Genomic DNA, 57,671 nt, shown 5'->3' on the forward strand with positions numbered 1-57,671 from the left:
TGATGGCCGCGCATTTGCGAAATAAAGCGCATGGGAAGTTGCACCCGATCCGGTGCGGATCAGGTCAAAACGGATGTGGAGAAACCTTTAGCGTTTGCTGCTTACCAGCTTTGTTTTCTGCTCTGGCTTCAAAGGTGTCCGGGAATAAGGCGTTATGGTGTTCAAGTTGAAGGGAGGAGAGATGGAATTGTTATGCGCCAGTTTGAATTTGGTAAAAAAGTAAATGTGTTTGGGCGTTTCCCTTCGGGCCGCGCTTTAACGCCTTCGCTAGTCGCTCATCCCTTACGGGACTAAAGGGCTAGCAATCGCTAACGTATAGAGGGGCGTTGCACCCCCTCAAAATAAAGAAAAATGACGGTTTCCATTGGCGCTAACGCTGATGGACCCTCCGCAATTTTTCCTGATTTTTTCACCCCCGCCTAGTCGCCCTAGTCGGCAGAAGCGCAGGCGCAGCGCTTGCGCTTTTAAACTGACAAAGAAAGGGTGAATATCATGTGTGAACCAAGAATCTACGTTGTTGATTTGGCTGCTTACAATAACGGAAAATTGCACGGTGTTTGGATTGATGCCGCGCTTGAGCTGGACGACATCCAGGAAGCCGTAGCCAAAATGTTAAAGGCAAGCCCGGAAGGCTTTGCCGAAGAATACGCCATTCATGATTATGAAGGTTTCGGCTCTTACCGCGTGAGCGAGTATGAAGGGCTGGAATCCGTTCATGAGGTGGCTTGCTTTATCGAAGAGCATGACGAGCTGGGCGCGGAATTGCTGGCACATTTCAGTAGTATTGACGAGGCCCGCACCGCTATAGAAGAAAATTATTCGGGCTGTTATGAATCTGTTGCTGATTTTGCCGAGGAGTTAACCGAAGATTCCGTGCAAATACCGGAAAGCCTTGCCCGGTATATTGATTACAACGCGATGGCCTACGACATGGAAGTTAGCGGCGATATTTTCACCATTGAGCTGGGACACAGAGAGGTGCATATATTTTGGAGCCGTTAACGCGGCTCCTTTCTCTGGTTAAATTTTAGACTCATGGTTTTCGCGGGCTTGCGCTGAAAGCCATTTAGGCTTTCAGCGCAAGATGCCTTCACCCTTTGGCAAGCGCGAAAGCAAAAAGCCGCCAGTTTTGCTGGCGGCTGAATATTAAGTGATCACCCCTTAAGGACACTATATTTCCGGCTCATGCCCACGATCTCGGCTTTTATCACGTTTTGGCGCGGGCTTTCGTTCCTTCTCGTGCAGCTCTGAGCGCTTACGGTATTCATCCTTCAGATTACTGGATTTTCCAGTTTTCAAATCCCGGTAATCCTCAATATCCTGGCGTAACAGCTCGATTTCCAGCTCATGAGTATGGATTTCGCTGCGCTGGCGCAGGCTGAGCTGCTGGCGTTGTTGGATATGCTTGAATATCAGCTCATCTTTCTCCTGCCGATCACGCTGGAGGGCAACAAGCGCATCGCGTTCATTTTGGCGTTTTGTCTTTTCGTACTTACCTGTAAGCCGATGCCAGATACCCATAAGCCCCTTGGATAGGCGCTGTGATCGCTCTTTTGTTTCAGCATCCCAGCGTTTGCTGTGGGATTGCTCCAAAAGTTGCCGCTCTTTGCGCTGTTCTTCGACTAGGCGCTGGCGCTTGAATTCAAAGGCTGCTGAGCGTTTGGTTTTGGTTGCCTCAGCATCGGCAAGGTGCTGCTGAAGCTTTTGGGACATATCCGCCGCGATTTTGGCTTTCGTTTGCTCAATAGATGGCAGCGTTTTCTGATCACCCAGGCGATCACGAACTTCCTTGGTTTTTACCCCTGTATATCTTGCGACAGCATAAGTTTCACCACGGTAATCGACTGCAACAAAGCCGCGCCGATCACCACGAGCCAGAACAAAGCCCTTGCTGTGCAGAGCTTGAGAAAAGGCATTGCAGTTATCAGAGATAGCCCAGCATTCCTGGAAAGTGCGCTTAATCTCTTTAGGGCTTAGCCCCACGCGGCGGGATTGTTGCCATTCCTCACGGCTGAAGTTGAGAGGGTTCCGATCCTTGCGGTCTATGATGCCTGGCGGAATTTTCCAGCCATGCTCCAAATACAGCTCCCTGGATAGGTCTTTTAGCTTCATTTTGTAGAAAGGCAGATTGATAGCCTTCATCTCGTCTGTGTCGATCCTCGACCAGACCACATGGGCATGGCGGCGGCCTTCTTTCTCGTGGAATACGACTGCGCGGGGCTGATCTTCCAGGCCGAGCTTTTGTTCTATCTGCTCGATAGCCGTTTCAAACACCTCAATCGGCACGCGCTCATTTGGTGGCGGGCTGAGGCTGAGGGAGAAAAAGGGCTGTTTTGCGCGAGTACCCTTGCTTACGGCATGGATTTCATTGAAGGCAGAGGGCAGGTCTTCAGACATAAAGCCCCGCAGCTCATGAACCTCGACATGTTCATTGTCTTCGGTTTTGAGCAGATGAGCCGCGAGCTGTTTACCGCCTGAGCGCTGGCTTCCCTTCAAAATCATGGCTACACCTCCGAGGAGTAATAGCCCAGAGCCTGCATAAGCAATATGCGCATGGTTCTTACATCGTCACAGGCATTTTGGAGTGCCTTTTCGGTATCCGGTGTGACTGGCAAGGAGCCTGAATTGGCTGCTTTGGCAAGTTGGTTGACGTTGCTGGCAAGGCGGGATTCACCCAGTTTACCCAGTAATTCACCCAGGGCTTTTTCGTCTTTTAGAGGCTTTCTGGTGCGGCTGCGCCGTTTTCTCGGCGCTTCTGTGCCGCCAAAGAGCTTCGAGCGAATATAGGCTCCCAGAGGACGATTGCCAGCCGATTGTTCCAGGGCAGCGCGTTCCTCAAAGGTCAGTCTGAGCGAGAATGGGGTTGGTAACTTGCTGTTTTTGTTTGAGTTTGTAGGAGGAGTGCTCATTACGCCACCTCCTTGAAGAATGGTGCATACTTCTTGAGAAAGTCATTCCATTCCTCTAATGTCTGGAAAAGGCGGTTCGAAGTTTCTCCTTCGAAGTGCGCCATACAAAAAAGAACCCGCCCTTGTGGCGGGTTTTTTGTATTTTGTATTTGGTATTTGGTATTTGTGCAGTGTGCACCTCCACGGGTTCGAACAATCGCCTGGGCGATAATTGCTCCCCGGCAACAGCTTCTGTGTGGTTCTAATAAGTTACCTCCTTGTAATCATGCCATCGTCATTCATCCGCAGCGGCTACCCGCATCCATGGTAATTGAGCGATTTGTTACTGCCGAAGGCACCCAAAGGGTGGAGCAGAGGGAAGTGCCGCAGTGCATCCTACCCAGTGCGCCATAGGAAAAGAGCCCGCCCAAAGGTGTTTTTTTCCTGAATTTGTGGGTATGGCGTGGGTGCTATCGCCGGCCGAAACTTGCTTCCCGGTAACTGCTCCTGTGTTACTCCTATCTGTTACCTCCTGTAACCGGTTGCCGGTATTAACCCAGCTAAGGTCGTTCAGCGAAGTCCGAGGCTGAGGTCCCGTGCTGCCTTGAGTAGAGACTAGGCAAGGATCAATCCGCCCGTGTGCTGATATCTCTTAACACCTGTGATTGACTTGCCCCCCCCCCCGTGGTATTGCGCGGAAAGAGTGTTCTGCTTTTTTACTGCCCGTAGTTTATGTAGCCTCCACAAGATCGCAAATCAATTAGTGTTTCATGACGAGCTACCCCTTGTGCCAAGGCTAGATGCTGATCTTTTGCTGGGAGAGTACTTATAAATACCGATCTGAAAATACCCGGCAAAAAAGAATGATGTACCGTTTACGAGGGTGAGGTGGTTTGTTGGGTTGCCGCTGCAACGTTCTGAAAAATGACCCGACTAATGTCTTGTTACCAGGCAAGCAGTAAAGCAAGCTGCCCAACAGAGGATACGGCAGGTTAATAGCTGCATCGCCTCAACCATAAAGATGTTCACATTAAATCTGTGCTGGCTTCTCATCGATAGTTAATAGCGGATATTCCATAATTGCAGCAGATGGTATGAGAAATTATCTATTGTGCAATTATGTTCAGTACAGATGAATATAGATGAGGCTTGTTGACGGATTGCGTTAGTAAAACAGGGCGGATAACCAAACGAACTGAAACGGTTAAATTGTCATAAATATTTGGTGGCATTGTTGGAGTATCTACTGCGCCGGCATGGTTTTAAAAAAGACTAAATTGGTACTGTTCCAATACAAAGTTAATAATTTATCTATTGCATTCTATTAAGGTGGCAATAAGAGCCAACTTACAATGCCGGTTTGTACGGTTATGTCACACTCCCAACCTGATCGACTGTAAAGGTTTCAGGCTTCTCAAATAAGATCTCGATTGTAGCGCTCTGTTAAGCCGCGTTGGCGGCGGCTATTAAATTACATGAGTTCTTAATATCCAAAACTGTTTCGAATGAATCAGAGTCAACACTGTTGATATAAGGCTGGCTTTGGATTATTCGCTCTGTAATAAAAATATTTTTAGTTTAAGGATACGCAGCTTGTGTTAGCCAGGGTGTAAATATGCCCTAATTATTAGCGCCTGTCGTTGGTTGATCGCTGAGTTGGTCAGCGTCTGGGTGGCGAGCAAAAACTTGATTAAGTGTTGAATCCAGTAGTGGCTTGTTTGCTTTCGATGTCCTTCATTATTAGAGCATGCACTGGGATTAATAACACTCAAAATATGTCTGTACAAATACTCCTTTTATATTAAAAGCCTGTCAGATAACGGCAATGTCTTAACCCGTAGCAAATAATCACACTGCTTTGCTGTTCGCCTTCTGGGATGTGTCCATATCCCTTACTCCGTAAGGGGCGCTCCTTCAATTTTGTTACTACCTTATTTCATTTTTCACTCTAAATTGGGAGCCGCAGGCACGTGGTGGGCTTTCGTTGGGTAAGTTGATGCAAGCCGACCATCAATTAATTGATTGCGAACTATTACGGAAAAAAACGATGCTGAGTAAGCAGGTTCTGTTGCGATTAAGGTGGCGCTTTGCATCGAGTAGAGTCCCTTTCAAGTGACTTTTATCGGCCGGTTTGGGAAGTTCAAATAATTCTGAACGGCTTTCGGTGGCTACTATTGGTAACAAATCATCCAAAAGGTTACTGTCCTACACGATTGCATATAGATGATCGTAATTAAATGGGTGGAAAAATAGCGTTTGATAATTCGGTTGTTTATATAGTCAATTATATTGACGTTAAATAGGAAAGAAGCTTGACATAAATAAGGCCGCTGGGTTTACAATAAGTTCAGTCGATTAAGCGAGTAACCGGCTTCCATAATTGGAATATCGATTTTAAAAATAGATCTAATAACTAGAGTAATGAACATGAAACAAACCACTATTTACTCAGCCATTGTTTTGGGAAGCCTGATTCCCACCTTAGTGCAAGCTCAAGCTGGTGCAGTTCTTGAGGAAGTTATCGTAACTGCTCAGAAACGTGAGCAATCTATGCAGGATGTACCTGCGGCTGTTACTGCGTTTGGCGAGTCTCAACTTGAAGCCAACGGTATCGGTAGCCTGGATGGCATGAATGCGATGGCCCCCAACGTAATTGTTGAGCCAGTGGGGTTATTCCCACAGTCAGCCGTATTCTCCATTCGTGGACTCTCTTATTTCGACATCGCTTCAGAGAAGGACCCTACAGTAGGCGTGGTGCTGGATGGTGTTAACCAGCCGCGCAACCTGGGTACTCTCATGGATATGTATGATGTGCAGCGAATTGAGGTGCTGCGCGGGCCGCAGGGTACACTGTTTGGCCGTAATAACATTGGTGGTGTGCTCAATGTGGTCACCAAAAACCCGGGTGATGAGTTCGGTGGTGATATCCGGGTTACTGCCGGAGACTATGGCCGGCGTGAGCTTCGTGCCGCGGTTGATGTACCTATCGGTGAAAATACCGGCCTGCGAATTTCTGGCCTCAAGCGTAAGTACGATGGCCATTTCGAGAATGGGGTTACCGGCAAAGACCTGGGTGCGGAAGATGTTGAAAGTATCCGCGTGAAATTGTCCCATGATTTCAACGATGATCTCAGTATGCTGCTGACGGTCGATGATATTACCGAGCGCAGTGAAGGTAATGGTGTGGTCAATTTCTCCAAGCCTGACTCTAACCTGGCTCAATTGGGCTACCCTGCCAACAACCCAAATGATCCCTATACCGTCTATACCGACCTGAAGCCTATCGCCAACCTGGATACTACAGGTGCGACCCTTGAGCTCAACTGGGAGTTGGATAGCGGTACGGTTACCTCCATTACCGGCTGGCGTAAAACCGACGATGAGACGCAAACCGACTTCGATGGTACTACCGAGACTATGTTCCATGTACACCGAACACAGGAACATAAAATGTGGACTCAAGAACTCCGTTTTGCCTCAGATTTTAGTGGCCCGGTAAATTTTGTTGGAGGTTATTTTCACTCCTACCAGGATTTTGATCTGACCAATGATCAAGCTATCTATCTCCCCCTATTTGGTGTGCCTGTAGACATGGTAGTGCTAGGTAGTACACCGGGTGCGCAGGAAAACGTCAGTGATGCGCTGTTTTTCCAGGGTGATTATGACCTGAATGACAAATTCACGCTGACAGTTGGTGCGCGCTATACCGACGAAAGCAAGACCTTCTCCAATAGTTTTGCCGATGAGTTAGAAAAGGACTGGCAGAACTTCTCGCCAATGGCTCGTGTCAGCTATCAGTGGGATGAAGATATTAATCTCTACTTCGGCTACACCACCGGCTTCCGCAGTGGCGTCTTTAACGCCCGCGCGGGTACTGCCACGTCAATTGGTCCAGCCGATGAAGAAACAGTTGAGAGCTGGGAAGCAGGCATAAAATCGTCGCTCTTTGATGGCTTGATGCGCTTTAATGCTGCTCTCTTTTACAGTACCTATTCTGATATGCAGCTGACCTTTGGCCGTCGCGCTCCTGGCACGGACACTTTCGAAACCGTAACGGATAACGCCGGTCAGGCCACTATTCAGGGTGTTGAATCTGAGCTGAGCATGCTTGTAACCGACAACTTATCCGTGCAGTTTATTCTCGGCTATCTGGACGCTCAGTTTGACAAGTTCACGGCTGATTTGGAAGGCAATGGTACCGTCACTGATAATACTCACTATGACCTGCCATACGCGCCAAGATGGACCAGTACTTTGCAGCTCACCTATGATCTGCCGGTCAGCTTTGGTAACTTTAACTTCCACGGTGGGGCTACTTTTACGGATCGTTACCTGACGACCAGCCTGAAAGATGAAGATGTGTTCTATCGTGACGCGCTAACGGTATACAACGCTCGTATTACCTTCAGTGACCCTGAAGAGAAGTACAAGGTTGCACTGTATGGCAAAAACCTGTCGGACGAGCACGAGAAGTTAAATGCCTTTGAACTTGGTACTAACTTCATGCAGGCAGGCTCCTATATGCCGCCACGCAGTTACGGAGTTGAGTTCACCTATAGCTTCTAAAAATTTAGAGTTATAGCTATCGATTGTTGAGGTCAAGTCTCAACGCCAGACCACAGGGTTACAGCAGTAAGTGAAAGTAAGTTGTAAATTCACTGGTAACACTGTGGTCAGTCTGACTCAGATTAATCCGGTTTTATCCTATCTGTGATGTATGACTCTATGGCTACATCCAATCTTTCCGCCAATCAACCGGGAAGCCCAAACCGGCACAGCACAGTTTGTGCCGACAATGTGGCTGTCATTACCGAGAGGTTGGTGATTTTTCCTCTCTCCACCTAAGCACTCGAAATATCTATTATGGGCCAGATAAAAAATCTCGAAGTTGTTACCGATAAACTGCAATTTCCCGAGGGACCCATTGCCATGGCAGACGGTTCTGTTTTGGTGGTGGAAATTCGCCGCCAAACCTTGAGCCGGGTAACCGCCGATGGTGCCATTCAAGTTGTGGCAGAGGTTGGTGGCGGACCGAATGGTGCGGCTATTGGCCCGGATGGTGCTGTCTACATCTGTAATAATGGTGGCTTTGAGTGGCATGACGTGGACGGTGTTACTATCCCTGGGCACAGGCCACATGACTATGTGGGAGGTTCCATTCAGCGGGTTGATCTTCACACTGGCGAGGTGACAACGCTCTATACGGAGTGTGATGGCGAACCGCTACTGGGGCCAAATGATCTGGTATTTGACCACACTGGTGGTTTCTATTTTTCTGATCACGGTAAATCGACCGCCCATTACCGAGAGCATGGGGCGCTTTATTACGCAAAAGCCGATGGCTCAAATATCCGTAAGCTGGTAAGCAATATGCTCGGCCCAAACGGTGTTGGCTTATCGCCCGATGGCAAGCGTTTGTATGCCGCGGAGACGCCAACCAGCCGACTCTGGGAGTATGAATTACACGATCACGGAGTACTCGCGCCGCCGCCGTCTCCTTTCCAGGCGGGACGTCTGGTTTGTACCTTGCCCGACTACTGTCTGCTCGATAGTTTAAAAGTGGAGCAGGGCGGCAATATAGCGGTTGGCACCTTGATCAAAGGGGGGGTGACGGTATTCGGCGTGGATGGATCACACGACTTTATTGGCTTCCCGGATATCGGTATCACCAACATCAGTTTTGGTGGCGACGATATGTGCGATGTATGGGCGACAGGATCATCCACCGGAAAACTCTACCATTGCCGCTGGCCTCGTCCAGGATTGCCTCTGGCCTACTCCGCCTGAATGGCTGGTTAAATCGTTAACTGTTTAGAGCGTAAACTGTTAGAAACCTAAGATCCTATCGGGTCCAATTCTCTCAGATTCTAACTACTTGAGCTGTGGCCCAGATATTGGGTTGCACGGCTAATTTAGTTGGGCGTTCGTTGGCTTTAGGTGGGAAATTATTTGCCAAACACTGGCGGGCGTTTTTCAAAGAAGGCGGATTTAGCCTCGGCGAAGTCACTGCTCTGTTCACACCGGTATTGGGCTTTGGCTTCAGCTGAGACCATCTCATTGTAAGGCTGCTCGCAGGCTTGCTGTAACAGCTGTTTGGACAAGCTAATTGCCAGTGGGGCTCGCTCGGCAAGTCTCTCGGCCATGGCTAAAGTTGCCTGTTCTAAGCTTTCCGGTTCTACAATCTCGTTACAAAGTCCCACTTGTTGACACTGGAGGGCTGTAAGCTGTTGGCCTTCGGCGATCACCTGTAAGGCACGTTTGTAACCGAGTTGTCTGACCAGCAACCATGATGCTCCGCAATCAGGAACCAATGCCATTGTCGTGAAGGCAAATGAGAGGTTGGCGTTGCTGCTCATAAGGGTCAGGTCGCAGACCAAGGCGAGAGAGGCACCGGCGCCTACGGCGGTACCGGTCACAGCAGAAATGAATAGCTTTTCTGATGCTAAAATCTGACTTAAGAGCGGCTTATAGAGATTCTCAATTAATTGCTCAGCATTTTCGATATCGGGATCATAGACATCGGTTAGATCCGCGCCGGCACAAAACAGGCGGCCTCGCCCCATCAACACAATAACCCGGGTTTCGGGGTTGCCGTTAATCTCTGTTACCGCAGCGCTAAGCTCGCGTACAAATTGACAGTTAAGAGCGTTACGCCGCTCCGGGCGATTCAACCAGATAATTGCAACATGATTTCTATGTTCAATTTCTATATAACGAAAACTCATTGAGTAACGCCTTTTTTGACAATATAAATCCATGAGGCTGAACCTCATACGGGTACGTGCGCTGAGTCTAGTCAATCATCAATACAGTAGTATGTCAATTATATTGACAAAAATAGCTGGGTGTAATTACTATCTAACAACTGTAAATGTTATTAACAATGGCGTCGGCGGTTAGTGGTTCCGGTGATTTTAGTAAACCCCTATCTAAGTTACGAATAAGCCACTGATAGTCCGTGTAGATACCGGCTAACACGGTTACGAACGGGCGTGCAGCCCATCTGACCCAATCTGGAGATATAGGTATGGCTCGTGTACTGGCAATAAAGTCAAGTTTGTTAGGTAGTGATGGTAGTTCTTCGCAACTGGTTGATGAGTTTTTGTCGCTTTGGCGGAATACTCACCCAGAGGATAAAATCACTGAGAAAAATCTGGCTGAGGATCCGGTGCCGCACCTGGATCTGAATACCTTTTCTGCGTTCATGGTTGCAGGCGATAAGCGTGATGCGGAGCAAAATAAAGCAACGGCGCTATCGGATGAGCTGACGCAGCAATTTCTTGAAACTGATATCGTGGTATTGGGTGTGCCAATGTATAACTTAGGAATCCCATCGGTGCTGAAGGCGTACTTCGACCATATTGCGCGTGCGGGCCTCACATTCAAATATACCGAGGCTGGTCCGGTTGGCTTGGCGGGTGGCAAAAAAGTCTACCTGCTGTCTGCCCGGGGCGGAATTTATCAAGACAGCGCCTGGGATTTTCAGAGCACTTATATCAAGGGTATTCTTAATTTTATGGGTGTTACTGATATCACATCGGTCTATGCAGATGGGCTTGCTATTAGCCCTGATCATAAGAAAGCCGCTATGGATCAGGCGTTGCAGGAAGTTAGAGATTTGGTGTGACCATTGTGTACAGCTATTGATGCGGGGTAGAGCGCTTAGCTACCCTCTCTAAACTAAGAGCGCATTGAGGCGCTCTTTTTTTAAGGTAAAAAAAAACCAGCAAATCAAAGTTGATATTGCTGGCAAAGGAAATAATCGGAGATCAATGATATGAAGCGGCATCGGGGCTGCTCCATATAGTTATGTTAGTTAAAGTGCTCAATAATGTCAATTAAGTTGACAATAAATCTGAAATCATCGAAACTGCTTAGCATCGGAAATAAACATAAATTACGCGCTGAGATCAGCACGTTAGAATCCACGCGAATGTTCAGAGGTGACCGCAATGCTGAAGAGAACAGTTTATAACGAAGAGCACGAAATGTTTCGTGAGGCATTTCGGCGCTTTCTGGAGACTGAAGCCGTTCCCCACCACGACGAGTGGGAAGAGCGGGGGATTGTGCCGAGAGAGTTTTGGCTGAAGGCGGGTGAGCAGGGCGCTCTCTGTCCACAGGTGCCGGAAGAGTATGGTGGTGTGGGTGGTGACTATCGCTATCTGGCAGTAGTCAATGAGGCGGCTGCCAGTGCGGGTATTACCGGTGTTAACTTCGCCGTGCATTCAGATATCGTCTCCGGATACCTGTTGGCTTATGGTACTGAAGACCAGAAGCAGGCCTGGCTACCGCGTATGGTCTCTGGTGAGGTGTTGGGTGCAATTGCCATGACTGAACCGGGTACCGGTAGTGACCTGCAGGGTATTAGAACGACCGCTCGCCGGGAAGGTAATGAATATGTGATTAACGGTTCAAAAACTTTCATAACGGCTGGTCAACTGGCGGACCTAGTAATTGTGGTCGCCAAAACCGACCCGGAATTGGGGGCAAAGGGTATCAGCCTGATTTTGGTAGAGGGGGATCGGCCAGGGTTCCAGCGTGGCAAAAACCTCGACAAGATCGGCCTCAAGGCGCAGGACACTTCAGAGCTATTTTTTGATGACGTACGAGTACCGGTAACCAATCTGCTAGGCGAAGAGGGCCGTGGCTTTGCCCAGCTAATGAAGGAGTTACCCCAGGAGCGTTTGGCTATTGCAGTAGTAGCTATGGCGTCATCACAGCGCGCATTTGATTTAACCTTGCAATATGTTAAGGATCGCCGTGCGTTCGGTAAAACTGTATTTGATTTTCAGAATACCCGGCATCTTTTGGCTCAGCTTAAGAGCGAAATTGAAGTGGGCTGGGCGTTTCTGGATAAGTGTATCGAGGCTCACCGGGTCGGCGAACTGGAGGCTCATGAGGCCTCAATGGCTAAATTATGGTCCAGTGAGTTGCAAAATCGGGTAGTTGACCGATGCCTGCAGTTGCATGGCGGCTATGGTTATATGCGTGAGTACCCCATCGCAAAAATGTTTGTGGATTCCCGAATCCAAACGATCTATGGCGGTACCTCAGAGATTATGCGGGAGATTATCTCTCGTACCTTATAGAAACTGGCTTGCCAGAAGCGCAAACCAATCTTAGCGTTTGCGTTGCCAGGCTGTTGCTGGTTTAACCTTCTTGTGTGTGTTCCATTATGTGAGTTTCGGCCGCTTAGCGGCCTTTTTTTAGCGTGCTAACGCACTATCCAGCCTGAATTAGATAGTCTGCAACGGCGACCTCTTTCATTATCCTCCAGAAGTTCTGTGACGCCTCGCTGATGTGAGTATGCTGACGATAGATAAGACCGTAACGCAAAAACTGCGGCCCGATCATGGTGATAGGCAGTTGGGCCAGCTGGCCACTGACTAGTTCATTGTGGTAGAGCGGAGTTGGGGTCAGCGACAAAAATCGGCTTTTCATAAGCAGGCTGCGAATTAGCAGATGATTGTCACTATTGACAATACTTTTCGGGGCTGGGAGGTGAGCCGCCTCAAAGGCCCGCTTGAAATCCTGGTTGGGGCGGGTCCCTTCCAGTGAGACTATCCAGGGGTGGTCAAGCAGGTCGGCGTGCGTGATGGAGGACTGACTCGCTAGTGGATGCTGTGCACTGCAGAGCACGGCGATTGGTGCATCGAATAGCGGCCGTTGAATTAAACCAGAATCTTGAAGGGCGGGATTAATCGGGGCTATAGCAAAGGCGAGTTCTCCTAGAACAACCCGGCTGATTACCGTATCAACAACATCACCGATCACCTGTAGGTGAATATTGGGGTAGCGGGCAGTGAACGGTGGGATCACCTGCGGTAGAAAATAGGCGGCCGGAACGGCCGTGGTTCCTATCGCTAAGGTCTGGTGCTTGGCTTTACTTTTAATCTCTGCTTTAACGTTGTCGAGATCGGTTAGTGCCGCTTTGGCCCGATGGAACAGTGCGTTGCCGAGCTCTGTTATCTCGACGCCGCGGGCACCGCGGATGAGCAGCGGTGTGCCCAGTTCCTCCTCCAGATCTTTAATGGCTTTGGATACAGCTGGTTGGGAGATGCAGAGCTCTTCGGCCGCCTGTTTGAAACTGCCGGTTTTAACGGTGGTGACAAAGTATTTTAAGTGGCGGATATCCATAGGGAGGTATAACGAAAAGTTTCACCTTATCAGAATATATTACTTTTGTGAAATCGGAAAATAGATTACATTGTAAATCTAGTTGACAATAATAATGTCAGGCCAGAATAAAAAACTAATAATTTATTTGAAAGGTGAATATATGGCAGCTTATGGTTACGTTAAATTCTTTCATATCTTCTTTATGGCTATGTGGGCGATGAGTGCCGTCGGTGCTTATATATTCTACCTGCGAGCGACCATCTTCGAAGTGCGTGATAACCCTGAAAACGAGGAGCTAAAAAAGCGTTTGGTGTGGGCATACGAGCAGTTCGATAAAACCGTTATTCTGGAACATATCGCCTTTCCGTTGTTGTTAATTACCGGCGCTATCTTGTATTACCTGGGCGGCTGGTCTTTGGCTCAGCACTGGTTGCTGGTGAAGTTGGTTATTGTGATTGGCTTTTTTATCCCTCTGGAACTTCTCGATATTTGGATTTCTCATATTTTGGGGCCTCGCATCACCCGTCGTCGCAATGAATTTCCTGACGAGTGGAATAGTGGTCGCGCACTGCACCTGAAGTTTCTGCTGAAGAGTTCACCAATGATCCGAATTACAGTACCCATTGTAATTCTGTTGGCTGCGGCCAAACCGGTACTGTGGTGATTGTTGAACGCCGTGGATAGATGCCCCGCTGGGTACTATTGCAGCCATTGGCGCAATCAAGTTGGTAAACAGCGGTCATATCCATAACTAATAATAAGGATCAAAGCGATGTTGTTGAGTAATCAATGTTCATGGCGGGGAGGAGTGCTTAAGGCACTCCTTTTTCTGTTGTGTGGATTAACCACTGTTACTGCCAGTGCCGATTCGGATGAGCACTGCCCAGGTTTCCAGGCCGGGGAAAAACGCCTGTTGTGGGGCGATCTTCATGTGCATACCTCTTATTCGCTGGATGCCTATGCTTTTGGGGTGCGTCACACGGGGGCGGAGGCATTTTCATTTGGTCGCGGCCAACCCCTTTTGGAACGCGATGGCAAATCGCAAATTGTTATCGACCGGCCGCTCGATTTTATGGCGGTAACGGACCACGCTGAATCTTTTGCGGTGATCTATCTGTGCACAGATCCAGCCACGTCCAATACACCTTATTGCCAAGCCATTCGTGAACAGAGTCATCCGGCTACCGCCTGGAATATTTTCCGTAACTATCTGTTGCCGTTAATCACACCCAGCCAGCCTACCCAACCGGCACCGCTGTGTGGCCCCGGCCAGGAAAATTGCGAGCAGGCGGCCATATGGCAGTGGCAGCGTGCTCAGCGAGAAGCCAATGCGGCAAACGATCCATGTGATTTCACCGCGTTTGTGGCGCAGGAGTGGTCGGCAACACCCGGTGCTGCGCACATCCACCGAAATCTGATATTTCGTACGGAGAGCGTGCCAGACAAGGCGTTTGACTATTTAACCTATAACTCTCCGGAAAAATTGTGGCGCGCCCTACAGACACACTGTACCCCTGAGGCAGATTGTGATGTGTTGGCAATACCGCATAACAGTAATCTTGCGGAGGGACTGGGCTTCGACGTTGAGCACGCCGATAACCAATCACTTAAGTTGCGGGCCCATTATGAGCGTTTACTTGAGGTCCACCAAAGTAAGGGTAGTAGCGAATGCCTGCCTATAAGTTGGACCGACGATTCCGGCGATTGTGGTTTCGAACGGGTATTATCAAGGGAGACTCAACAAGCCCTGGCGAAGCAGAGGCAAGAGGCTGAACAGGCTTGGCAGTCTTTGCGTTCAGGTTATGCCCGCTCACTGCTTGAACGCGGACTGGTGGCTTATGATAAATCCGGCGATGCCCGTATTAACCCGTTACAGCTTGGTTTAATCGGCTCCACCGATACCCATGTGGCTGCGCCTGGGTTTGTGGCGGAGGATACCTGGCGTGGTGATGCTTTTGGTTGGGGCGGTGCTGAGGAACGCTTCCAACGTATAACCTACAATCCAGGTGGCTTGGTGGCCGTTTGGGCGGAAGAGAATACCCGTGATGCGATTTTTAAGTCACTGTGGGATCGGGAAGCCTATGCAACCAGCGGGCCGCGGATTGGCTTACGGGTGTTTGCTGACGACGAAAACAAAGCCCGATGTAGCAGTGCTGATGCTAGTGCTATCGGAGGCGTCCCCATGGGTGGTGTGCTGCCTGATAACGAGAGTGGTTCGATGTGGTTAACCGTCATCGCCCAGCGCGATAAAACACCGTTGCAGCGCATTGAGGTGATCAAGGGAAGCTTGATAAACGGGCAGGTGGAAGAGCAGGTGATTGATATTGCCAACAGTAAGAAGGGCCGCAAAAACTGGTGTGTCTCCTGGCAAGATCTCAACTACCAAGCCGATGTCCCGGCATTCTGGTATGTGCGTGTGCTTGAGAAGCCAACACCACGATGGTCAAAGCGGGACTGCGAAAAGGCTGATCTGTGCAAAAAATATCCTGAGGCAGATATCGCAATCCAGGAGCGAGCATGGTCCTCTCCTATCTGGAATCATCCCGGCCATAATTGAGCTCTATTAACTCTGGCCGTAGGCGTGACCACTTTGTGGTCACTCATCGGCTTGTTCCTAATCAAAAAGGTCCGTTTATGGGCCTTTAGCTTTCCTCTATCTTTCCGTCCCTGTATATAGCCTGCCTGTGTCATCCTGCTTTGTGGCAAGAGCGTGGCCATTTTATATTAAGCCGCGATCGGTAATAACCGTGTTGTAAACTAACGGGTCCCCTATTGCTATTAAACCTCTTGTTGTCTGCGCACAGCGCTTGCACCTCACGGAGCGGGTTGCGGGCAGAGAGTTAACGGGGATAGCACTGAGTGAAAATAGAGTCGGCAGTTAAAAACATACGCCATCAATTCACTGGGGATAATTGGGCTGAAAAATAGCGTAGATAGATTGGTAGGGAAGTTAGGAGTGAAAATCGCGAAGAGCGCCGAGGTGTCCCGCCAGAAGAAAGTCAGGCGGGAAATCAGGTAGATTAAAGATTCATAGGGGGCAGGCTAGTGGCGCAGTGAGAACCCGGCTGGGAAAAAAGAGCCACCCATTACGGGTGGCTAAACCAAGAGGTAACGGTAGGTAAGGGCTGATACGGGCTGATACGGTCTTAGCTCAGCCCCTGTTCTGCCATCCAGCCATTGCAGAGCTCGATCGCTTCTGCCATTTTCTCCGGTTGCCCGAAGTAGTAATGGTTGGCACCTTCGATTATGACAAACTGCTTGTTGCTGTGAGGAATGGCATTGAACAGCTTGTGCGTATGCTCTGGGGTAATGGCATCATCGGCACCATTGCCAATAACAAGGGCGGGGATGCTGATTTTACTGGCACACTCCAAACCGTTGACGTTACTTTCGTCATAACTCCATTGCGACAACCAGCTACGCAGGCTCGAATAACGGGCCAGGCCAATGGGGCTGTTATTCACAACCTGAGGGTCGCCCAGGAAGCACCAGTTAGGTTTGCGGCCATTGGGGTCGATGGTCGGGTCTAGCCACTTGGGCTCGGCCATAGTGGAGTGCACAACAAAGGCGAACTCGTCGTTGGGGCGGCCGGCATCACGTAACTGCTGTAGTTTAATCTTCGCCCAGCGGGTAATACGGCGATTGCGCTCAATCTGGGCAGCGCGGAACTTCTGCAGAAATTCATCGCTGTAAGGGGGTTGGTTGGGGTTGCTTGGATTATAGATATCCAATTCCGGATCGCGTACGGACGGATCGTGCTCGTCGATAACAGCAGGATCAATCCATTCTGTCATGGTGTGTGATCGGCTCAAGTGCGCGGCCAGCAGCATAATGCCATCGGCAGGAATAAAGTTTTGCGCAGTCAGGTCAACTGGGTCACCCGCAGGTGTGTGGGTGATGGTCGGGTTTTCAGCCTGGCTTTGATAAAACAGAGAAAGCGAGCCGCCACCACTCCAGCCCGCCAAAACCACCTTGTCGTAACCCAGTCGCTCTTTGGCATCACGGATACAGGCGCCCATATCGATGGCGACTTTTTCCATAATCAGCGAAGTATCGTTATTGGGATAGCGGCTTTGACAATAGATAACGTGGTTGCCGCCCTTGGCCAGTGAGTTGATCATGGGCAGGTATTCACCACCGCCAATGGGGTGCATAAATATCACCACTGTTTTCGACTCTTTGCCAACCGGTCGCAGTAGGTGGGACTTGAGTGTGGTGATACCGATTTCACCGCCATAAGTCTCTTTAAATGGACTCTGCTCTTTGAAGGTAATCAGGTAAGGCGTTCGCTCGTATTTATATTTAACGTTATTCATAAAACCTCCCAGTTATTACTTGCTGGTTGTAGTGTCTTTGCCGCGCATATCCAGCGCTGCTTTTCCAAACCGTTGCTCTTTAATGGCTCGGGTGTCTTTAGTCCATTGCGCAAGAACCTCTTTGACGACGGCGGCCTTTTTCTCGATGATTTCGCCAGCGTTCTCTTTCAAGCAGCAAACTTCTACCTGTAAACCGTTGGGGTCGTACATGTAGATGGAATCACAAAAGCCGTGGTCCCAGGGGCCAAGACAACTCTTGCCATGGCTCTGTATGCGCTCTTTCCAGGCTTCCAATTCAGCGTAGGAGTTAACCTGCAAGGCCAGGTGTCGGTCGAAACTATCCGCTTTGGTGAAGTGCTCTTCGGTGGCAACATCTGGCTGGTCAAAGAAGGCAATATAGTTGCCATCGCCAAGCAGAAAGAACAGATGCATATATTTGCGCGCTTGTCCCTTATCGCTGGCCAAGCCGAAGTCGATCTCTTCCACTAAGGCGAATTGTAGCGGTAGGCCGAGCACGTCCTCATAGAACCAGCGTGTTTGTTCCGCATCGCGACAACGATAAGCCGCATGATTGATGTTATTTAGTGTTTTTAGTTCGGTAGTCATCGGCTGTCTCTCATGATTTAGGTAGACGGTATTATGATGTTCCCGGAGACTGTAAGTCTCACCTCAAAGAAAGTCAATAAGATTGACAAAAAATGAGATAAGGAAATAAGCTGGCCCGGCTTTATAAAAAATTATATAGTCAACTAGATTGACAAATATCGACCATTCGGTAGTATGGCTCTATTAATAAATGGGGTGGTGTTTCTTGGCTGCTTGGGTTGTGCTATCGCCAGCCAATATCACCTATAAATTTTTAGTCTGGGTAGTGGTGTTAACGCTAGCTGGGCAGAGCAAGAGTGTGAATTATGTATATCGTAGAAGCGCTACGTAAAGCTGTTCAGAGTAAACCTCAGGGCTTGGCAACCGTGTACGGCGACCGGCAACAGACTTGGGCCGAGTTTGGTGAGCGGGTGCAGAGACTTGCCGGCTGGCTACAAGCCAGTGGCCTGCAAGCTGATGACCGGGTGGCAATTCTATCTCGCAATTCAGACCGCTATCTTGAGTGCCAGAATGCCATCGCTTGGGCCGGCGGCATTTTTTCCCCGCTAAACGCACGCCTTCATATTAATGAGCTAATAAAACTGATCAATAACCTGGAAGCCAAGGTTATTTTTGTGGATGACCACTTTTATAGTGAAATTCTCTCAGTAAAGGCTGACATAAACAGTTTAAGTTATATTGTGGCCATGGAGCGGGTTGCAGACGCCGATGCGCTACAGATGGATGAGTTGATTGCTCAATCCAATCCGGCGCCATTCGTTGAGCGCGAGTTGGATGATACGGCAGCCATCTACTACACCGGGGGTACCACAGGGTTACCCAAGGGCGTTATGTTGTCTAACCGGGTGCTGGCTACGTTCTCCTCCAATCTCGCTTTGGAGCTGGAGTATCGTTCCGATTCGGTTTATATCCATGTTGCGCCTATGTTTCATTTGGCCAATCATGGCGTATTCGTGGTGACTCAGCAGTGTGGTACCCACATATTCATTGATCAGGTCGAGCCGTTAGAGGTATTGCGCTTGATCGAACGTTACCGAATTACCCACTGTATGGTGGTGCCCACTATTATCCAAATGCTAACCCAGGCTGCGCAGGAAAATCCCGATATGGATGTTACCTCATTGCAGTTGCTGGGCTATGCCGGATCACCCATGCCAGTTGAGTTGGCCAAAGAAGCACAGCGTATCTTCCCTAAAGTGGGTTTTGTTACCGGTTACGGCATGACAGAGTCCCCCAACATTACCACGCTCAGCCGAGGTGATACGGACTTGACGGTACCCAACAACAACCGCGCTAAATCGGTTGGGCGCCCCTATCCTGCCGTTAGCGTTCGTATCGTCAATGATGTCGGCGAGGTCCGTGCCGTGGGCGAGCGCGGCGAGATTGTGGTGCGCAGCACCACGGCGATGAAAGGCTATTGGAAAAACCCGGAAGCCACAGCTGAAATATTTGCCGGTGGTTGGTTACACACTGGCGATATCGGTTATTTCGATGAAGATGGCTTCCTGTATATCTGCGACCGCCTGAAAGATATGATTATCTCCGGTGGCGAGAATATCTATTCCAATGAGGTGGAGCAGGTTATCTACCGGCACGAGGCCATAGCCCAGTGTGCGGTTATTGCTGTGCCGTCGGAGCGCTGGGGTGAAGCTGTGCATGCTGTGGTGGTGTTAAAGCCGGGGGCGGTGTTGGAAGAGTCTGAATTAATCGCCTTCTGCCGTGCTAACCTGGCCGCCTATAAGTGCCCAAAAAGTGTTAGCTTCTCTGCCGACCCTCTGCCCTTAACCGGTGCCAATAAAATTGATAAACGTGCACTGCGTGAACCTTATTGGCAGAACATGGCCAGTTCTGTCAACTAGCCTTGCTGCCTCGCTGTAGGAGGCACTGATGCGATGGGCACTCAACCAAGCCTGCTGCCGGGGTGACTTATCCCCGGTAGCTCTGCTCCCTTGCTGTTGTCACTGATAAGTGGCCACCTCTGACTGGGTAATTACCCCTTTCCTGACCTAACGATTGGACCCTTTGAATTCAACTGCCGATCAGTAGATGGCCGCTGACTGGTCACATCCGGCGTATTGCCAAAGCGGGATTGCCCATAACAACCAACGGGTTGGTGGCACTGTATCGAAAGCAGAATGTAGGCGAAATAGTACCCTCTGGCTCCACCCCTAACTACTGAATAGTTGCCCCGGATTGAGCCTGGCAGTGGTTGTTATTGCGCTTTGATATAAATGGTTTAATTGTCATTTCGGTCAATTAAGTTGACAGACTTGATTCCCGTTTTGATTTGGTATATTGTCAATAAAATTGACAATATACCTGATGGTGGCGCAGCGATATCGGCCTGGCAGTAATGGTGAAAGGGCGCGCCCCATCATGACGCGATCATGAGTGGATCTGAATAATAAAAGGTACCTGATATGTCTGCCATCAAGGCGCCCGCATGGGCAGAAACCCGAGCCCGGGTTAAGAAATTTCTTGAAGAACGTATTTACCCCGTCGAACACATTTTGCATGGCAACGATCGGACATCGGCCAATATGACCATGGCTCGATTGATGGACGAAGCCAAGGCCGAAGGCTTGTGGGCATTGGGTCATCCCAGGGAGATTGGCGGGCAGGGCATGCCCTTTATGGATTACGTTTATGTCAACGAAGTGATTGGCCGCTCTGAGCATGCGCAGTTGGTGTTTGGTACCTACACCCTGCAGGACTCCATCATGCTCAACCAGTATGCATCACCCCAGTGGCGAGAGCAGTTTCTGCGGCCGTTGGTAGAGGGTGAAATTCTGCCAAGTTTTGGTATGACCGAACCTGACGTTGCCTCATCAGACCCAACCCAACTGCAAACTGTGGCCGAGTTGGTGGATGGTCACTGGCTGATCAATGGTCGCAAGTGGTTTACCACGGGAGCCGACAAAGCCGCCTACACCACTGTAATGTGCCGCACAGAACCCGATGCGCCCAAGCACTCGGCGTTTAGCATGATCATTGTCCCCACCAATACCCGCGGTTACAACATCCTGCGCGATACCCCAATTTTGGGCATGGCCGACTCTCACTTTGAAGTGGAGTACGACAACATTCGCGTGCCCGAGAGTAATATTCTGGGTGGCCGTGGTGAAGGCTTCGTGATTGCCCAGCGTCGCCTGGGCCCAGGCCGGATTTTTCACTGTATGCGTTGGTTGGGTCAGGCTCAGCGCGCGTTCGATTTAATGTGTCATCGCCTGCATCAACGCACCGCCTTTGGCTCCTCTCTGGCCGACAAGCAACTACTGCAACAGCATGTTTTTGATTCCGCCACGGAAATTCGCGCCTGCCGGCTGCTCACCCTGGATGCGGCACGACGCATCGATGCTGGTGATGACGCCCGGGTGGAGATTGGTCAGATTAAAGTGGTTGGTGCACGCATGCTGCACAATGTTGTCGACCGTGCCTTGCAGGTCTATGGCGCCGCCGGTCTCACCGATGATACCCCGCTGAGTCGCATGTATCGGCATGCCCGTGAAGCGCGAATTTACGATGGACCGGATGAGGTTCACATTCAATCAACGGCCCGTCGTTTGCTGAAGTTATACCGCGATGGTGGTGCCGGTATCGATTTTGGCGAAGACGACGCCAAGTTTGGTTTCTGAGGTGAGCGCTGTGGACAATAACCAAATTCTGCAGAGATTAACGGCCGTTGTTGAAAAACACCTGGGTGCGGTAACCATTGATAATGCCCGGCCACTTACCGGTGGTGCGGCTTCGTCCACCTGGAAGTTTGATGTAGTGGGTGGCGATGGCCGCCGTTCTCTAATTCTGCGCTGTGCCGAAACCGAGGAACAAATTTCTACCGGCTTACAAAAATCTTTAGAAGCGCAGGTACAGCAGGCCGCATTCGTCGGTGGTGTTCCCGCCGCTGAAGTGCTGTTCACGCTGGCGCCGTCGGATCAATTGGGTGACGGTTATGTTATGGATTGTCTTGCCGGTGAGTCGATTCCGCGAAAAATTTTGCGCAACAAAGAGTTTGATTGTGTGCGCCCGAATCTGGCTGCGCAGTGCGGTTCGATTTTGGCTCGCATCCATGCGCTAACACCTCCTAAAGAGTTGTCGGTACTGACCGCCGCCGAACAGATTCGTCGCCAGGCGGCTGATTACCGGCAATACAATCAGCCGCTGCCGGTGTTTGAGCTGGCGCTGCGCTGGCTGGAACGCAATCAACCGAAGCAAAACAATCTCACATTGGTACACGGCGATTTCCGTAACGGTAACCTGTTGGTGACGCCCGAGCAGGGCATCAACGGCGTGCTCGATTGGGAGCTGGCTCATCAGGGTGATCCGATGGAAGATCTGGGTTGGCTCTGCGTCAACTCCTGGCGCTTTGGCAATCGTCATCTGCCGGTTGGCGGATTCGGTAGCCGCGAAGCCCTGTTCGCCGCCTATGAGCAAGCAGCGGGCATAAAGGTAGACTCCAAGGCCGTTCATTTCTGGGAAGTGTTCGGCGTGTTGAAGTGGGGTGTAATCTGTCTGTTTATGTGTAAAGCGGATATGAAAAACGATATCTGTTCTGTTGAACGTGCGGCCATTGGCCGGCGTGTTTCCGAAACCGAAGTGGATTTGCTGACCTTGCTGGCGGCGGGAGTAGAGTCATGATTGAAGAGATTCCGACAGTCGGTCAACTGCTGAAATCTGTCGCGACTTTGTTGAGCAATGAAATCTCGCCGGCATTGGCACAACAGGATCTGCAATTCAAAGTGCGCATCGCTGTGAATGTGTTGGCCATTATCGAGCGCGAGTGGCAGCAGGGCCCGCAGGTGGCGGAAGAGGAAGTGGCGATGGTCAATGCCTTGCTCGGTACCGACAACCACGACCTAAAAGCCCTGCGCGCCGAGTTGGCCGAGGCAATTATGAATGGCCAATACGATGATGACCTGAGTGCTCTGGCCACGCGCCTGTTGCCCAATGCCTGTAGTCGATTGTCTATCGACAACCCACTCTACTCAACGCTGCTTGAGTTACAAAAATAATTTGCCGCCTACATTACTTAAATAACGAAGAGTGCAAGCCATGAAAGCCTTATCGAATATCACTGTTATTGATCTCACCCACATGTTGTCTGGCCCCTATGCCGGCATGCTATTGGCGGATTTAGGTGCGGACACGATTAAGGTGGAACCTTTGCGCGGGGAAGCCACCCGTGAACTATTAAAAAATTCGCCCGAGTACTCCCGTGAAGGGATGGGTGCCTATTTTCTGACACTCAATCGCAACAAAAAGAGTGTGGCGATTGATCTTAAGTCAGAGCAGGGGCGTGAGGTTTTTTACAAATTGGTCGAGCAGGCCGACGTGGTGCTGAATAATTTTGGCACCGGTGTACCAGAGCGGTTAGGTATCGATTACGAGCAGCTGGCCAAACATAATCCGCGTATTATTACCTGTTCCATTACCGGCTTTGGTGAAACCGGCCCGGACCCAAAACGCCCAGCGTTTGACCTGGTGGCGCAGGGCATGGGTGGTGGTATGTCTATCACCGGTGAGCCGGGTGGTGAACCTTTGCGAGCAGGCATTCCCATTGGCGACCTCGGTGGTGGCGTGTTTGCCGTGATTGGAATTTTGTCAGCATTGCAGGCACGCCAGCATACCGGGCGTGGCCAGCACGTTGATATCTCTATGATGGATTGCCAGCTGTCGCTGCTCAACTACATGGGCACCATGCAGTTAATGTCCGGCATTGATCCCGGCCCGATGGGTAACAGCCATTTTGTGCATGTTCCCTATGGCACCTTCAGAACAAAATCTCGTTACCTGATTATTGCGGTCCTGTCGGATAAGTTTTGGGAAAATCTGGTCGAGCTGCTGGATGATGACGATCTCCGCAATCCGGAATTTGCCACTCAGCCTGGCCGCTGGGCCGCACAGGGTTTTATTAATGCCCGTATTCAGGAACATTTTGATCGCGAGCCGTGTGAATACTGGTTGCAGAAACTCGGCGAGTACCGAATCCCCTGTGCTCCGGTCAATAAATTCTCCGATGCCTTTAACGATCCCCAGGCCCAGGCCCGTAATATGGTGGTGGAGGTGCCGCTGGCCACCGGCGAAAAAATTCGCCAGCCTGGCAACCCGGTGAAGTTCTCCGATACCAACGAAGAGAGTTACAGCACACCGCCTACCATTGGCCAGAATACCAATGAAATTTTGTGTCAGCGTTTGGGCTTGTCTGTGGAACAGGTGGAGAAGTTGCGCGGTGAGGGTGTAATTAATTAAATAACTGGCCGGCTGTGGCTGTCACTCAACCATTTGCGTTTACCTTTTAATTAATGACTGCAAAAGCGGGTACCGTTGCGATAAATAACGGTGCCTAACTGCGCGCTGCGTTGCTGGTGACTTTGGTTTGAGATTGATAACCTGCGGGTCGTCATGAGGATCGATTTATGAGCGATATAATAATTAACGAAGTTGGCCTGCGCGATGGTTTGCAGAATCAGTCGTGCCCCATCACTACCGACGACAAGCAGCGTCTGTTCAGTTCGCTGTGGAATAGCGGTCTGCGCAATTTTGAGGTGACCAGTTTTGTGCACCCTAAGGCGGTACCACAGATGGCCGATGCCGAGGCGGTTATGCAATTCCTGCCGGACGCCGACGATGCCGAATTTACGGTTTTGGTACCTAATCGTCGCGGTTATGAGCGGGCGGTGGCTGCCGGTGCCAAGGCGGTGGCGGTGGTGTTGACTGCAACTGATACCTTCAATCGGCGCAATATTCAGATGAGCCTGGAGCAGGCGACGGCAGTCTGTCGTGAAATTATCGACGCCGCCGGTGGCGATAATATTTATGTTCGCGCCTATGTCTCGGCTGCCTGTGGTTGCCCTTATGAGGGGCCGGTATCCAGTGAGCGTGTTTTCTCACTGGTCGATGCAGTGGCCCAGGCCGATGAGATATCCATCGCTGATACCATCGGATGTGGTGGGCCGCGGCAGATCAGTGAGCTGATGACACCGCTGGTTGCCGAGTATGGCTGCGAGAAATTTAATCTGCACTTACACGATACGCGGGGCTTGGCGGTGGCCAATGCCTGGGCCGGTTTACAGGCTGGGGTGCGTCGTTTTGATGCCTCCATCGGTGGTCTCGGTGGCTGTCCGTTTGCGCCGGGTGCTGCTGGCAACCTGGCCACAGAAGATCTGGTGGTGCTGTTACATCAGTGCGGTTACAGCACCGGTATTGATTTAGAAAAATTACTGCAAGCCATTGTTGTTGCTGAAGAGATTGTCGGGCACCCATTGGGTGGCCGCTCGCGTAAGTGGTTGCAACAGCAGGACCTGGGTTCCTGCCAGGTTTGATGCGATAAATATTTCATGTGCTGTTTTTCTGGTTAGGAAAATAAAACAGTAAATTTTTTGCTGGTGAAATAGGCCAACATAAAACTCGGTGTGGATCATTAGCGCACCTCTTTTTCAGAGTTAAAGTAATGGGAAATATAAAAATAAAATCCACGGCTTACCCCTGGTATGTGGTCTTCGTTTTACTGTTGGCCTATACCGTCAGTTTTATTGATCGCCAGATTCTCACGCTATTGGTTGGCCCCATCAAGCGTGATCTGGGTATTAGTGATACCCAGATGAGTCTGCTTATCGGCTTATCATTTGCGCTGTTCTACACCGTTATGGGCATGCCCATCGGTCGAATTGTCGATAGCCACAAACGCACGCGTATTATCACCATTGGCATTGTGGTCTGGAGCTTGATGACCGCCGGTTGCGGTTTGGCTCGCTACTACTGGCAGCTGTTCATTATGCGCATTGGCGTGGGAGTGGGTGAGGCGGCGCTATCACCGGCGGCATTTTCCATTATCGCCGACTATTTTCCGAGAAGCCGCTTAGGGTTGGCCAACAGTATCTATAACAGTGGCGCCTATGTGGGCGGTGCCATCGCCATGATGGTCGGTGGTCTGGCGGTCAGTTCACTGGATGGTATGGGCACTATCAAGCTGCCGGTTATGGGTGAGATCTTCTCCTGGCAGCTGGTCTTTTTAGTGGTGGGATTGCCCGGTTTTCTGGTGGCGCTGCTGGTGAAAACGGTTAAGGAGCCACCGCGCTCCGGTCATCTGGCCGAGCACGCCAATGGCATTCCCCTGTCACAGGTTCTGTCGCACCTAGCCCCGCATAAATCCACGCTGTTCTTCTTGTGTATCGGCTTTGCCCTGAGTGCGTTGGTTGGCTATTCACTCACTGCCTGGATACCCACTTTTCTAATCCGGATTCATCAAGTGCCCGTGGCCGACGTCGGCCTCTATGTGGGTTTGATTTTGGTGTTGGGCGGTATTGGCGGGGTGGTTCTGGGCGGACTGTTGTCCGACTGGATGGTGGCCAGGGGGCGATCCGATGCCCGCATGCGTACCGGTCTGCTGGCCATGTCGCTGGCGTTAGTGCCGGTGATCAGCTTCCCACTGGTCGAAGATTTGACGCTCTGTCTGGTGTTAATGGCGATGGCGATTACCATGCTCACCTTCCCCATGGCTTGCGGGCCGGCTGGGTTGCAAGAGATCTTTCCCAATCAACTGCGCGGCCAGATAACCGCGTTCTACATGTTGGTGGTCAATCTCATTGGCATGGCCTGCGGACCAACCCTGGTGGCGCTACTCACCGACTATCTCTTTAGGGATGAGATGGCATTGGGCAAATCGCTGGCTGTGTGTGGTGGTGCAGCGGTGGCGATAGCGTGGCTGATGTTTGTGTTGGGGATGAAACCGTATCGGGCGAGTGTGGAATATTTTGGGAAAACGGTCGGCCTGAATGCCAGTGTCTGATTAGTCGGCCATTGATTTTATTAAAGAACGTATCGTGTGGAAAAATTATGAAAGATATTTTTGATCTTACTGGAAAAGTGGCCTTGGTAACGGGCGGTGGCACCGGCCTGGGACGCGAATTTGCTGTCGCACTCTGTAATCGTGGGGCACGGGTCATATTGGCGGCACGCCGGAAAGAGAAATTGCAGGATACCGTTGACTATCTGACTGAGCAGGGGTGGCAGGCAACCAGTGTTTGTATGGATGTGTGTGATCCTGCCAGTGTCGAGCAGGCCTTTGCAGACACCGCCGCCTTTGGTGTGCCCGACATTATTGTCAATAACGCCGGAATACTTGCCGAGCCAAACCTATTGGATCTGGAAGCGGATGAATGGGATCAGGTAATGGCCACCAACCTCAAAGGCGCCTGGTTGGTGGCCAAAGCAGGTGTCCAAGCAATGATCAAAGCCGATAAAAAGGGCGGCAGTATCATCAATATTGCTTCCATTATGTCTGTCTGTGCGCAAAAGGGAACCGGTCCCTACGCGGCCTCCAAAGCTGGTCTGGTGCAGCTGACCAAAACCATGGCACTTGAGTGGGCACGCTTTGGTGTGCGTGTGAATTCCATTGCACCCGGCTATTACAGTTCCGATATGGCGGATGAATATCTGGCGACGGAACTGGGTAAGGCCATGCTCAGACGCATCCCCATGCGCCGCCTGGGTGACGGCATTGATCTGCACGGGCCGTTACTGCTACTTGCCAGCGACGCTTCCGCCTATATGACGGGCAGCGTGATTACGGCGGATGGCGGTCACTCCATGCCGATGACCAACTAGGCTCCCGCACCGAGTTCGTTCCGTGTTCTGTCCCGGCGGCGGAATGACACCATGCAGGAAAATCGTTAGAATCCAGAGTTTAGCTTCATATGGACATCAGAAAGATTCAGATCATGGCAAAGAAGAAAATTCAGCTAGGACAGCTTTTACTGCGCGGGTTTCACTGGATGGATGATGGCCTGCAGCGCGGTTTACAATCCAAGGGGTGGCCGGAAATCACACACGCCCAATCCATGTTGATCATCGCTGTGGGCGAGGGCATCAATCGACCTTCGGATATTGCCAAATATCTGGGGGTTAGCCGTCAGGCGGTGCATCAGTCACTCAATGAGATCGTCAAAATGGGCATTCTTGAGATGCTGCCTGATCCAACCGATGGCCGGGCGAAGGTGGTCAGTGTTTCTGAAGACGCGCAGCCGATGGTGATGGATGCCCGTAAGGTCAATAGCAATTTGGAAAAGAGCCTGGCCAAACAGCTGGGTGTAGACCGGGTTAAGATGCTGCGCGAAATTCTTGAGGAAGATTGGGGTAGGGTGGATTAAGGCGGTTTATCTCCTGCAATGACCATTACCCGTAGTGACAACTAGCGAAGCGGAAAACTCGGCACTAAACAGGCGACTTTAATAGTCGCCTGTTTTACTTTGGCGGGCAGGTTTTAGTGGGCTTGCACAAGCCGCTCTCTCTCAATGGCTTAAGCCCCTGCGCCCTTGGCGGCGGTAATTATGGGGCGTTACCCCGGTCCAGCTGCGGAATGCGCGCACAAAGGTGCAGGATTCCGAGTAACCCACCTTATAGGCAATGGTCTCAATGGTGTCGTCTGATTCCAGCAGACTGTGGATAGCGATATCCCGTCGCAGTTGGCTCTTCAGTTCGGTGTAGGCCACGCCCTCCTCTTCCAGGCAGCGGTGCAATTTTTTGGGGTGTATCCCGAGTTCACCTGCCAGCTCCTCAAAGGTCGGCAGCGCGCTGAGGTTACGGCTGAGCAAATCTCTTACTCGCGCTTCCCAGCTCTGCTGGTTGTATTGGGCCCGCAATATATTGAGAGTCGGGCGACGCAAATATTCGGTGAGCTTCTGGGGGGAGTTTTTTACTGGCATCTCCAGCAACTGGCGAGGCAGCACCAGCTCACTGAGTGGTGCATCAAACAGCATTTTGGAACCGAGAAAAAGCCCACGATACTCGCGGCTGTAGATGGGCTCGGCAAACCCAAAGCTGGCGTAGTCGAGCGGAAGCTTGGTTTCAGTGAGCCAATTAGCGAGCCGGTAGCAGGAGAACATAAACAGCTCATAGGCATAGGGCTCAAGCTCTGTAATTTCGTATGGTGATAAAAAACGCACATGCAGGCGATTGTTCAAGGTCTGCATTTCAATCCGCGGCCCACCGTTGATCATGCCATAAAACTGGCAAAACCGCTTCAGTGCCTGGCTCAGGTTTTTGGCCTGTAACGTCCAGTGACACATGGCCGCCCAGGCTCCCAGATTAATCGGTGCGCGGCCGTAGCCCAGGTACTCATCATTCATTCCGCGCATGGTAACTGATTGAATTAACGCGAATTGTTCCAGTGTTACCCGGCTGCCAGGCTCGCTCAGCAGGCGTGGAGCAATGCCTGCCCGCAGGAGCAGTTTGTCGCTATCGAGGCCGGCGTCTGCGGCGTGTTTGATGACCGCTCTCACAAAATGGCTGCTGATGGAAAAATCCTGCATGGCAAGCCCTTCTCGTCACTTCTAGATTCAGTGCATTATGTATAAAAATGCATATTTATGTCCAATATTATCATTTTAATTGTCAATATAGATGACAAAATTGCCTCGTAAACCAAATTGACGATTTCCATGTGAGATCAGTATCTATCAATCGGGGTTCGCTGCGCAGCAGCGACAGGAAAACACCATGACAGAAACAGCTTATATCTACGATGCCATCCGAACCCCTCGCGGTAAGGGCAAGAAAGACGGTTCCCTGCATGAGGTCAAGCCAGTGGCACTGGCCGCCGGGCTGCTGCGCGAGCTTGAGCAGCGCCATAACCTGGATACCAGTCGCGTTGACGATGTGATCCTCGGTTGTGTTACGCCGGTGGTGGAGCAGGGGGGCGATATTGCCAAGTGTGCGGTGCAGTACGCCGGGTGGGATGAGAGTGTGGCTGGCTTCCAGCTGGATCGCTACTGCGGTTCCGGCTTGGAGGCGGTCAACCTGGCGGCCATGAAAGTGGCCTCCGGCTGGGAAGATATGGTCGTTGCCGGCGGCCTGGAGTGTATGTCCCGTGTACCAATGGGCAGTTCGGGTGGCCCCTACTTTAACGATCCGGAAGTGACTCTTAGTGGCCGCTTTGTGCCACAAGGTATCGGTGCTGACACCATTGCCACCATTGGTGGTTGGAGCCGTGAAGATGTGGACTCTGTGGCGTTGATGTCGCAGCAGCGTGCGGCCAGCGCCCAAGCCAATGGCTATTTCGACCGCTCGGTGGTTCCGGTTAAAGACCTCAATGGCATGACCATTCTGGAAAAAGACGAGTTCATCAAACCCAACACCACCATGGAGACCCTGGCCGGGCTGCGCGCTGCCTTCGTTCCTTTTGGCGAGATGGGTTTCGACGATGTCATGCTCAGCAAATACCCCCATCTGCAAGCTATCAATCACGTTCACACGGCGGGTAACTCCTCTGGCATTGTCGACGGCTCAGCAGCGGTTTTGATTGGCAGTGAGCAGGTGGGCAAGGAGCTGGGCTTGACACCACGCGGCCGCATTGTTGCCACGGCAGTACTGGCCACCGACCCAACCATTATGCTGGTTGGCCCCGGCCCGGCGGCGAAGAAGGTGCTGGCCAAGGCCGGTATGACCACCGCCGATATTGACCTGTTTGAAATTAACGAAGCCTTTGCCTCGGTGGTATTGCGCTTTATGCAGGATCTGGAAATCGATGCCAGTGTCACCAACGTCAATGGCGGTGCCATTGCATTGGGGCACCCACTGGGCGCGACTGGGGCCATGCTGATCAGCACCATGCTCGATGAGCTGGAGCGTCGTAACAAGAAGCGTGCCCTGGTGGCACTGTGTGTAGCTGGTGGTCAGGGTATCGCCACGATTATCGAACGCGTGTAAGCCACCACCGAGTGCAAACCGCTCTTAACAATTTTAGGTAACAGAAGATGACTGAATTAATTCACGGTTTTAGTTACGACAAAGATAGCGACGGTATCGTTACTGTTGTTATGGATATGGCTGGCCCGGTTAACTCTATGAACGCGGAATACCGCGAAGCCATGGAAAAAGTGGTGGCCACCCTTGAAGCAGAATCAGACCTCAAGGGTATGGTGCTAACCTCGGCCAAGAAGACCTTCTTTGCTGGCGGCAATCTGCGCGACATGCTGGAAGCGCCGAAAGGCACTGAGGCAGATCAGTTTGAAAATGTCGAAGCGATCAAAGATTCCCTGCGTCGTCTGGAAAAACTGCAGGTGCCGGTGGTGGCTGCGATCAATGGTGCGGCACTGGGCGGTGGCCTGGAGATCTGCCTGGCCTGTAACCACCGCATTATCGTCAATGATGGCGGCGCTGTTATCGGCCTGCCGGAAGTGACTCTGGGTCTGCTGCCTGGTGGCGGTGGCGTGGTGCGCTCCATTCACATGCTGGGCCTGCAGAAAGCCCTGCCGTTCCTGCTGGAGGGTTCACGTTTGAAGCCCGCCAAAGCGGTAGAGGTTGGCTTCGTCGACGAGCTGGTAGAGGGTGTTGAGGCATTGCTGCCTGCCGCCAAAGCCTGGATTAAAGCCAATCCAGAGGCTTGGGCGCAACCGTGGGATGTTAAAGGTCACAGCATTCCTGGTGGCAATATCTTTACCCCAGGCAATGCACAGATGTTGGGGCTTGCGGGTGCGCAAACCTACAAGAAAACCCGCGGCCTGCTGCCGGCACCGGAACGTATTTTGTCGTTGGCCAACGATGTGATTGCCATTGATTTCGATGCCGCCCTGCGTGTGGAAACCCGGGCTCTGGCCTACCTGATTACCCATCCGGTTTCGAAAAATATCATCAACTCCACCTTCTTCCAGCTGAACCAGATCAACAGTGGTGCCAGCCGTCCTCAGGGTATTGCCAAGAGCAAGGTGAGTAAGGTGGGTATCCTGGGCGCCGGTATGATGGGGCAGGGCATCAGCTACTGTGCCGCCATTGCCGGTGTCGATGTGGTATTGAAAGATGTCTCTGCTGAAGCCGCCGAAAAAGGTAAGGCTTACACCGCCAAACTGCTCGACAAACAGATCGCCCGTGGTCAGAAAACCGAAGCCGATAAAGAGGCCGCACTGGCACGCATTCAGGCCACCGATAACTATGAAGATCTGCAAGGCTGTGACCTGATCATCGAAGCCGTCTTTGAAAAAATGACACTCAAAAACCAGGTGACCAAAGAGGCCGAAAGCTTCCTGAAAGAGAGCGGTATCTTCGCCTCCAACACCTCAACCCTGCCTATTACCCAATTGGCCGAGGCCAGTGCCGATGCCGAAAAATATATCGGCATGCACTTCTTCTCGCCGGTCGACAAAATGGCGTTGGTTGAGCTGATCTGCGGTGACAAAACCAGTGATGAAACCCTGGCCAAGGCCTTCGATTTCGTTCGCCAGATTCGCAAAACCCCCATTGTGGTTACTGACTCTCTGGGCTTTTTCACTTCGCGCGTATTTGCCACCTTCCTGGACGAGGGCAACATGCTGCTGAAAGAGGGCGTGGACCCAGTACTGATTGATGCCATGGGCAAGCAGGTGGGTATGCCGGTTGGGCCGCTGACCATTCAGGATGAGGTCAGTCTGGAGCTGGTCAGCAAAATTGGTGAAACCCACAAAGAGCTGGGCGTCTACTGCAGCGTTTATGACACCAGCGTCTCCTTCGACCTGTGTGGCTTCCTGAGTCGTGAACACAAGCGCGGTGGTCGTCACTACGGTGGTGGTTTCTACGACTACCACGCCGATGGCAGCAAGACCATCTGGCCAACCCTGTATGAGCTCTACCACAAGCCAGAGGTGCATCTGCCAGAGCAGGATATCAAAGACCGCATCCTCTTCCGTCAGGTGGTCGAGAGCCTGAAGTGCCTGCAGGAAGGCGTGCTGAAGTCGGTCGCCGACGGCAATATCGGCTCACTGTTTGGCATTGGTGCGCCGACCTGGACCGGTGGTTTTATTCAGGTGGTCAATACCTATGAGTACAAAGGTCAGACCGGCCCGCAGGCATTCCTGACGCGCACCGAAGAGCTGGCCGCCGCCTATGGTGAGCGCTTCGCCGCGCCCAGCATTCTGCGTGAGAAGGCCGAAGTTAACGGGCGTTTTGCCTAAGCGAAATAGACCTAACGATTAAAACCAGTGGTGCCTGTGGCAGCAACGTGCTGCCGCCAGGCCGCTGACACTGTGTGGAGAGAATAATGAATATTGCAGGTAAAACCGCCATCGTCACCGGTGGTGCTTCCGGTTTGGGCTTGGCAACCGTCAAGCGTTATGTGGAACTGGGCGCGAATGTAGCCATTTTCGATATGAACGAAGAGTTGGGTAGCCGCATTGCCGCCGAGTTGGGTGAGCAGGTGCTATTTGTCGCGGTTAATGTTGCCGATGAAGAGTCGGTGCAAAACGGAATTAATGCCGTGGTCGACCGTTTCGGTGCACTGCACGTGGTCAATAACTTCGCCGGTATCGCATCGCCCAACAAAACCCTTGGTAAGAAAGGCCCGCACCCGCTGGCGGACTACCTCAAGGTGATTATGGTGAATCAGGTGGGTACCTTTAATGTGGCTCGCTTGGCGGCCGAAAAAATGGCCCACAACGAGCCGGTCAATGACGACGGTGCGCGTGGTGTCATTATCCATACCGCCTCTATCGCCGCTTACGAAGGGCAGATTGGTCAGGTCTCCTACTCCGCCTCCAAAGGTGCCATTGTCGGTATGACCCTGCCGATGGCGCGCGACCTGGCCGCTTACGGAATTCGCGTGAACACCATTGTGCCCGGCCTGATCCACACGCCGATGTTCGACACCATTGAGGAGTCCTACTACAACGCGTTGGTTGAATCGACGGTCTATCCCCGACGCCTGGGCAAACCGGAAGAGATTGCCCTGCTTTCGGCGCACATTGTTGAGAACGATTACATCAACGGCGAATGTATTCGAATGGATGCGGCCGTGCGTATGCAGCCGAAGTAACTCGCTGTTTCACCGTCAAAATTCGTGAATGTCTAGTGGAGTAAAATCATGGGCGCGCTTTCCGGATTCAAAATTATTGAGCTGACCGGGCTTGGTCCCTGCCCAATGGCGGGTATGCTGTTGGCCGACATGGGCGCCGAAGTGATCTGTATTGATCGCTCTACCGAGCTGCCCGATCTCAACCAGAAAGATATGAGCCGTCGCGGTAAAAAGTCGATGGTGATTGACCTTAAAAAACCAGAGGGACGTGAGCTGCTGCTGCAATTGGTGGCCAAGGCCGATGCCCTGATTGAGGGATTTCGTCCAGGGGTGACCGAGCGTTTGGGCATTGGTCCGGAAGAGTGTTTGGCGGTAAATCCGAAACTGGTTTATGGCCGCATGACCGGCTGGGGACAGACCGGCCCGCTGGCTCTGCGCGCCGGCCACGATATCAATTACATCTCTCTCAATGGCGCCCTGGCATCGGTAGGGCCTGCTGGTCAAAAACCGGTGGTGCCGGTTAATCTGGTGGGTGATTTTGGTGGCGGGGCCATGTTCCTGGTCACCGGTGTGTTGGCCGCGCTGTTGGAAGCCCAAAAATCCGGTAAGGGTCAGGTGGTGGATGCGGCTATGGTGGAAGGTGCAGCCAATCTGATGTGGATGTGCCACAGTTACCACGCGGTGAATTTGTGGGATATGACCAAGCGCGGCACCAACCTGCTCGACGGCGCAGCCTTCTTCTACGATACCTATGAGACGGCCGATGGTCGCTATGTGGCGATTGGTGCGATTGAACCGCAGTTTTTCACCGCTTTGGTGGAAAAAGCGGGCCTCGACCCGGCGCGTTTCAACCTAGAGGATCAAATGAACGAGGCGCTCTGGCCGGAGCTGAAAGCAGAGCTGGCCGCCGTGATGCGCACTAAAACCCGCGACCAGTGGTGTGCACTGCTGGATGGCAGCGACGCCTGTTTCACGCCGGTGTTGGATGCGGTGGAAGCGCCCGATCATCCCCATAACCAGGCGCGTCATAACTACCTGGAAATTGATGGCTATCTACAGCCTGCGCCAGCGCCGCGCTTCAGTCGTACTCCCTCGGTTGTGCGCCACGGTCTGCACCAGCCCGGTGTCGACAACGATGCGGTGTTAGCCGAGTTCGGCTTTAGTGCTGGTGATATCAATGCCCTGAGCGAGGCCGGGGTAATTCAGAAGTATCAGGGCTAGTTGGCCGTAAGGCGAAACACTAACGCCCACTGATAACAAGTCCAAAAGACTGACCCTTTTAAGCCCATGCACCTATTGATATTGCTATTGATATCGATAGGTGTATGGGCATTTTTTGTGGCTCCCTTTTATTGGTCAGCCACTTTTATAATTACCTTACCCAGCGCCTGGCGTTGCTTTAAGGTGTTCAGCGCCTGAGCATACTGCTCCAGCGGGTAGACGCCGTGGATGTGGGGGTTAATCCTCTCTCGGGCGTAAAGCTCGCAGAGCTCTGCGATGTTTTGCCGGGCGGCGGCGGGCTCTTCCTTCTCAAAACGGCCGTAAAAGACACCCACCGCTGAGGCACCTTTCAGCAGCAGCAGGTTGATGGGCAGCTGCGGAATGCGACCAGCGGCAAAACCGATCACCAGTAACCGGCCGTTCCAGTTGATGCAGCGGGTGGCCTGGTCAAACAGATCGCCACCAACCGGGTCAAAAATCACATCTGCACCCCGGCCGCCGGTCAACTCTTTAACGGCATCACGCAAATTCTGTTTGCTGTAGTTGATGACGGTATCGGCGCCCTGCTTGGGTAGCTGGTCCAGCTTGGCGTCGCTGCTGGCGGCGGCAATCACCCGCGCCCCCATGGCGGCGCCCAGCTGAACCGCTGCGTGGCCCACGCCACCACCGGCACCGAGCACAAGCAGGGTTTCACCGGGCTGCAGTTGTGCGCGTTGTTTGAGGGCGTGGTAGGCGGTGCCGTAGACGCCGATAAACCCGGCGGCGGTAGTTTCCGGCATGGTCTCCGGTCGGGGATAAACCTGGCCAGCCGGCACATTGACGAATTCCGCCAGCCCGCCGATGTGGGGAATGGCAATCACCGGGTCGCCTGGCTTGAAGGTGCTCACCTGGCTGCCCACCTGATGCACCCGACCCGCCACTTCGCCACAGGGGACAAAGGGCAGGGGTGGCCGCTCCTGGTATGTGCCTTCAATTACCAGCAGGTCAGGGAAGTTGACGCCGCAGGCAGCTACCCGTACCTGGATCTCGTCCGGGCCCGGCGCCGTAATCGGGAACTCGCCCAAGGCGAGTGCTTCCGGTGGGCCCAATTCTTGACAGATAACGGCTTTCATACAATCTCCTCCAGAGTGCATCGGGTTGGGGTCAGTAGCCACAAAATTAATGACTCGGCAATCAGGGCCGGTTTTTCACTGCCGGCCACGTTCACGACAATCTCCCAGGTGATTTTTACTCGGTCGGGCTCAGAGGTATCAACCGCTTTCATTGTGGTCGTGGCCTTAATGCGGGAGTTCACTTTAACCGCGCTGGGAAAGCGAACCCGATTGAGCCCATAGTTGATACACATTTGCGAGCCTTCCGGGATTAACTGCAGAGGTTCCAGGAATACCGGCAGCAGGGAGAGGGTCAGGAATCCATGTGCAATGGTGCAGCCAAAGCTGGTTGTGGCGGCTTGCGCGGGATTAACATGAATAAACTGGTGGTCGCGGGTCACTTCCGCAAACTGGTCGATCATGGGTTGGGTGACTTCCAGCCACTGGTTGGATTCGCGGGTAATGCCAACCTGCTGGCAAAGGCTTGCCAGGTTGACCATTCGTTCAGGGTTAATATTCATTGGCGTAGGCCTGTAGCGTGCTTGCAGTAATTTATTGGTTATGTCTGGTTTTTTATAATGTCAATTAGATTGACTATTATAGTCGGTTTTGTTAAAAGATAAAGCTGCTTGTTGACAGGCGTCTACCTAAACCCTTTACCACAACAAATTTGGGTGTGATTATTCAAACTGCGATAGGGTAGATGTGAAAAAATTATAATAGAGGTCGTCTTTTCTCTGTCTGGTTCTATAACCCGCAATTCTGGGGATATGATTGAACGCTGAAGGTACCTTCATGTTAATAATCAAAATTATTAGAGAGCCACTGCTCCATTTCATGCTGGCCGGTTTTCTGCTGTTTATTTTATATAACCAAGTTGCACCTGGCAGCGCCGACGCCAATCATGTGGTGGTTACCAAAGAGCAGGTCAACTTCTTGAAGATGAAGTACGAGCAAGAGTGGCTGCGACCCCCAACAGCCGGCGAGACTCAAACGCTAATCGACGAATATATTCTTGACGAAATCTATTACCGGGAAGCGCTGGCTTTGGGGATAGATGCGGGTGATGAGGTCATCCGCCGTCGATTGCGGCAAAAACTCTCCTTTTTTGTGGAAGATACACTGCGCCTGGCGAATCCAGATGAGCAAGAGTTGCAGGATTTCTATCAGGCTCATCAACAGGAGTTTGCCACTGCGCCGCAATTTTCATTTGATCAGCTCTTTATCAGTACCGATAGCCTGACGGACACCGCCATCGATAAAAAACTCTCGGTTCTCAAAGAGAAACTTGCCCACGGCGAGGCGGTTAGCGGAGACCCTTCGCTGTTGCAGCGCAGCTATACATTGAAAATCCCATCCTATGTTGATGGTATTTTTGGTGAAGGTTTCAGTTGGCAGCTGCAGGCTCTGCCTGTAGGCCAATGGCAAAGCCTGCGTTCCAGCCTGGGGGTTCATTTGGTTCGGTTGACTGAATATAAACCCGCTGCAGTGAGGCCCTTTGCTGAATTAAGAAGTCAGGTAGTGCAGCGCTGGCAATCCAGCCAACGTCTGGAGATGACCAATCAATACAATGCCCAGTTATTGAAAAAATATCAGATCAGCCGGCCGGAAGCAGAGGCCCGGGATGGCTAATCGAATACTCCTCTTATTTGCCACCTGCCTATTGTCTCTGCCTTTGCTAGCCGATGTTTCCCGGCCAGGTTACCTGGCGATAACGCAGCTTTCGGCAACGGATTTTGATGTTACTTTCAAATCAGTCGGCGGTAGTCCGGGAGTGGTTGGTATCACTGCCGACTTTGATGACTCAGTGGAGACCCTCGGTGCGCAGTTGGCTTTTACAGCAGCGAGTGCCAATCTGATTCACTATCGAATTCGTCATGAACATAATCTGGCTGGCGCTGAGTTGGTTGTTCATGGGTTTCAGAGTGCAATCACCGAGGTGCTGGTGCGTGTCGATTACCTGGATGGCAGTAGTCAGATTCATCGGTTGTCCCCGGAAAACCCACGCTTACAATTTCCTGTGCAGCAGAGCTGGATGATGACTGCGGCCAACTATTTATGGTTTGGTGTGGCGCATATTCTGGTGGGGCTGGATCACTTGCTGTTTATTTTGGCCTTGATGTTATTGGTAACCGGCTGGCGCAAACTGGTGACCACCATTACCGCCTTCACGCTGGCTCACAGTATTACCTTGATTTTATCCAGCTTAAAGATCGTAACTTTACCGATGCCACCGGTTGAGGCGGTGATTGCATTAAGTATTGTCTTTGTCGCCAATGAAATAATAAAAAAACAGCAGGGCCGCCCGGGCTTGAGTTCACGCAGACCCTGGCTGGTGGCGTTCACCTTTGGTCTGCTGCACGGTTTGGGATTTGCCGCGGTGTTGCAGCAGATTGGCCTGCCCGAAAATGCCCTGGTCACAGCACTGGTGCTGTTTAACCTGGGGGTGGAGCTGGGTCAGCTCCTATTTGTAGGTGCGGTACTGGTCTGTTGGTTTATCCTGCGGCCGTACCTCTCCACCAAGCATCCGCTGTTGCTGCGTATTCCGCCCTATTTTATTGGCAGCCTTGCCAGCTTCTGGGTAGTGGCCCGGGTCGTCAGCTTTTGGCTTGGGTGATCGGCTTGAAGCGTGCGCCGATTCCGAGGCGATTCGGCATCGCCGAAATTCAGAGCAGCCCACAATAACCACGTTTACACAAGCCATATCCAGCAACACCTAGCAGCATCCTAAAAACTGCTTGATAAAATGCCCCATTAGCACGATGCTTTTAATCGGTTGGCCCGCGATTTTTGGGGCAACGGGTTAGTTACGCCTGTAGGTTATAGCTAGACTAGGTGTGGGGTTAAATAACAATGAAAACAGAATTAACCACTAATGCAACAACGATCACTCGGGCCAGAGGCCAACAACTGGGCGACATGCTCAGGCGATCAGCGGCACGTGTTCCCAATAAAACGGCTTTGGTGTTTGGCGAGCAGAGCGACACCTTCAGCCAGTTAAATACCATCGTAAACCGGACCGCCAATGCGTTAATCGCCAGGGGTGTGGAAAGGGGCGACCGGGTTGCGCTGCTATCACACAATAATCGCACCTTTGTCATTCTGCGTTTTGCCGTTGCGCGTATTGGTGCGGTGCTGGCACCGATTAACTTCATGTTAAATAGCTCCGATACGGCCTACCTGTTGTCGCACTGTCAGCCAGTTGCCCTGTTGGTGGAAGACACTTTAACCGCGCTGGCCGATGAAGCCATTGCCGAGGCCGGCATTGAGCTTAAGGTGCACGGCGTTATTCAGCATAGTGGCGCCACGGCCGCGGAGCATTGGCAGGCGGTTGAACCCTGGTTTGATTACCCCGATAGCACTGAGCCCTACGCCGAGGTGGGTGATGATGAGCCGGTGCAGCTGATGTACACCAGTGGTACCGAATCCCGGCCGAAGGGGGCGATGATGAGTGCGCGTTCACTTTATGCCCAGTATGTGACTTGTATCGTCGATGGCGAAATGAGCGAAAACGACATTGAGGTGCATAGTCTGCCACTGTTCCATTGCGCGCAACTCGATGTTTTTTTAATGGTGGACATCTATCTGGGGGCCACCAGTGTGCTGCTGGAGGGGCCGGATCCAACCACCATTTTGTCGGCGATAGAACACCATAAGGCGACTAAACTGTTCTGTCCCCCCACCGTGTGGATCTCGTTGTTACGCCACCCGCAGTTTGATCAATTCGACCTCAACTCGCTGCGTAAGGGCTATTACGGTGCTTCGATTATGCCTACAGCAATCATTGAGGAGATCGCACAACGTCTGCCCAGCGTGCGGTTGTTTAATTTCTATGGCCAAACCGAGTTGGCACCGCTGGCGACCATCCTCAAGCCCGAGGATCAGCTGCGCAAGTTGGGCTCCGCCGGACGCCCTGGTATCAACGTCGAAACCCGGTTGGTGGACGATGACAATAATCCGGTGGCCGTGGGCGAAGTGGGGGAGATTGTCCATCGAAGTCCGCAGGCTACCCTGGGTTATTACCACGATCCGAAAAAAACCGCCGAAAGCTTTAGCAGCGGGTGGTTTCACAGTGGTGACCTGGGCCGCATGGATGACGAGGGTTATCTGTATGTGGTCGACCGCAAGAAAGATATGATCAAAACCGGTGGCGAAAATGTCGCCAGCCGGGAGGTGGAAGAGGTCATTATTAAACACCCCGATGTTATGGAGGTGGCTGTGGTGGGCATTCCCCATCCGCGCTGGATAGAGGCGGTCACCGCCTTTGTGGTAGCCAAGCCAGGGGTGGAAATTGAGGTTGAATCCCTGGAGGCTTTCTGCCGGGATAAGCTCTCCTCCTACAAACGCCCGAAGTGTTTCCAAATTGAGGCGGCTCTCCCCAAAAATGCCAGCGGCAAAATATTGAAGCGGCAACTTAAGGATAGGGTTATCGATCTGCCGTGATCATTTAGTTGAGTATGGATTTTTTTCCATGGCCGCAAGCTAGTAGCTGTGGTCGAATCTTTTAAACATGGATTGATACGGCATTGCCAATTGGCAACCCCTTGGCTTGATTGCCGGCGCTACCGTGGTGGCCTTTGCTGCGAAATTTTATTCAATGCCAATTCGCGATCTATCCTGTTGGTGTATCTGTAGTCTGGCCAGCAATAGCCTGTTGCAAGTTCGTGAGTGTTATCTCCTATCAGTTGTTATCGTTTTATCTGCCCCTCGATTTTTTACGATTAAACCTGCGCGTTCTGACGGATAAGGTTGTGGTAGACCAGGTGCAGGTTATCCAGTTGCTCGCGGGGTATGGTGCTGTTGGCCGAGAGCTGTTGGATGGTCTGATCAAGTTGAAAGAGGGTGTCACGCACAGCGGCTTGCGGCACCAGGCTCTGCATCCAGCAGATAGCCGCCAGACGTCGGCCTTCGGTAACCGGGGTGACTTGGTGCAGACTACAGGACGGGTAGACCACCGCATCGCCAGCCTTCAATTTAAGGCTCTGGCTGCCGTAGTCGGTGGCGATGGTCAGTTCGCCGCCCTGGTAGTCGTCTGGGTCGCTTAAAAACAGGGTCATGGATACGTCGCTGCGCAATATCTCCTGGCTATTGGGCAGGCGCATGATGGCGGCATCGACATGGTAGCCGTAGGTTTCCTTGGCCGAGTAGGAGTTAAAACAGGGTGGAAAAATTTTGTGGGGCAAGGCGGCGGAAACCAACTTGTTGTTGGCCCCCATTTTCGCCAGCAGGCCGTTGACCAACTGTTTAACGACCGGGTCGTTGCCGTCTGCCTGGAGATTCTTTTTTACTGCCGAGGCCATGCCCAAGGCTGTTTCGGTTCCGTCCAGCCAGGCGGCCTGTTGCAAAGCTTGGCGATAGTGCCCGACTTCGGTGGCGTTAAGAAATTGTTCGATGATTACCATAACAGTTAGCCGGTGGTGGGCCCTTGCTTTGTAAAAATAACAGGTGGCAGCCCGAGGGTTGCCACCGTTGGTTGCCGGTAACGCAATACTGACCTGGGCTGCTTAGAACTGCCAGGTAACGGTCGCACGTACATTGCGGGCGTTGCCGAGGTACATAAACGAACCGGAGCGGTAGGCAGCGGTCCAGTACTCGCGATCGGTAACGTTGCCCACATTTACCCGCAAGTTAACCGTATCGGAATGGTAATAGTTGAAGAAGAGGTCATAGACGGTGTAGTCCGGCACCACAATGCTGTAATCGCCAATGGTGGCGTCGTAACCCGCAGCGGTATCCGGCTGGCCGCCGTACATCTCACCCTGGTAGGTGGCCGAGGCACCAAAGGCGAAACTGGCGCTGGGCTGGTAACGCAGCATCAGGTAGAGGCTCTCCTCGGCGAAATTACTGAGTGCCAGGCCGATGTTCTCTTCGTTCACTGACTCGAGTACCTCGGCATCCATCTTGGTGGCGCTGAACTGCACGCTCAGCTGGTCGGTGATGGCGCCGGAGAGGGAGAGCTCCACCCCTTTCACCCGGTTTTCACCAGTATTGAGTGTGCCCAGGGCGGCGTAGTCGTCACCAACGCTCTCCATCACATCCGACTTGGTAATCCGGAACAGCGCCGCGGTGGCCAGCAGCCGGTCATCGAACAGCTCCCATTTGGTACCCAGTTCAATGTTTTCCACCCGTTCCGGGTCGGAGGCCTGTACCTGATCCGGGTCGCCACACAAACCACCGTAGCCACAGCTGCCGCCGACGTCGGATTCACCGCCGTTGATGTTGGTGGCCGTGCTGTAGGTGAGGTAGACGTTGCCCTCATCGGTGATGTCGTACACCAGCCCCACATGGCCATTGATCAGGTCGTCGGAGTAGTCGTAGGAGGCGGGCACCCCGCGGGAGACGACGTCGTTGCTGTAGTCAAAACTGTCCTGGCGCAGGCCGAGAAAGAGGTTCAGCTTGTCGGTCAGGTCGAGGGTGTTCATGGCATAGAGGGAGGTGGTCTGGATAGCCGATTGCGCATCCGGAGAGCCGCGCTCAATGGTGCGCTGCATCAGGCTGCTCAGGTCATCGATGACGGCACCGTTGCCATCCAGGGCACAGTAGCCCGCCTGCACGCCACCGCGGCCACTGACCAAACAGTTGGAGGTACCGTTGTAGCCGATGTTGTAGACGCCGTTGTCCACGGCTTCGTCGGTGTACTCCACGCCAAACACCCAGCGGCTCTCGTGGCCAAACAGTTCGCTATCCCAGAACAGGTTGAATTGCGTGGCCCAGTAGTCCACCTTCTGCCAACCCTGGTGGGTGCTCAGGCTGATGGTGTCGGCGCCGGGAGCGAAGGGGTCACTGGCATCACGGGTGGTACCGCGGGCACCGGTGGTGACATAGCCATTGTCGGTGGTACCCCAGCGGGTGGCGTTGTAGAGGCGTACTGTCTCATTCAGCTGGAAGTTGGTGCGCAGGGTAACGGCGCTGACCTCGGTGTTGAGGAAGTCCTCATTCTGGGCGTAGACGGGAATATCTTTGTAGGGTTTGCGCAGCTCCCGATCAAAAAAGCTGCCCAGGTCGGGGGTATCTTCGGCGTTCAGGTAGTAGACATCGCCGATAAACGACAGCGCTTCGGTGGCAGCATAGAAGCCAGATACCAGTGCCCCCTGGCGCAGCTTTTCGATGCCTTCACGGTCGGGGATGGTCTCATCGGCCTGCAGCAGGTTAAAGCGCACGGCGCTGTTGTCGCTGATGGGAGCGTTAACATCCAGCACCAGCCGGTAGTAGTCATCGGTGCCCATGCTGGTGTCGAGGCGGTTGAAGTTGGCATCGGGGGAGGCCTGTTTGGTAATGCTGTTAATGGCACCACCGGAGGAGCCGCGGCCGGCGAAGGTGGCGCTGGGGCCTTTGGTGATCTCTACCTGCTCGGAGGCGAAGCTTTCGCGAGTGGTCATGCCCGGGTCGCGCAGGCCATCGACAAACACATCGCTGCGCGCTTCGTGGCCGCGAATGATATAGCGGTCGCCAAAGGCGTTGCCGTTTTCGCCGGTACCCAGGGTAACCCCCGCCTGGGCCGAGACGATCTCTTTCAGGTCCGATTTGCCGGAGTCGAGGATCTGTTGCTGGGTGAGAATGTTCAGTGTTTGCGGTGTTTCCGACAGCTTCATCAGCCGGCGCAGGTCGCCGGAGCGGTCCGCCTGATAGGGGGCGCTGGGTACCCCGTACACTTCAATCAACTCAATCTGATTCGAGCTCTCCTGCTGCGAGCAAGCTTCACCCGAGGTACTGCTTTCACTACAGTTGCTGGTCTCGGCGGTGGTCACCATGGGGGCCAGGGAGATGGCTAAACAGAGGGCTTGTGAGCCCAGTAACTGGCTTCCTCGAATTGTGTTGGTCATCTGAATTTTCCTTGTTGGTGTGTGGAGTTGTAAGCAGGTGTGTGGAGCGGATTCTAAGCTTGGATCTAGATAAATGTAAATAATAATTATTATCATTAATATTTGTGTTTGGTCACAACAAGGGCGCTAGCTAAAGCTGAAGAAGCTGGCTCTTTGCAGGACTCTGGCCGGTGGGTATGTTGTCTGTGGTAAGTGAGCACTTGCCATAGTGCCTGGTGGAGCGGCGGGCAGGGAGGCGGGTTTAACCCTGAAATTTTGAGCTGTATGACGCGCTTTGGCTGATCGCGGAGCCTGTGAATGAGACTTTGGGATTCGTTTCGCTCGCTGGTCGGGCTGGTGGCGAGGGGGAAATAAGTGGCTTGTGGGGCTGTTTAGGATCGCAGTTTATCGCTGTGGGCCGACGAATTTGTGGCGGGTAAGAGGAGGGATTTGGGCCGATTGCGAGGCTAGAGTCCCATGCCCATCACTTCACACACTCCGGAGTAGACGCCACTTTCAACACTCAGCATGAAGTCGATGGCCGACAGCGGTTTGCCCAGGTAGTAGCCTTGGGCGCCATCGCAGCGCCACTGGCCGAGCAGGCTGAGGGTTTGCGCGTTCTCTATCCCTTCGGCCACCACCGACAGCCCCAGGTTGTGGGCCAGGTCGATGGTCGACTTCACTATCATTGCGTCGTTTTCGTCGTTGATCATATCCATCACAAACGACTTATCGATCTTCAGGGTATTGAGTGGCAGCGACTTCAAATAGGCGAGGGAGGAGTAGCCGGTGCCAAAGTCATCGATGGCGATGGTCACGCCCAGCTTGGTGATGTGATTCAAAATTTTGCGAACCGCCACCAGGTCAGACATGAGTACGTTTTCGGTGATCTCAATCTCCAGGCACTTGCCCGGCAGTTTGTACTTGCGCAGGGTTTGGTGGATAAAAAAGGTGAGGTTGCCCCACTGCTGGAACACCTTGGCCGAGAGATTGATCGCCACGCTCATGGTGACACCCAGGGTCTGCCAGTGGGCGACCTGCTTCACGGCGGTTTCAATCACATACTCGGTGATGGGAATAATTTGGCCGCTGCGCTCGGCGATGGGGATAAAGTCGAACGGGTTTAACAGCCCCTTCTCCGGGTGCAGCCAGCGGATCAAGGCCTCGGCCGAGGTGACGCTGTAATCCTGCAGGTTAACCTTGGGCTGGTACTCCAGGAAGAGCTCCTGGTTTTTCATGGCGTGGCGCAGATCGTTGGCCAGGGAGAAGTTCTGTTGGGCATCCAGGTCCTGATCGGGCCGGTAGTAGCTGTGGCCAATGCCCGCCCGCTTGGCGGAGTACATGGCGATATCGGCCCGGCGCAGAAGGGTGGAGGCGTCGGTGCCGTGCTCGGGGTAGAGGGCGACACCAATACTCACACCCAGGTAGATCTCCCGACCCTGCACGGTGAAGGCACGATCAAACGCAGCTTCAATCTTGCGGCAGATATGTTCGGCCGAGAGGCCACCCGCCTCGCCGGCGGTCAGCAGCACACCAAACTCATCACCACCCAGGCGCGCCAGGGTATCGGAGCGGCGGTTGATCTGCTCTTTTAACAGGTGCGCCACCTGCACCAACACCTCGTCGCCCACCTGGTGACCAAGAGTATCGTTGATCTCTTTGAAATGGTTTAAATCCATTAACAGTACGGCAAGCTGCTGGCCGTTGTTGCGCTCGGCCAGGGCCAGTGACTGCTCCAGGCGATCGTTAAACAGCAGGCGGTTGGTCAGCCCGGTAAGGCTGTCGGTGGTGGCCAGGGTGTTTAAGCGCTCCAGGTTGCGTTTGAGCTCGGTGGTGTCTTCCATGATGCCGTCGATGCGCAATACCCGGCCGCTGGCATCTTTGTAGGGGTAGAGTGCGCGCTTGAACCAGCGCATGGGTTGGCCGGCGGTTTTCACTCGGCTCTCCACCTCCACCGGGTGGCCCTGCAGGGCGCGATACCAGGCCAGCTCCAGGGTTTTGCGGTCCTCGGCGATGGTGTCTTCAAACAGGGGGATGGGAAATTCGCCGCTCACCTGGCAAATCCGGGCCAGGTTGGGGCTTAGGTAGAGGGGCTTATCGCCAGTGACATCGAACGACCAGAGCAGCTGCGGGATGTTGGTAAGCAGGCCGTTGATCTGCTCCTGCAGGCTCCCCACCTTCTGCTGTTCGGCACGCAGGTGCTTGAGTGTGGTCTGCCAGTAACCGCCAATAATCAGGCCCAAATCGCGGAACAGAAACTTGCCAACACTGTTGCGCAGCCGTAACTGGTTCTCAATAGAGTAGTTGGGTAGTGCGGCCAGCTGTTGTTCCAGGTGATCGAAAAAGTGGCGGTAGATACCCATCATACATTCCGGTTCTACCCCCTGCTGGTGGTTGAGGGCGCCAATGGCGGCCAGCTGCTGATTGCGTTGGGTATCCGAGCCTGCAGTCAGAAAGCTCATCAAGCTGCGCAGCTGTTCATTGATCAAGGTATCGAGGTTGCCACCGGCGTTTTGGAAACGGTGGTAGAGGCTGGCGGTGGAGGGGGAAGCTAGGAGATAGTCGTTGAAGCTCGCACGGAAGGTGGCACAGGCGTGTGTGAGCGTGTCTCGGTATTGGGTAAGAATTGCTTTATCTTCGTCGGTGATATTCAGTAAGCTCACCAACAAAGCGCCTCTATCATTAGATAAGGTCATAACTCTGTGGCACTTCCAGTGCTGTCGCAAGCAACCAGTAAAGCCTTCCCCCGCTACTATTTTCCCGGCCCAAGTTTACGCCAGATTAATTCAAAGCAGTGATTAAAATCCAACTCCGCGTCATTTGAATGCCTGCTTTGTGATCTATCTAGACTTATATGGCTAAAAATGAGCGTTATTGCCGTTTTTGAGTCTACTCCCAGACGAGCAGCCGGCAAGCCCTTCGGGGTGCTATAGTAGCGGCTTTTGCCGGCTGGCAAGGGGAGCGGCCGGCGGCTAGTTGCGACCTTAGGAGAAGTAAATGGCCTTTGCAGGCTTACTGGCGCTGTTGGACGATATCGCCACGGTTTTGGATGACGTATCGGTGATGACCAAGGTGGCCGCCAAAAAGACCGCTGGGGTGTTGGGGGATGACCTGGCCCTAAACGCCGAACAGGTCTCCGGCATTCGCGCCGAGCGGGAGCTGCCGGTGGTGTGGGCCGTGTTTGTCGGCTCCTGCCGCAACAAATGCATTCTGGTGCCCGCGGCACTGCTGATCAGCGCGTTTATCCCCTGGTTGATCACCCCGCTGTTGATGCTTGGCGGGGCCTTTCTCTGTTTTGAAGGGTTTGAGAAGGTGTTTCACTCCTGGCTGCACCCGAGCGAAGCCAGCCAGCGCGGCGCTGTTACCGAAGCGCTGCACAACCCAACGGTTAATATGGCGGAATTTGAGAGGGAAAAGATCAAAGGTGCGGTGCGTACCGACTTTATCCTATCTGCCGAAGTGGTCGTGATTGCTCTGGGGACGGTGGCCGAGCAGAACTTTTTAACTCAACTGGGGGTGGTGGTGGTCATCGCGGCCTTAATAACGGTGGGGGTGTATGGCATTGTGGCGGCCATCGTTAAACTCGACGACCTCGGCCTGCTGCTGGCCAAGCCGGGTGCGGCCGAATGGCGTTACCGGCTTGGTCGCTGGATTCTGGCCATCTGCCCCTATGTGATTAAACTGCTCACCATCGTGGGTACCGCCGCCATGTTTTTGGTGGGCGGCGGTATTCTTCTGCACGGCTTACCCATCGCGCATGGCCTTAGCCACTGGCTGGATGAGCTAACCCACACCCTGCCAGCGGCCGGCTTGTGGGCAGCCATAGCCAGCGCTCTGGCCAATGCTCTGCTTGGCATTCTGGCAGGTGGGCTGCTGGTGGCCGGCAAAACAGTTATTGATCAGCTGCGGGCGCCTCGCCAATAAGCATTCACTCTGATAAGCAAACAACACTATGGTTTTAACACAACAGCACCTTATCACTATCGCCGCCGCACTGCTGGCAGTGGCTTTGTTGGCCATTCTGATATGGAGCCTCACCCGGCACTTCTACCGCAGCCAGCTGGCGCAACTGCAACAGCAGTTGGCCGGGGAGATGGCTCAACTGGTAAGCATGCGCCAGGAGAGCCAGGCGCAGCAGCAGGTGCTGCAGCAACAGCAGCGGGAGCACAACGAACTGCAGCGGCGCTACAGTGTGCTGGAGGCCCAGGCCGACAACCTAACAACCACGCTGGGCGAGCTGAAACAGAGCGAACAACTGCTGAGGAGCCAATTGCAGGCGAGTGAAAACGTCCGCCAGGAGACGTTGGCGAACCACAAAGCGGCCCAGGTAACCATTGCCGCCCTGCAGGCTAAAACCGAAGAGCTGCAGCAGGCGATTGGGCAGTGGCAGGGTAAGTGGGAAGCGCTCAACAAAGAGAATGCCCGCCTGCTGGAAGAGAATGTACAGCTCAACAGCTCGGTGGTTGAGCGGGAGCGTGGCCTGAAGGAGCAGATGGCGCTGTTCGAGAAACAGAAACAGGATCTGACCGACCGCTTCCAGGTGCTGGCCAACGAAATCCTGGAGAAGAAATCCCAGGCCCTGGCCGAGAGCAACAAACAGGGTTTGAATTCGGTTATCAACCCCTTTCAGCAGTCGATCGATGCCTTTAAAAAAGAGGTGCAGGAGATCCACCACCGCGAGAGCACCCAGCGCGGCGAACTGAAAAAAGAGCTGGAGCAGCTGAAAGCACTCAATCAGCAGATCACCACCGAGGCCCACGAGCTCTCCACCGCCCTCAAGGGGCAGAAAAAGCTGCAGGGCAACTGGGGCGAGCTGGTGCTGGAGAACGTTCTTGACCGCTCAGGCCTGCAAGCCGGCAAGGATTACCAGCGCGAGGCCTCGTTTACCACCGAGGCCGGGCGCCAGCGGCCGGATGCGGTGGTCTTCCTGCCGCAGAATAAACACCTCATCATCGATGCCAAGGTCTCCCTCAACGCCTATACCCGTTTTGTAAACGCCGAAGATGAACAGGAGCGCACACTGGCTTTGGCTGAGCATGTACAGGCCATGGCCAGCCGCATTAAAGAGTTGGCCGACCGCGACTACTACAAGATTCCCGGGCTCAACTCGCCGGAAGTGGTGTTTATGTTTGTGCCTATTGAATCGGCTTTTGTCGAAGCCCTAAAAGCTGATGAAAATCTGTTTCAATCAGCTATTGAGCGTAACGTACTGGTGGCCACGCCCACCACCTTGCTTACCAGCCTCAATATCGTACGGCAGCTGTGGCGCTTTGAGGATCAAAACAAACACACCGCTGCTTTGGCTGAAAAGGCCGAAGGGGTCTTTAACAAGCTGAATACCTTTTTAGGTAGCTTTGCCGATGTGAAAAAGGGGCTCGATAAAGCCACCGAGGCCTATGGCAAGGCGGAAAACCAACTGGTCAGCGGCCGTGGCAATTTGGTGAAACGGGTGGGTGAATTCAAAAATCTGGCGCCGGCCATCAAAACCGAGCTGCATGCCCACTTTGCCGAGCGGGCGGAGTTGGAGGTCGATTTTCTGGAGTCGAACGATGATGAAGCGCCGCTCAATGATGAGGTGCCGGCTGATATAAAGGGCTTGCCCGACAGTGGGGAGCAAGCCGAGGCAGAAGCACTATCCACCTCGGAATTGGACAAATAGCCGTGCAGCGATGCCAGGCCTATCGGGAAACTTCTGGCCTGTTCGCCCCCCCTAAAAGTTAAAAAAGCCGCGCTAAGCCGCCGCGTTAACCGCGGCGAGGTGCTCGGCGATATCCGCCTCACTCAACCAACTTACCTCAAAGGCATTTTTCACCAACTGGGTAATTTCTGCCTGGGTAAACTCGCCGTGTTCGGCCAGCGCGACAAAGTTATCGGTTAAATAGGCGCGGAAGTAGGCCGGGTCGTCGGAGTTAACCGTGGCCTTCATGCCCAACTGCAACATCTTGCGAATCTCATCGGTGGTGTAGGTCTGCACCACAAAATTGTTGGAGACGGGGCAGACCGTCAGGCCCAGCCCCCGTTTGGCAATCTCCTCGCACAGGCTGGGATCCTCCAGGCTGTTTACGCCATGGTCGATACGGTCGACCTGGATCTCGTTCAAGCACTCCCACATATGGCCCAGAATATCCTTCTGGTTAACGTCGCAGTGCATGGTGAGCTTGTAGCCTTCGGCACGGGCGCGCTGGAAAACCTCGGCAAATTTTAGCGGTGGGTTATCTTTTTCGTCCGAGTCCAGGCCAACCCCGATAATCCACTCCTTAAACGGCAGGCTCATCAGCAGATGCTCCATGGCCGATTCCGCACTCATATCGCGCAGGAAACACATAATCAGGTTGGACTCTATGCCCAGGTTTGTGCGGGCATCTGCCTGAGCGCGATGGATACCGCTGATTATCGTTTCAAAGGCTACCCCGCGGCTGGTGTGGCCCTGGGGGTCAAAGAAGGGCTCCACGTAGACGATATTGTCGGCCTTGGCTTTTTCGAAATAGGCGTAGGTCAGCTCGTAGAAATCCTGCTCGGTTTGCAGGGCGTGCATGGCCTTGTAGTAGAAGGTTAAAAACGAAGGCAGGTCGTAAAAATCATAGGCGGCAACGATTGCCTCCGGTGATTCATAACCCAGGTCAATACCGTTGCGGGCCGCCATGGCGAAGATATGTTCCGGCTCGAAGGTGCCCTCCAGGTGGACGTGCAATTCGGCTTTGGGTAGGGATTGAATAAAGTCGCGCATGGGGGTTCCTGCTAGGTTGTTAAAATCTCCCTAAATTCAGCAAAGCCTATGCCACTCACGAAGCATAAGATTTAACAGGGCTGCGCGCTTAGGTGGTGCACAGCAGTTGGCTGCCGAGCAGAGTTATTGCTACTCTACGGGGCTTATGGCTCAGAGAGACGGATAGGGCAAGGCTGCCCGTGTCGCAATCAGTGGAAGATTATAAATAAGGCGATTTATGCAACGGTTTGGCTGCTCAACCTACTCAATCCTCAGTTACCTGCGGTTACCCCTGCTAGCGGCTTTTTTCCTCCTTCCGGCTACGGTTTGTGCTTGGCAACCAGAGCTCACCTGGCAGGACTTTACTCGGGAACCCGACTATCGCGGCGCTAAGTTATCGCCCAATGGCCGCTACCTGGCCGCGCTCTGGAACAATAATGGTGTGCGCACGCTCACCATCCATGATCTGGATGCGCCAGGCCAGCCGGTTATCGGTGGTGTTAAGGGGGATGTCAAGCGCCCCAAATCCTTCCGTTGGGTAAACAATGATCGGCTGCTGGTAACTCTGCAAATTCCCTTACAGTTAAATGAGGCCTCCAGGGCGGCTGAAGAGGAGGAAGATTTTAATCTGTACGACTACCTGCTTCTGGAGCGGGTGATCTCCGTTGATACCCGTGGTGGAGATCAGGTTGTGCTTATGAATGATCAGCCCCGCTATAAATACAATCGCCGCCTTTCACAAATAATGACTATTAAAAATGATGATCGGCATGTGCTGATGCAAGGCTACCGCAATGGTGCTGTGCAGATATTTAAGGTCAATGTTTTCGATGGTACCACCGAGCTGGTGGCTAAAGGTGGTAAACGTACAGTACTTTTTCTAATTGACGACGACGGTGTACCCACTCATAGAGTCGACTATTTCAAGGTCTCCAATAAGGCGGTAATTTTAAGCTACCTTAAAGAGGATAAGTGGGAAGAGCTCGATACCATCGACTTCGATGACGAAGAGGATGCGGGCGGGATTGATTTGTTTACCGACTATATCGGCTGGTATGGTAACCGGCTGGTCTATCGCAAGCGCAACGAGGAGACGGGTTATTACGAGCTGGTGGCCCGCGATCTTGAAACCGGTGATATGAACACTTTAGTTTCCTTGCCTGGACAGGATGTCGGGGGAATAGTGGTGGATGATCATAGGGAAATTATCGGCTACTACCCGGTGGGTGATCTGGTTCGCTTTAAATTCTTTAGTGAACAGGATCAGTCCCGTTACGATCATTTGGCTGGTAAATTTGGTAACTATAATTTTAATCTGTTTGGTGGAGCCAGTGAGCGGCGGTCGGTCTATCAACTGTATGGCCGTGACCAACCCAGCGCCTACTATCTGTATGATAAAGGCGCGGACTCATTGAGGTTTATTCAAAATGGTTACCTCGGTTTGCCGGCAGAAAAGTTGGGAATCCCGGCCAAGGCCAGATACAAAGCCCGTGATGGTTTAATTATCGATCTTTTTTTGTTGCTGCCTCCTAACTACGAACAGAATAAAGCCTACCCACTGGTACTCTACCCACACGGTGGCCCCCGCTCGAGGGACTACGCAAGCTGGGATGACTTTGCGCAATTTATGGCTACGCGGGGCTATATTGTTGCTCAACCCAATTTTCGTGGCTCTGCCGGTTACGGCCGGGCATTTGAGGAGGCTGGTTACAAACAGTGGGGGTTGTCTATGCAGGATGACTTAGAGGATGCCACCAATTTTCTGCTCAAGAAAGGTTATGTTGAAAAAGGGAAAATGTGCATAGTGGGCGGCTCCTATGGAGGCTATGCTGCGCTGATGGCTACCATCAAAACACCGGAGTTGTTTCAGTGCAGCGTGGCGATGAATGCTGTGACCGATCTAGTGGCGCAAGTGAATCACCAGCTTAAATGGGCGAAAGCGGAAGGGTTGGATGAGGTGGTAGAGTATCTCTACAAAACGCGAGGGAACCCGAAGCAAGATGCCGATCTCCTTAATTCCAATTCTCCGGCTCTACATGCTGAAGCGATTAAAACCCCCATTTTATTGATCGCGGGTAAAGAGGACAGTGTGGTACCCCACAGTCAGGCCAAGGCAATGCGAAAAGCGTTAAAAAAGTATGATAGAACCTTTGAATACATCGAATTGAAAAACACCGGCCACAATGTGTTCTACTATAAAAAGGACCAGGAACAGGTCTACCAGGCGGTAGAGAGCTTCCTGGCCAAATATTTACAATGATCCACACTAGCCCCCAATAAGCGACTATTACTCTATGCGGAAACTCTTCAGTTGTACTCTATTAATTGTATTGAGTCTGTCACTTAATGGTTGCTTGCTAACCCGGGTTAATCAAACCAAAGACGACCTGTGTGATAAGTCGATCTACTTCGAGCCGGCACAGTCGCTGATTAAAATCAGCCGCCCCATCCTCTATGATTCCGATATCATTGCCCTGGTGGGAGAGGAGCCCCAGCGCATCTCTATGGAAGCAGGCACTAAATACTTTGCCTACGAGGCAAAAAAACAGAATGGTAGTGGCGATAAAGATCTAGCCTGGCGCTTTGCCTTTATCGCCGATACCGAAGGCGACTTCAAGTTGAGTGCCATTGAGGTGGACAAAAAAATTATTGGTGTGCTCTCACCACAGTTGATTGAAGAGGTGATGGCCAGTGGCTGTGACGCCAAGATCAATAAGCTGCTGATGACCCTCAGTGTGGATTTCTCCGGTGTCGATCTCTCATCAATCCCCGCCTTCCCAGAGATCGAAAGCGTATTGGGCGCAGCAATGAGTCACCAAGGTGATAACTACCACTACGAATACCTGTCGGATAACAACCAGCCCGCATTGATTGAACTAAAAGTGGTGGACGATCGCCTGCAGACCATCGACGTCGAGTACTGGCGCTATCGATTCAATATTGATCTACTGGCCGGGCAAGCGACCTCCAAAATTATCGGAACCAAAAACCGGGTCGACCTGATGCGCTACTCCTTGGGTAAATAGCATTGCTGCGTTTCACAGCAATTTGTGATCCAGGTGAATGTAAAGACCGCCAGTTACTCGCAAACGTAGAATGCGGGTACTTTCAATGGCCTGCTTCTTGCGTAGGGAAACACTGCCGCCAATGGCGGTTTACTAAGGGTATAGTTCATGAATGAAGCAGCAGAGATAGTCACCCCGGCCGCCGTCGGTGACCAGCCATCACAGCCAATGGCCGAGCCGAGCAAGTGGCGAAACTTCCTATTAACCCTGCCGCAGCCGGTGCTGGTTTTGGGCTCTATGCTGACGGTGGCCTCGGCCTATAGCTATGAGTGGGTTGATCCGGATCTTTTCGCAGCGATTATGACGGTGCTGCCGCTGCCGTTGATTCTGTTGGCCGAGCGCCTCTGGACCAAGCGCAAAGATTGGATTCTTACCCCCAAAGAGTTTGCCGAAGATGCCTTCTGGTTGGCCGGCTCCAACCTGATTTGGGTGCCGCTCTACCTCGATTACTATCGCACCCCAATCTCCGATGGCTTTCATGCCCTGCGTGATGCCACACCACTTAATATCACGCTGGAACCGCAGTCGACGCTGGGGTTGATTGTCACGGCCATTTTTATCCGCACGCTATCGGAGTTTGTCTACTACTGGCTGCATCGGGCACAGCACCTCTCGCTATTTTGGTGGCGTATGCACGCCACCCACCACCACATCACCAAAATGAGCGCCGCGCGCAGTGACCGCACCCACCCGTTGGAGTTTATGGCGTTGATGGTTGGTACCCCCATCGTGCTGGCGCTGACCGGAGCCAGTGACGAGGTGGTCGCCGTGACTGGCGCCTTCAGCTTTTTCAGTGCCTACCTCAATCACGCCAATCTGCCTCTGCGCTCGGGTATTTATGGTTGGTTTTTCACCACCACCGAGCAACACCACCTGCACCACTCCATTGAGCTGGAGAGCAGCAACTCCAACTTTGGCTGCACCATTATTATTTGGGATCGGATATTTGGCACCTACTCTGGGCGAACCGACGTTAAAGCGATGGGGGCCGGCTCTGGCAAGGCGCTCACTATTTGGGATCAGTACCGCATGGCGTTTGTCTCCAAAGATAAGCTCACCAAGTTTTAAGCTCAGGCCTGCCGGGAGAGGATAGCCAATGAACAGACTAATTGCCGGGTTCGGCCTTGGAGCGTTAATGATGGCTAGTTCAGTCAACGCCGATTCAGAGAAGAGTGTCAGTGAAGCGGCGTCGCTTTTGGAGAGGAATCGGGCCACCGCAGAGGCCTTTATCGATGCCTTTTACTCCTTCGACCCGAGCCGGCTCCAAGCGCTGCTAACCCACACCGATGAGTCCGCCGGGCGTATTCTTTGGTACCAGGGTTGGGCCGAAGGCGGCAACTACAAGGTACTCAAGCGGGCGGCCTGCGAGGCGGAATCCCCCACGCTGTTTCACTGTTCCATTACCGTACAGGATGATCCGGTTATGGCTCTGCACACCGGCTTCAATGTTACCGATACCTTTCACCTCACCTTTGACGGTAGCCATATCGCCTCTATTAGCACCAGCTCCAACGACCAACCTATCTACTTCGAGGCGCGCCAATGGGTGGAGGCTAACCAACCGGAGGTAATGGCTGGCCCCTGCAATAAAGAGACGGGCAACCCCGGTGATTGCGCGCGGGCGATGACCGCCGGTTACGCGGCCTATTACCAGAGCCTGCAAAAGGAGCCGCCCAGCAGCGACTGATTTTGCAGTAACTATTCGTGACCGCGGCGCGGTGAAAACGCCGCGCTACCAGCCGCTCTCTCTTATCGGTTGCAGATTTCCCACCTTTTACTGTTCTTTCTACTGGCAGACCAAGCACGTTAATCGGCGAGGTCGCCTGCCTTCCAGTGATTGGTGGCGTCGACTAACTGTCGCGCCAGTCATCAAAATTTCACAAATCTGAAACCTCTCCGACAAGAATAAGCAACAATTGGCGTGCAGGATTACACCGCTCAAAAACCCGAGTCCGCTCACCGTTTTCGAAAGGGAATCCCGCATGAAAAGAAAAGCTTTATATACATTCATTGTCGCTGCCACCTGTGCACTGATGGTCGCTTGCGACGGTGATGATGGTAAAAATGGACGCGACGGTGCCGATGGCGCTGCTGGTGTGAATGGCGTTGATGGCGTCGACGGTGCCGATGCCTACACCGATGAAATCCGCTTCACCAAAATTTCACCTTCAATTACCGATGCCGAAAAGAACGCGATTCGCTCCACCTCTGAAGTGATGGTCGGTGGTGAAACTCAATACATCGACTACCACCTGCTGCTCGCCACTGGCGATGAAGACAATGGCGAAGTGTTTGGCTTGGTTAAGGATTTCCAGGACAACATCATCAAATACGAAGATGACTCCGACTACCTCTGTAACGGTACCGACAGCGGCACTGGCTCTGGTCTGGATCACTTCAGCTTTTTGCAGAAGGGCGACAAGCTCTACATGGTCTCCCAGTTTGAGTGTGCCCCGGGCGCCATGTACATGAACGAACTGCAGCAAGAGGCCGATGGCCAGCTGGCATTGAAAGCCGGTACCTTGCAGTATGTTAGCCAGAAAGAGGAGTTTGGTGGCTGGGTACACTGTGCCGGTATGACCACCCCTTGGCAATCTCACCTGGGCTCGGAAGAGTACGAACCCAACGCAGCAGACCCACTGAGCGATAACTACTACAACGAAGTAACTCTGCGATTCTGGGGCAACGACGCCAACCTGAACAACCCCTACTACTACGGTTGGACTCCGGAAGTGGATGTGAACGAAGATGGCACGCCTGCGTTCAGCAAGCACTACAGCATGGGCCGTTTCGCCCACGAACTGGCCTACGTAATGCCCGACGAAAAAACCGTCTACCTCTCTGACGACGGCAGCAACGTCGGCCTCTTTATGTTTATTGCCGATACCGCCGCCGATTTGAGCGCCGGTACCCTCTACGCCGCCAAATGGAATCAGGTTTCCGGTGAAGGTCTGGGTGAGGCGGTGATCAGCTGGGTTGATCTTGGCCATGCCACCAATGCTGAAATTCGCACCCGCGTTGCTTCGCAAATGTCGTTTGGCGATATCTTTGCCAGCGAAGCGCCTGTGGGCGGTGCCTGTCCTACTGTTGGTTTCACTTACATCAATACCTATAACGGTGAAGAGTGTCTGCAGCTGCAAGACGTTGACGGTTCCGGTTCTGTTGACGAGGCTGATGGCGTTATCGCTTCCCGTCTGGAAACCCGTCGCTACGCGGCCATGATGGGCGCGACCACCGAATTCCGTAAGGAAGAGGGTATTACCTTTAATGCTCGCGACAAGGTGATGTATGTGGCCATGTCTCGCATTCAAAAGGGTATGACCGACGGCGCCGGTGATATTCAATTGGAAGAAAACAAGTGTGGTGGTGTGTACGCCCTGAACCTGGGCATCAATGAAGCCTACAGTTCTGAATTTGTTGCCTACGATATGAAAGGCCTGGTTGCCGGTTTGCCTGCCAGCTACAGCGGTACTTCACTGGAAGGTAACAGCTGTGATGTGGAGGGCTTGGCCGAGCCCGATAACGTTGCCTTCCTGGAAGGTACCGACATTCTGGTGATTGGTGAAGACGCCGGTTATCACATCAGCGATATGGTGTGGGCTTACGACATCACCAAAAAATCACTGACCCGTATTGCTTCTACCCCATACGGCTCAGAAACCACCTCGCCTTACTGGTACAAAGATGTCAACGGCTTCAGCTACCTGACTCTGACTACCCAGCATCCATTTGGTGAAGTTTCTGGCAGCTACGTGCGTCCGGATGGTGTTGATATTCGTTCTACCGCCGGTTACATCGGTCCGTTCGATTTCACCAAACTGAAATAATTCTTTAATACCTTTACGCGGCAAGTGGGCAGGAGCCCCTTGCCGCTTTTTTTTGTCTTTTTATTGGTTGTTTATGTTCGAGGTACCACCATGCGGCTAACGATGGCTTGCTGTTTTCTACTGGTCTCTTTTTTATTTGTGGGTTGCCGCAGCGATGATGAGCAAAGCTCGACGGCGGCCGAGGAGGCCTCGCAAGAAAGCTCACAAACGGCTGCACTGGTTGTTGAACCCGCAACAGCGAATGCCGATGAAGATTCGGCAACAGACACAGCCGCA

General features: G+C 52.7%; 44 protein-coding genes (1 of these 44 running past the window's edge). 31 read left to right on the forward strand and 13 right to left on the reverse strand.

Annotated features, from left to right (window positions below):
- Positions 1–492: 492 nt before the first annotated feature.
- Positions 493–1,002, forward strand: coding sequence for an antirestriction protein ArdA (locus SBL51_RS15380; RefSeq protein ID WP_317931947.1), 510 nt, complete (start codon positions 493–495; stop codon positions 1,000–1,002).
- 168 nt (positions 1,003–1,170) lie between these two features.
- Here SBL51_RS15380 and SBL51_RS15385 read toward each other — a convergent pair whose 3' ends face one another.
- Complete coding sequence (locus tag SBL51_RS15385) at positions 1,171–2,502, reverse strand: relaxase/mobilization nuclease domain-containing protein (protein ID WP_317931949.1); 1,332 nt, start codon at positions 2,500–2,502, stop codon at positions 1,171–1,173.
- A 2-nt stretch (positions 2,503–2,504) separates the two neighbouring features.
- The gene (locus tag SBL51_RS15390) at positions 2,505–2,909 is read right to left on the reverse strand and encodes a hypothetical protein (RefSeq protein ID WP_317931950.1); all 405 of its coding nucleotides are present in this window, start codon (positions 2,907–2,909) and stop codon (positions 2,505–2,507) included.
- A 2,406-nt stretch (positions 2,910–5,315) separates the two neighbouring features.
- Between SBL51_RS15390 and SBL51_RS15395 the strand changes: the two genes are divergently transcribed.
- A complete protein-coding gene (locus SBL51_RS15395) occupies positions 5,316–7,454 on the forward strand; it encodes a TonB-dependent receptor (protein ID WP_317931951.1) in 2,139 nt (712 codons plus the stop codon).
- A 297-nt stretch (positions 7,455–7,751) separates the two neighbouring features.
- On the forward strand, positions 7,752–8,675 hold the full coding sequence (locus SBL51_RS15400; RefSeq protein ID WP_317931952.1) for an SMP-30/gluconolactonase/LRE family protein: 924 nt from the start codon (positions 7,752–7,754) through the stop codon (positions 8,673–8,675).
- 158 nt (positions 8,676–8,833) lie between these two features.
- Here SBL51_RS15400 and SBL51_RS15405 read toward each other — a convergent pair whose 3' ends face one another.
- Positions 8,834–9,613: an enoyl-CoA hydratase/isomerase family protein gene (locus tag SBL51_RS15405; RefSeq protein WP_317931953.1), complete on the reverse strand. Its 780-nt coding sequence runs from the start codon at positions 9,611–9,613 to the stop codon at positions 8,834–8,836.
- A 302-nt stretch (positions 9,614–9,915) separates the two neighbouring features.
- Between SBL51_RS15405 and SBL51_RS15410 the strand changes: the two genes are divergently transcribed.
- Both SBL51_RS15410 and SBL51_RS15415 read left to right on the forward strand, forming a co-directional pair.
- A complete protein-coding gene (locus tag SBL51_RS15410) occupies positions 9,916–10,515 on the forward strand; it encodes an FMN-dependent NADH-azoreductase (protein WP_317931955.1) in 600 nt (199 codons plus the stop codon).
- Positions 10,516–10,840: 325 nt separating this feature from the next.
- Positions 10,841–11,977 carry an acyl-CoA dehydrogenase family protein gene (locus SBL51_RS15415; protein ID WP_317931956.1) on the forward strand — a complete coding sequence of 379 codons (1,137 nt, stop codon included), beginning with the start codon at positions 10,841–10,843 and terminating at the stop codon, positions 11,975–11,977.
- 133 nt (positions 11,978–12,110) lie between these two features.
- Here SBL51_RS15415 and SBL51_RS15420 read toward each other — a convergent pair whose 3' ends face one another.
- Positions 12,111–13,025 carry a LysR family transcriptional regulator gene (locus tag SBL51_RS15420; RefSeq protein WP_317931957.1) on the reverse strand — a complete coding sequence of 305 codons (915 nt, stop codon included), beginning with the start codon at positions 13,023–13,025 and terminating at the stop codon, positions 12,111–12,113.
- A 142-nt stretch (positions 13,026–13,167) separates the two neighbouring features.
- On the opposite strand from SBL51_RS15420, the gene SBL51_RS15425 reads away from it, so the two are divergent.
- The gene (locus SBL51_RS15425; RefSeq protein WP_317931958.1) at positions 13,168–13,671 is read left to right on the forward strand and encodes a DUF2269 family protein; all 504 of its coding nucleotides are present in this window, start codon (positions 13,168–13,170) and stop codon (positions 13,669–13,671) included.
- 144 nt (positions 13,672–13,815) lie between these two features.
- On the forward strand, positions 13,816–15,564 hold the full coding sequence (locus tag SBL51_RS15430; protein ID WP_317931960.1) for a DUF3604 domain-containing protein: 1,749 nt from the start codon (positions 13,816–13,818) through the stop codon (positions 15,562–15,564).
- A gap of 589 nt (positions 15,565–16,153) precedes the next feature.
- Here SBL51_RS15430 and SBL51_RS15435 read toward each other — a convergent pair.
- Together SBL51_RS15435 and SBL51_RS15440 are read right to left on the reverse strand one after the other, a co-directional pair.
- Positions 16,154–17,323, reverse strand: coding sequence for an alpha/beta fold hydrolase (locus SBL51_RS15435; protein WP_317931961.1), 1,170 nt, complete (start codon positions 17,321–17,323; stop codon positions 16,154–16,156).
- A gap of 15 nt (positions 17,324–17,338) precedes the next feature.
- A complete protein-coding gene (locus SBL51_RS15440) occupies positions 17,339–17,929 on the reverse strand; it encodes a VOC family protein (protein ID WP_317931962.1) in 591 nt (196 codons plus the stop codon).
- Between the two features lie 305 nt (positions 17,930–18,234).
- Between SBL51_RS15440 and SBL51_RS15445 the strand changes: the two genes are divergently transcribed.
- From SBL51_RS15445 to SBL51_RS15485, 9 genes are all read left to right on the forward strand, one after another.
- Entirely contained in the window at positions 18,235–19,788 is a 1,554-nt protein-coding gene (locus SBL51_RS15445) for a long-chain fatty acid--CoA ligase (RefSeq protein ID WP_317931963.1), read from the forward strand.
- A 561-nt stretch (positions 19,789–20,349) separates the two neighbouring features.
- Complete coding sequence (locus SBL51_RS15450; protein WP_317931965.1) at positions 20,350–21,564, forward strand: acyl-CoA dehydrogenase family protein; 1,215 nt, start codon at positions 20,350–20,352, stop codon at positions 21,562–21,564.
- Positions 21,565–21,574: 10 nt separating this feature from the next.
- Entirely contained in the window at positions 21,575–22,564 is a 990-nt protein-coding gene (locus SBL51_RS15455) for a phosphotransferase family protein (protein WP_317931967.1), read from the forward strand.
- Entirely contained in the window at positions 22,561–22,938 is a 378-nt protein-coding gene (locus SBL51_RS15460) for a DUF6285 domain-containing protein (RefSeq protein ID WP_317931968.1), read from the forward strand. Before SBL51_RS15455 ends, SBL51_RS15460 begins: the two co-directional genes overlap by 4 nt.
- 40 nt (positions 22,939–22,978) lie before the next feature.
- On the forward strand, positions 22,979–24,175 hold the full coding sequence (locus SBL51_RS15465) for a CoA transferase (protein ID WP_317931969.1): 1,197 nt from the start codon (positions 22,979–22,981) through the stop codon (positions 24,173–24,175).
- Between the two features lie 167 nt (positions 24,176–24,342).
- A complete protein-coding gene (locus tag SBL51_RS15470) occupies positions 24,343–25,248 on the forward strand; it encodes a hydroxymethylglutaryl-CoA lyase (protein WP_317931971.1) in 906 nt (301 codons plus the stop codon).
- Positions 25,249–25,376: 128 nt separating this feature from the next.
- Entirely contained in the window at positions 25,377–26,714 is a 1,338-nt protein-coding gene (locus SBL51_RS15475; RefSeq protein ID WP_317931972.1) for an MFS transporter, read from the forward strand.
- A 47-nt stretch (positions 26,715–26,761) separates the two neighbouring features.
- Positions 26,762–27,532, forward strand: a complete 771-nt coding sequence (locus SBL51_RS15480) for an SDR family oxidoreductase (protein ID WP_317931973.1) — start codon at positions 26,762–26,764, stop codon at positions 27,530–27,532.
- A gap of 113 nt (positions 27,533–27,645) precedes the next feature.
- The gene (locus tag SBL51_RS15485) at positions 27,646–28,074 is read left to right on the forward strand and encodes a MarR family winged helix-turn-helix transcriptional regulator (protein ID WP_317931974.1); all 429 of its coding nucleotides are present in this window, start codon (positions 27,646–27,648) and stop codon (positions 28,072–28,074) included.
- A 141-nt stretch (positions 28,075–28,215) separates the two neighbouring features.
- On the opposite strand, the gene SBL51_RS15490 is transcribed toward SBL51_RS15485, so the two are convergent.
- Positions 28,216–29,235, reverse strand: coding sequence for an AraC family transcriptional regulator (locus tag SBL51_RS15490; protein WP_317931975.1), 1,020 nt, complete (start codon positions 29,233–29,235; stop codon positions 28,216–28,218).
- Between the two features lie 187 nt (positions 29,236–29,422).
- Here SBL51_RS15490 and SBL51_RS15495 point away from each other — a divergent pair, with 187 nt between their 5' ends.
- The 4 genes from SBL51_RS15495 to SBL51_RS15510 all read left to right on the forward strand — a co-directional run bounded on the left by SBL51_RS15495 (position 29,423) and on the right by SBL51_RS15510 (position 34,904).
- Entirely contained in the window at positions 29,423–30,631 is a 1,209-nt protein-coding gene (locus SBL51_RS15495) for an acetyl-CoA C-acetyltransferase (protein WP_317931976.1), read from the forward strand.
- Positions 30,632–30,678: 47 nt separating this feature from the next.
- Positions 30,679–32,847: a 3-hydroxyacyl-CoA dehydrogenase NAD-binding domain-containing protein gene (locus SBL51_RS15500; RefSeq protein ID WP_317931977.1), complete on the forward strand. Its 2,169-nt coding sequence runs from the start codon at positions 30,679–30,681 to the stop codon at positions 32,845–32,847.
- A gap of 86 nt (positions 32,848–32,933) precedes the next feature.
- Positions 32,934–33,704, forward strand: a complete 771-nt coding sequence (locus SBL51_RS15505; RefSeq protein ID WP_317931978.1) for an SDR family NAD(P)-dependent oxidoreductase — start codon at positions 32,934–32,936, stop codon at positions 33,702–33,704.
- Positions 33,705–33,752: 48 nt separating this feature from the next.
- Positions 33,753–34,904 (forward strand): CaiB/BaiF CoA-transferase family protein, encoded by a 1,152-nt coding sequence (locus tag SBL51_RS15510; RefSeq protein WP_317931979.1) that lies wholly within the window; start codon positions 33,753–33,755, stop codon positions 34,902–34,904.
- A gap of 128 nt (positions 34,905–35,032) precedes the next feature.
- Here the strand turns inward: SBL51_RS15510 and SBL51_RS15515 are convergent, their stop codons facing one another.
- Positions 35,033–36,016 (reverse strand): NADPH:quinone oxidoreductase family protein, encoded by a 984-nt coding sequence (locus tag SBL51_RS15515; RefSeq protein ID WP_317931980.1) that lies wholly within the window; start codon positions 36,014–36,016, stop codon positions 35,033–35,035.
- Positions 36,013–36,516, reverse strand: a complete 504-nt coding sequence (locus SBL51_RS15520; protein ID WP_317931981.1) for a MaoC family dehydratase — start codon at positions 36,514–36,516, stop codon at positions 36,013–36,015. Before SBL51_RS15520 ends, SBL51_RS15515 begins: the two co-directional genes overlap by 4 nt.
- A 274-nt stretch (positions 36,517–36,790) precedes the next feature.
- On the opposite strand from SBL51_RS15520, the gene SBL51_RS15525 reads away from it, so the two are divergent.
- From SBL51_RS15525 to SBL51_RS15535, 3 genes are all read left to right on the forward strand, one after another.
- The gene (locus SBL51_RS15525; protein ID WP_317931982.1) at positions 36,791–37,627 is read left to right on the forward strand and encodes a peptidyl-prolyl cis-trans isomerase; all 837 of its coding nucleotides are present in this window, start codon (positions 36,791–36,793) and stop codon (positions 37,625–37,627) included.
- Positions 37,620–38,612: a HupE/UreJ family protein gene (locus SBL51_RS15530; RefSeq protein WP_317931984.1), complete on the forward strand. Its 993-nt coding sequence runs from the start codon at positions 37,620–37,622 to the stop codon at positions 38,610–38,612. The genes SBL51_RS15525 and SBL51_RS15530 overlap by 8 nt, the downstream gene beginning before the upstream one ends.
- A 236-nt stretch (positions 38,613–38,848) precedes the next feature.
- On the forward strand, positions 38,849–40,438 hold the full coding sequence (locus tag SBL51_RS15535; RefSeq protein ID WP_317931985.1) for a fatty acyl-CoA synthetase: 1,590 nt from the start codon (positions 38,849–38,851) through the stop codon (positions 40,436–40,438).
- Positions 40,439–40,716: 278 nt separating this feature from the next.
- Here SBL51_RS15535 and SBL51_RS15540 read toward each other — a convergent pair whose 3' ends face one another.
- The 3 genes from SBL51_RS15540 to SBL51_RS15550 form a co-directional block, all read right to left on the reverse strand.
- Positions 40,717–41,397 carry a Fe2+-dependent dioxygenase gene (locus SBL51_RS15540; protein WP_317931987.1) on the reverse strand — a complete coding sequence of 227 codons (681 nt, stop codon included), beginning with the start codon at positions 41,395–41,397 and terminating at the stop codon, positions 40,717–40,719.
- 102 nt (positions 41,398–41,499) lie between these two features.
- Positions 41,500–43,818: a TonB-dependent receptor gene (locus SBL51_RS15545; RefSeq protein WP_317931988.1), complete on the reverse strand. Its 2,319-nt coding sequence runs from the start codon at positions 43,816–43,818 to the stop codon at positions 41,500–41,502.
- Positions 43,819–44,264: 446 nt separating this feature from the next.
- Complete coding sequence (locus tag SBL51_RS15550) at positions 44,265–46,493, reverse strand: putative bifunctional diguanylate cyclase/phosphodiesterase (protein WP_317931990.1); 2,229 nt, start codon at positions 46,491–46,493, stop codon at positions 44,265–44,267.
- Positions 46,494–46,794: 301 nt separating this feature from the next.
- Between SBL51_RS15550 and SBL51_RS15555 the strand changes: the two genes are divergently transcribed.
- Both SBL51_RS15555 and rmuC read left to right on the forward strand, forming a co-directional pair.
- Complete coding sequence (locus SBL51_RS15555) at positions 46,795–47,721, forward strand: DUF808 domain-containing protein (protein WP_317931991.1); 927 nt, start codon at positions 46,795–46,797, stop codon at positions 47,719–47,721.
- A 28-nt stretch (positions 47,722–47,749) separates the two neighbouring features.
- Entirely contained in the window at positions 47,750–49,456 is a 1,707-nt protein-coding gene (gene rmuC, locus SBL51_RS15560) for a DNA recombination protein RmuC (RefSeq protein ID WP_317931993.1), read from the forward strand.
- A 72-nt stretch (positions 49,457–49,528) separates the two neighbouring features.
- Here the strand turns inward: rmuC and add are convergent, their stop codons facing one another.
- A complete protein-coding gene (gene add / locus SBL51_RS15565; RefSeq protein WP_317931994.1) occupies positions 49,529–50,524 on the reverse strand; it encodes an adenosine deaminase in 996 nt (331 codons plus the stop codon).
- Positions 50,525–50,741: 217 nt separating this feature from the next.
- On the opposite strand from add, the gene SBL51_RS15570 reads away from it, so the two are divergent.
- The 6 genes from SBL51_RS15570 to SBL51_RS15595 form a co-directional block, all read left to right on the forward strand.
- Positions 50,742–52,763, forward strand: coding sequence for an alpha/beta hydrolase family protein (locus tag SBL51_RS15570; protein WP_317931995.1), 2,022 nt, complete (start codon positions 50,742–50,744; stop codon positions 52,761–52,763).
- A 34-nt stretch (positions 52,764–52,797) separates the two neighbouring features.
- Complete coding sequence (locus tag SBL51_RS15575; RefSeq protein WP_317931996.1) at positions 52,798–53,529, forward strand: hypothetical protein; 732 nt, start codon at positions 52,798–52,800, stop codon at positions 53,527–53,529.
- A gap of 147 nt (positions 53,530–53,676) precedes the next feature.
- A complete protein-coding gene (locus tag SBL51_RS15580) occupies positions 53,677–54,636 on the forward strand; it encodes a sterol desaturase family protein (protein ID WP_317931997.1) in 960 nt (319 codons plus the stop codon).
- Positions 54,637–54,664: 28 nt separating this feature from the next.
- A complete protein-coding gene (locus SBL51_RS15585) occupies positions 54,665–55,255 on the forward strand; it encodes a hypothetical protein (RefSeq protein ID WP_317931998.1) in 591 nt (196 codons plus the stop codon).
- A 295-nt stretch (positions 55,256–55,550) separates the two neighbouring features.
- Entirely contained in the window at positions 55,551–57,395 is a 1,845-nt protein-coding gene (locus SBL51_RS15590) for a PhoX family protein (RefSeq protein WP_317931999.1), read from the forward strand.
- A gap of 90 nt (positions 57,396–57,485) precedes the next feature.
- Positions 57,486–57,671: the 5' end (the start) of a hypothetical protein gene (locus SBL51_RS15595; protein ID WP_317932000.1), read on the forward strand. Its footprint extends 1,605 nt past the window's final position; the window shows 186 of its 1,791 coding nt (coding positions 1–186); the start codon lies at positions 57,486–57,488; its stop codon lies off the right edge, out of view.

Origin of the sequence: Halioxenophilus sp. WMMB6 (assembly GCF_033283405.1) — a bacterium.
Classification (GTDB): Bacteria; Pseudomonadota; Gammaproteobacteria; order Pseudomonadales; family Cellvibrionaceae; genus Halioxenophilus.

Coding starts and splice junctions, on each gene's coding strand:
- SBL51_RS15575 (WP_317931996.1), top strand. CDS start 52,798: ATGCGGAAACTCTTCAGTTGTACTCTATTAATTGTATTGAGTCTGTCA.
- SBL51_RS15445 (WP_317931963.1), top strand. CDS start 18,235: ATGTATATCGTAGAAGCGCTACGTAAAGCTGTTCAGAGTAAACCTCAG.
- SBL51_RS15385 (WP_317931949.1), bottom strand. CDS start 2,502: ATGATTTTGAAGGGAAGCCAGCGCTCAGGCGGTAAACAGCTCGCGGCT.
- SBL51_RS15450 (WP_317931965.1), top strand. CDS start 20,350: ATGTCTGCCATCAAGGCGCCCGCATGGGCAGAAACCCGAGCCCGGGTT.
- SBL51_RS15505 (WP_317931978.1), top strand. CDS start 32,934: ATGAATATTGCAGGTAAAACCGCCATCGTCACCGGTGGTGCTTCCGGT.
- SBL51_RS15495 (WP_317931976.1), top strand. CDS start 29,423: ATGACAGAAACAGCTTATATCTACGATGCCATCCGAACCCCTCGCGGT.
- SBL51_RS15435 (WP_317931961.1), bottom strand. CDS start 17,323: ATGAATAACGTTAAATATAAATACGAGCGAACGCCTTACCTGATTACC.
- SBL51_RS15520 (WP_317931981.1), bottom strand. CDS start 36,516: ATGAATATTAACCCTGAACGAATGGTCAACCTGGCAAGCCTTTGCCAG.
- SBL51_RS15515 (WP_317931980.1), bottom strand. CDS start 36,016: ATGAAAGCCGTTATCTGTCAAGAATTGGGCCCACCGGAAGCACTCGCC.
- add (WP_317931994.1), bottom strand. CDS start 50,524: ATGCGCGACTTTATTCAATCCCTACCCAAAGCCGAATTGCACGTCCAC.
- SBL51_RS15475 (WP_317931972.1), top strand. CDS start 25,377: ATGGGAAATATAAAAATAAAATCCACGGCTTACCCCTGGTATGTGGTC.
- SBL51_RS15590 (WP_317931999.1), top strand. CDS start 55,551: ATGAAAAGAAAAGCTTTATATACATTCATTGTCGCTGCCACCTGTGCA.
- SBL51_RS15425 (WP_317931958.1), top strand. CDS start 13,168: ATGGCAGCTTATGGTTACGTTAAATTCTTTCATATCTTCTTTATGGCT.
- SBL51_RS15545 (WP_317931988.1), bottom strand. CDS start 43,818: ATGACCAACACAATTCGAGGAAGCCAGTTACTGGGCTCACAAGCCCTC.
- SBL51_RS15500 (WP_317931977.1), top strand. CDS start 30,679: ATGACTGAATTAATTCACGGTTTTAGTTACGACAAAGATAGCGACGGT.
- SBL51_RS15440 (WP_317931962.1), bottom strand. CDS start 17,929: ATGACTACCGAACTAAAAACACTAAATAACATCAATCATGCGGCTTAT.
- SBL51_RS15490 (WP_317931975.1), bottom strand. CDS start 29,235: ATGCAGGATTTTTCCATCAGCAGCCATTTTGTGAGAGCGGTCATCAAA.
- SBL51_RS15550 (WP_317931990.1), bottom strand. CDS start 46,493: ATGACCTTATCTAATGATAGAGGCGCTTTGTTGGTGAGCTTACTGAAT.
- SBL51_RS15580 (WP_317931997.1), top strand. CDS start 53,677: ATGAATGAAGCAGCAGAGATAGTCACCCCGGCCGCCGTCGGTGACCAG.
- SBL51_RS15485 (WP_317931974.1), top strand. CDS start 27,646: ATGGCAAAGAAGAAAATTCAGCTAGGACAGCTTTTACTGCGCGGGTTT.
- SBL51_RS15465 (WP_317931969.1), top strand. CDS start 22,979: ATGAAAGCCTTATCGAATATCACTGTTATTGATCTCACCCACATGTTG.
- SBL51_RS15410 (WP_317931955.1), top strand. CDS start 9,916: ATGGCTCGTGTACTGGCAATAAAGTCAAGTTTGTTAGGTAGTGATGGT.
- SBL51_RS15395 (WP_317931951.1), top strand. CDS start 5,316: ATGAAACAAACCACTATTTACTCAGCCATTGTTTTGGGAAGCCTGATT.
- SBL51_RS15535 (WP_317931985.1), top strand. CDS start 38,849: ATGAAAACAGAATTAACCACTAATGCAACAACGATCACTCGGGCCAGA.
- SBL51_RS15390 (WP_317931950.1), bottom strand. CDS start 2,909: ATGAGCACTCCTCCTACAAACTCAAACAAAAACAGCAAGTTACCAACC.
- SBL51_RS15415 (WP_317931956.1), top strand. CDS start 10,841: ATGCTGAAGAGAACAGTTTATAACGAAGAGCACGAAATGTTTCGTGAG.
- SBL51_RS15530 (WP_317931984.1), top strand. CDS start 37,620: ATGGCTAATCGAATACTCCTCTTATTTGCCACCTGCCTATTGTCTCTG.
- SBL51_RS15510 (WP_317931979.1), top strand. CDS start 33,753: ATGGGCGCGCTTTCCGGATTCAAAATTATTGAGCTGACCGGGCTTGGT.
- SBL51_RS15525 (WP_317931982.1), top strand. CDS start 36,791: ATGTTAATAATCAAAATTATTAGAGAGCCACTGCTCCATTTCATGCTG.
- SBL51_RS15420 (WP_317931957.1), bottom strand. CDS start 13,025: ATGGATATCCGCCACTTAAAATACTTTGTCACCACCGTTAAAACCGGC.
- SBL51_RS15470 (WP_317931971.1), top strand. CDS start 24,343: ATGAGCGATATAATAATTAACGAAGTTGGCCTGCGCGATGGTTTGCAG.
- SBL51_RS15405 (WP_317931953.1), bottom strand. CDS start 9,613: ATGAGTTTTCGTTATATAGAAATTGAACATAGAAATCATGTTGCAATT.
- SBL51_RS15570 (WP_317931995.1), top strand. CDS start 50,742: ATGCAACGGTTTGGCTGCTCAACCTACTCAATCCTCAGTTACCTGCGG.
- SBL51_RS15400 (WP_317931952.1), top strand. CDS start 7,752: ATGGGCCAGATAAAAAATCTCGAAGTTGTTACCGATAAACTGCAATTT.
- SBL51_RS15540 (WP_317931987.1), bottom strand. CDS start 41,397: ATGGTAATCATCGAACAATTTCTTAACGCCACCGAAGTCGGGCACTAT.
- SBL51_RS15480 (WP_317931973.1), top strand. CDS start 26,762: ATGAAAGATATTTTTGATCTTACTGGAAAAGTGGCCTTGGTAACGGGC.
- SBL51_RS15585 (WP_317931998.1), top strand. CDS start 54,665: ATGAACAGACTAATTGCCGGGTTCGGCCTTGGAGCGTTAATGATGGCT.
- SBL51_RS15460 (WP_317931968.1), top strand. CDS start 22,561: ATGATTGAAGAGATTCCGACAGTCGGTCAACTGCTGAAATCTGTCGCG.
- rmuC (WP_317931993.1), top strand. CDS start 47,750: ATGGTTTTAACACAACAGCACCTTATCACTATCGCCGCCGCACTGCTG.
- SBL51_RS15555 (WP_317931991.1), top strand. CDS start 46,795: ATGGCCTTTGCAGGCTTACTGGCGCTGTTGGACGATATCGCCACGGTT.
- SBL51_RS15380 (WP_317931947.1), top strand. CDS start 493: ATGTGTGAACCAAGAATCTACGTTGTTGATTTGGCTGCTTACAATAAC.